Genomic DNA, 57,671 nt, shown 5'->3' with positions numbered 1-57,671 from the left:
CTCTTCATCCTCATCTTGCGCATACTTCACCTCGTGCAGGGCACGCAGGGTGTTGACAAGTTTTTGTCCCCAATGGAGGCGGAAGTTTTCCTGGCAGATGGCAAGCGAATCGTTCATCGTCTCGTTGAAACCCAGTTGGAATACGAAGATGAAGTCTTTGATGTCCTGATATATATCGGCCAAATCTTCGGAAATATTCCTGGTGATGGGCTGGTCACTATACTTCATGTCAGATACGAACACGTCCAGATAGTCATCTTTCTCGGCCAGAATATTGGCGAGGTTCATGCGGAGTACCTCATAGGTCTCTTCAGTGACGAATGTTTCCGGTGCCTCATCTCCTATGGTTTCGCACTCGGGCAGCATGGAGGCCTTCAGGTAGAGCAGCGGAAGTATTTTTAAGGATGTATCGACGAATGTAGAGCGTTTCACCCCTTCCGCTTGTTCCAGAAACTTGCAAAACTCGGCGGCTACGGTCACAAACTCTACAACATTCCGATCGAATATCACTTGGCTTTCTTTTTTCATATCTTCTTGATTTGAAACGCAAAGATAGCGCAAACCGAAAGTAGAAGCAAATTAATTGGCAGGATTATTCTTTTTTCACTACATGATATTCTGTTCCTCTTGTCTTCCGGTAACTGTTATTCAAGGTACCTCCCTTTGGGGTATCGACATAGGCAAACTGAATTCATACAGCCAATTACGCATCAGGTCAACGTCGTCACCCAACTCGTTGCCCAGTCTTGATATGGTGAATGAGGGATGATTGTTCATGTAGTCAAGGGGCATATAGGCTTCGTTCTGCAAGAAGTCATTCAGGCAATGGTTGTCTGGTCGGGTAGGGTAGACTTGTACCTGTTTGAGATAGGCGTGTGGGGGTGCTTCGATATAGAAGTTGCCTGGATTGTTGTTCCTGTTGATTAGTGTGCCGTCAGTTTAGGCGTGTGAGCTTTGGATTTCGGCTGGTACAAAGCTGGGTGAATTGTCAATGCGTATCTTTATATGATGGTTGCCGGGGCCAAGGTCGGCAGGCTATAGCAGTAAGGTCGGGAATTTCAACATATTTACCATCTAGATGAGAATTTCTATATCTTGTGATTTGTCTCTTATCTATATGATGAACTTGTAGTGGCTGTGACAATGTCGAAGTATACGATTACATGTTTAGTCGAAGGCAAAAGTTATCCAACTGACGTGTGCTATGCAGAATTGATTTGCGGCATGACCCGCACGACTGTGATGCGGCAGATTTGTCGTCTTTGTGAGTAGAATGTGTTGGTGAACAAAGGGTTGCATAAACAGCCGGTTTACTTTTTGAAGGGAAAAGAGTAGATTGATGTGTATAGGGCATGCACGGATTGCGTCATGTAAGCAAAATCTGCCTGCATGCTTGCATGAGGCCTGTTTGCGTGGTGCAATCTGCTGTAAATTAGTGTGCTATGTCATTTTATGCAAGTATGTAAGTAAAACATGCGATAAAACTACAGTTGCAGATTAGGAATGCCTATAATCGGCATGAGAGAAATTAAAGCATGAAAACAACGCGGCAGAAGGATAGTTTTTATTATTTTTGCAATCGATTCTCAATAGTTATCTAAAAAATATGGCAAAGAAAAATTCAACAACTAAAGATACGGAACTGTCACTCTCATTTTTCGAGAAAGTGTCAACGTTATTAAAAAGTGAAACCGTTCATTTTGTTATAGGTTTGGTACTTGTAATTTTTTCGGTTTATTTGTTGCTTGCTTTCACGTCGTTCTTTTTCACGGGGGCGGCAGACCAGAGCATCATTGACGGAGGCAGTGCACAGGAGCTGATTTCCACAAACAATGGGGTGAAGAACTACGCCGGTAGCCGCGGTGCACAGTTGGCCAGCTATCTGATAAATGATTGTTTTGGTGTATCGTCTTTCTTGATTCTTGTCTTCTTGGCTGTGGCGGGGCTGAAGTTGATGCGGGTGCGTGTGGTGCGCTTGTGGAAGTGGTTCGTCGGCTGTTCGTTGATGCTGGTGTGGTTCTCGGTATTTTTCGGTTTTGTGTTTGTAGGCCTGTACAAGGACTCTTTCCTCTATCTGGGCGGTATGCACGGATATAATGTCAGCAATTGGCTTGTGTCTCAAGTCGGTGCACCGGGAGTCTGGCTGCTACTGTTAGTGACTGCCATCTGCTTCTTGATTTATTTGAGTACGCGTACTATAATCTGGTTGCGCAGATTGTTCAGCCTCAGCTTCTTGAAGCGGAAAGAAAAGGCTGAAAGCGCGCCGGGTGAAACGCCGGAAGAGTTCAAGACCTCTTGGGGTGCAAAGGAACACACGAGTGCTCCGGCTTCGGAAGTTGTAGAGGCGGAAAAAGAATTTGAGAAGGAGGAGGATGCTGCCACGGAGAAAGAAGAGATTGAACCGTTGAATGAAATTACCCTTGACTTAGGCGGGAATGGTGAAAGAACGAAGTCAACCAAATTTGCCGATGAAGATGTCACTATGACTTTTGAAACTCCTGTATCGGAGCCGATGCCACCTCTTCGAGAACAGCCGGTAGAGAAGGAGCCGGCATTCCAGGTTGAAAAGGCCGAAGAGGAGGAGTATGTAGGTGCGGAGAAGGAACCATACAATCCCCGTCTGGATTTGGAAAACTACCATTACCCCACAATAGACTTGATGAAGCATTACGATGACAATGGCCCGACCATTGACATGGCAGAGCAAAATGCGAATAAGGATAAGATCATCAATACGTTGCGCAGTTTTGGTATAGAAATCAGCACCATCAAGGCTACAGTAGGTCCTACGGTGACACTGTATGAAATCACTCCCGAGCAGGGTGTCCGCATTTCGAAGATACGCGGTCTGGAAGATGATATTGCCCTCAGCCTTTCGGCACTCGGCATCCGTATCATTGCTCCCATTCCGGGAAAAGGTACGATTGGTATCGAAGTGCCCAATTCCAATCCGAAGATTGTATCTGGTCAGAGCATTATCGGTAGCAAGAAGTTCCAGGAGTCTACTTACGACTTGCCTGTCGCACTAGGTAAGACCATTACCAACGAAGTGTTTATGGTGGATTTGTGCAAGATGCCGCACATGCTTGTTGCCGGTGCCACCGGGCAGGGTAAGTCGGTGGGATTGAATGCAATCATCACCTCTTTATTATATAAAAAACATCCGGCAGAGCTGAAGTTTGTGCTGGTAGACCCCAAGAAGGTGGAATTCAGTATATACTCCGTGATTGAACATCATTTTCTTGCCAAATTGCCCGATGGGGGAGACGCTATCATAACGGACGTCACGAAGGTAGTGCAGACCTTGAACTCCATTTGTGTGGAGATGGATACCCGCTATGATTTGCTGAAAGCTGCTCATGTGCGCAATGTCAAGGAGTACAACGAGAAGTTCATTAGCCGTCATCTGAATCCGGAAAAGGGACATAAGTTCATGCCTTACATCGTAGTCGTTATCGATGAGTTCGGTGACTTGATTATGACAGCCGGCAAAGATGTGGAACTGCCCATCGCCCGTATTGCTCAGTTGGCGCGTGCTGTAGGTATACACATGATTATCGCTACACAGCGACCGACGACGAACATCATTACGGGTACGATTAAAGCCAACTTTCCGGCACGTGTCGCTTTCCGTGTATCGGCAATGGTCGATTCGCGTACCATCCTTGACCGTCCGGGAGCCAACCAGCTGATAGGACGCGGTGATATGTTATTCCTGCAAGGAGCTGACCCGGTGCGTGTGCAGTGTGCTTTTATCGATACCCCCGAAGTGGCGGAGATTACGAAGTTCATCGCCCGTCAACAGGGGTACCCCACTGCTTTCTATCTGCCCGAATATGTGGATGAAAATGCAGGAGGTGATTTGGGGGATGTGGATATGGGACGTCTTGATCCTTTGTTCGAGGATGCAGCTCGTCTGATTATTATTCATCAGCAAGGCTCCACATCGCTCATCCAGCGTAAGTTTGCTATCGGTTACAACCGTGCCGGACGTATCATGGACCAGTTGGAGAAAGCGGGAATTGTGGGACCGGCGCAAGGCAGCAAGCCACGCGAGGTGTTCTGTATAGATGAGAACGACTTGGAAATGCGACTGAACAATCTGCAATAGGAGGGCGTTTTTTGAAAAGGGGACTAAAAGCTGATTCCCTTTATATTCTAAAATGAATAATCTAAAATATGAATATGTGGAAAATCTATAAACTACTGTTGGGTATATATATGCTTGCGTTTGCCTTGCCTGCCTGGACACAGCAACCGGATGCAAAAGATATACTGGACTGTACTGCTGAGGCGTTCAAGAATGCAGGAGGAATCAAAATTACTTTTACAGCCCAAGCGCCCGAAGGTTCTTCGACCGGTGTTATTCGTCTGAAAGGAGATAAATTTTTATTGGAAACGGATGGAGTGACAACGTGGTTTGACGGACATACGCAATGGAGCTATCTTAGTTCCAGCGATGAAGTGAATGTTTCTGAGCCTACGGCTGAAGAGTTGCAGAGTGTTAATCCTTATGCATTGTTGTCGCTTTATAAACAAGGCTACAACTTGAAGTTGGGGAAGGTGGACAATCCTCGGTTCAGCTCGCTCTATAAAGTTGTCTTGACAGCCACGGGACGGAAGCAGGACTTGCAATGCATCATTCTGTATGTGACGAAAGATACGTATCGTCCCGAGCGTGTCAGTATGGTGCAACGGGGGGGGGATACAGTGGTTATTATTGTCGATTCCTATCAGACCGGGGAGGATTATCCGGATACCCTTTTCGTGTTTGATAAAAAGGTATACCCTGCTGCTGAGGTAATTGACCTGCGATAAATAGTAAATAGTCAAATAGTAAATAAAATAATGATGGAAACAGAAAAAGTAAAATGTCTGATTATCGGTTCAGGGCCTGCCGGATATACTGCCGCTATCTATGCAGGTCGTGCCAATCTTTCACCAGTGCTTTATGCAGGATTGCAGCCTGGTGGCCAGTTAACAACCACCACTGATGTGGAGAACTTTCCCGGTTATCCCCAGGGTATCGGTGGTCCTGAACTGATGGAAGACTTGCGGAAGCAGGCGGAACGTTTCGGTGCAGATTTGCGCTATGGAGTGGCTACTGCCGCTGACCTTACTGAAGCACCTTACAAGATTACGATTGATGATGAAAAAGTAATTGAAACCGAAACACTGATTATCGCTACGGGTGCCACCGCTAAGTATCTAGGGTTGGAGGACGAAAAGAAATATGCAGGAATGGGTGTCAGCGCTTGCGCCACTTGTGACGGTTTCTTCTACCGCAAGAAAACGGTAGCTGTTGTAGGTGGTGGAGATACTGCCTGCGAGGAAGCTGTTTACCTTGCTGGATTGGCTGCCAAGGTTTATCTGATAGTCCGCAAACCTTATCTGCGCGCGTCCAAGATTATGCAGGAGCGTGTGATGAAGCATGACAAGATTGAAGTACTGTTTGAACATAACGCGGTAGGCCTGTTTGGAGAGAACGGTGTGGAAGGCGTACACTTGGTACAGCGTATGGGGGAGCCGGATGAGAAACGTTATGATGTAGCTATCGACGGTTTTTTCCTGGCTATCGGTCATAATCCCAACTCGGACATTTTCAAGCCTTATATAGATACGGACGAAGTAGGTTACATAGTTACCGAGCCGGGAACACCGCGTACGAAAGTGCCGGGAGTTTTTGCTGCCGGAGATGTGGCCGATTCTCACTATCGTCAGGCCATTACAGCTGCCGGAACAGGTTGTCAGGCGGCAATTGAGGCAGAAAGGTATCTTTCAGCAAGAGGACTGATTTAAGATTAGAGATTGTTAGGGATTAAGAGCTGGTTTGAGTAGCTATTATATAGGGGTCAGATAGTCTTAATCCCTGATTTTAAATCTTCTAATACACTTCTGTCTCATCTATGTACATATCCGATGGGATTATTTCATCCGGTGTATCTTTTACCAAATATGGCAGGTGGTAAAAGCTGACAAATGGTCTGGATGCCGTTGGGTTGTGAAGTAACCAATACCACTGGCAGTGACAGAGAGTTTGTATTCTTCTTTGGACATACCTTTTGTGGTGGTGATGGATAGAACTGGTATTTTCTGGACTGCCGATGCGTAAGGATATGCCGGAAATATTCTGATACGTGTTAAGGTAATAAAGGGGGAGGATGAAGATACAATTAACGTGTGGGGGTATCAATTGTTATCCGATTTTGCTGATTTTCTTCAGCTTCTCTTCGTCTATGATTTTGATTTTACGTCCGTCGATGGTGATTAATCGTTCTGTGGCAAACTGTGACAAAGTACGTATAGCGTTGGAAGTGGTCATGTTTGACAAATTTGCCAAGTCTTCACGTGAGAGATAGATACTCAAGGTGGAACCGTCTTCTTCCAGACCATAACTTTCTTTGAGGAACAGCAAGGATTCTGCCAACCTTCCGCGGATGTGTTTCTGAGTCAGGTTCACGGTACGTTCATCGGCAATGCCCAAATCAACGGACAATTGTTTGATGAAGAACATGGCAAGATCATTGTTTTGTGTGAGCAGAGTCATTAAAGCAGTCATAGGTATCTGGCAAACAAGAGACGGCTCGAATGCGGATGCTGCCGTGACATAGTCTGTTTTTGCAAAATATGGGCGATAACCGAAATATTCGACAGGTTTAATCATACGGATAATCTGGCTTCTTCCGCCGACTCCGTCTTTATAGATTTTTACCTTTCCACTCAGCAGACACATCAAGTACGTAGGGGTCTCGCCTTCGCAATGGATGACTTCGTTCTTTTTGTAGTTCTGGAGTGTGAAGTGGTTGGCGAGGAACTCCCGTTGTTCGTCATTCAGGGGAGACCATATATCTGCAATCAACTCCGGAACATTAATATCAGATAAGTTTACTTTTACCATAACTGCTGCAAAACTGTGTTATACAGCACAAATGTAAAAAGAAAAAATTAAATATTGCACAAATATGACAAAAAGATGTCGTAGGGAGGGAGATAAAGGAGAATTTGGGGGATTTACGATTGAAGTTTGTATTGTTAAACAACTGCTCATTAACAAGTAAGTTTATGTTTACGGAAGTAACTTCAATCGTAAATCGTCAAATTGTAAATCCCCTTTTACTTCGTGAACAACAGCTCCCTATACTTCGGAAGTGGCCAGATTTCATCATCAATTTCCATCTCTAGGTGGTCGATGTGGTCACGGATGCTTTCTAGATAAGGGCGTACGGTTTCTTCGTAAGCGAAAGCCTTGTCTTTGTAATTATCCATGTGGTTGGCTACTTTGCGGGCTTCGGTCATTTCGCGTACTTGCACCTTGATGGCGGTTACGCGCTTGGATATTTCGCGTACAAGTTCTTTCCGGTCGGCGCTGAGGACTTCGTATTCTTCGGGAGAGAAGGCCTCGCGCAGGCCACGGAGATTTTCCAACAGGCGGTTTTGGTAGATAACGGCAGTCGGCACAATGTGGTTGATGGCAAGATCGCCTAGTACGCGGCTTTCTATCTGTACTTTCATGGTGTATTTCTCCAATTCCACTTCCAGACGGCAGGCAAGCTCCGTTTCGTTGAAGATACGTTCACCGATGAGGACGGAGCGTGATTGGTTGTCCATGTAGTGCATCAGGGCTTCAGGAACGTGGCAGATATTGGTCAGCCCACGGCGGGCGGCTTCCTGCTTCCATTGTTCGGAGTAGCCGTCACCTTCAAAGCGGATAGGCTCGGAGGCGATGATGGTCTCTTTCATAATGCGGAAGATGGCTTCATCCTTGCCGACTCCCTCTTCCATCAGCTTATCGACGGAGACTTTGAATTCGTTCAACTGGTTTGCCATAGCTGCATTGATGGCAATCATGGCAGCGGCACAGTTGGCGGATGAACCTGCGGCACGGAATTCAAAGCGGTTGCCGGTAAAGGCGAATGGGGAGGTACGGTTACGGTCGGTGGTATCCAGTAATATTTCAGGAATACGTCCGATGCCCAATTTCAATGTCGTTTTCTCTTCCGATGTCATCTTGCTATTACTTATCTGGCGGGCTATTTCGTCGAGGATGGAAGAAAGCTGTTTGCCTAGGAAGATGGACAGAATGGCGGGCGGTGCTTCGTTGGCTCCCAGACGATGGCTGTTTCCGGCACTCATGATGGAGGCACGTAGCAGGTTTTGGTTTTTGTATACCATCATCAGTACGTTTACCAGAAAGGTGAGGAACAGCATGTTACCTTTCGGATTCTTGCCTGGTGCAAATAGGTTGATACCCGTATCGGTGCAAAGCGACCAGTTGTTGTGCTTGCCCGAGCCGTTCACGCCGTTGTAGGGTTTCTCGTGAAGCAGTACGGCAAAGTGATGCTTGCGGGCAATGCGTTTCATCAAATCCATCACAAGCTGGTTGTGGTCGTTGGCAAGGTTGGCATTCTCAAAGATAGGCGCCAGTTCAAATTGGTTGGGAGCTACTTCGTTATGACGTGTCTTGACCGGGATACCCAGTTTGTGACATTCTATTTCCAGTTCTTTCATGAAGGCTGTGACGCGTGGCGGGATGGAGCCAAAATAGTGGTCCTCCAGTTGTTGGTCTTTAGCCGAAGAGTGTCCCATCAGGGTGCGTCCGGTTAAGCAAAGGTCTGGGCGGGCATTGTACAGTGCCGAGTCGACGAGGAAATACTCTTGTTCCCAACCTAAATTGGTGAAGACACGTGTGATATTCTTGTCGAACAGTTGGCATACGTCTGTCGCTGCCTTGTCTACGGCTGCCAAGGCTTTGAGCAATGGAGTCTTATAGTCGAGTGCTTCGCCGGTATAAGAGATGAAGATGGTGGGGATACAGAGCGTGGTATCTACCACAAAAGCGGGTGAAGAAACGTCCCAAGCCGTATATCCACGTGCCTCGAATGTGTTTCTGATACCTCCGTTGGGGAAAGAGGAGGCATCCGGTTCCTGCTGGATGAGCAGTTTGCCGGAAAAACGTTCAATTACTTCTGTTCCTTCGCCGAATTCGATGAAGCCGTCATGCTTTTCGGCTGTTCCGTCTGTCAGAGGTTGGAACCAGTGCGTGTAGTGGGTGACGTTGAGGGACTTTGCCCAACTTTTCATGCCGTTGGCAATCAGGTCTGCCATTTCGCGGTTGATGGGGGTACCTTTTTCGATGGCGTCGGTCACGGCTTTGTAGGCTTCACGGGGCAGGTATTCCTGCATTTTTTTACGATCGAAGACATGGCTGCCGTAGTAGTCGGACAGTTTGTTTGAAGGGGTAGTTACTTCAAGAGGTTGCCGATTGGCAAGTTCTTGAAGAGCAAAAAATCGCATTTTTGACATATAAGTCTTTCCTTTTATTGGTTGTTTGGCGCAAAAATACATGTTTTTTCTGAAACACCCCCTCTTTTTTGGGGGGTGTTGTTGGAAATATTAGTGTTTTTTGAGAATGTGCCCCTTTAAAAAAAAGAAAACCAGCTTGTGTGAAAAGAATAGCTCGAAGATTGTGTTCGTCTCATGTTTCAATCAGTAACCTTCGTGTATTACGATTAGTAATGCCTACAACTCGGTATACATGGTGCCGATTTTATGATTCTTCGCACCTGCTCTGATTTCTTTAACTCCTAACGAAGGGAATTGAAGTGGAACTCTCTAATTTCTCTGGATGAAAGAGTTGTACGCCATTTTTCTTCTTTATGAAACATGTTTTTGCATTACACAAATTCTTCCGTATATTTGTTCCGGTTCAAAAAAGAGAGATTGCGGTTGAAACGTTTATTGTTTATATGGGTTGGGATTTGCTTCTTGTTTTCTTTCATACAGAAGGCAGGGGCGGAGCGTATATCTTATCCGGTTGACAAACATGTGAGTTCGGCAGACTCCATCATGGAGAAAGTCATCTTCTTTGCTCCTTTTTATGAACGTATTATTGAGAGTTATAAAGCTGAACTTTACATAAAAGGCTGGGTGAACATTCGTAAGAAGAATCATATTCTTCGCTATATCCCTTCCATGTTCCGGCCCAAGAAAGGGGTGCGGGAATATATGATGGAAACTTATAGCGATTTACATTTTACAGCTCCTGACATCTATGACCAAAAGGTAAAGGCAAGTGTCGGCACAGCTTCCGAGTTTTGGGAACTGGACGGACGATTGCCTGAATATTTCCATGTCAACATCTATTCTTCTACTTTATTATATGATAAACTGATTTCTCCCTTAGCTCCCAATGCCAGGAAATATTATATCTACCGGATTGATACGGTGATGGGCGAGAGGCATGCCCTTCAGTATAAAATCCGCTTTATGCCCAAAAGTAAGAGCTTTCAGTTGGTGGGCGGTTATCTGATAGTGAGTGACAACGTGTGGAGTGTGCGTGAGATGCGCTTTTCCGGACGCAATGAGATGGTAAGGTTCAACAACCTGGTGAAAATGGGAAATGTGGGAGACTCGGACGAGTTCCTGCCATTGCAGTATGACGTGGAGGCGACATTCCGTTTTTTGGGAAATGTGGTAGATGGTACTTATGAAGCTGTACTCGATTATAAGAATATCATTCAGAAGGCTCCCGGCAGTGACATAAGAAAGTCGGCATGGAAGAGCAAGTATGATTTGTCCGATTCGTACACGTTGCGTACAGATACAAACGCTTTTCGGCGTGATACCGCCTACTTTAAAACTTTACGTCCCGTTCCGTTAACCCCGCATGAGGAGACTCTGTATCAGGATTTTTTCTTACGTCGGGATACACTCGTCCGGAAAAAGAAATCGGTCAATAAGAATCTGGAATTCTGGGGACAGATTGGCGATGCTCTGATTAGTCGTTATACGGTAGACTTGGATAAATTGGGGAGCGTGCGTTGTTCACCGTTAATTAATCCGTTTCTTTTGAGCTATAGCGGTACACATGGAATTTCGTATCGGCAAGAATTCAAGTACAACCGTATTTTTAAGGGCGACCGCCTGCTACGCGTTGTTCCCCGGATAGGTTATAACTTTAGAGAGAAGGAATTTTACTGGAGGGTGAGGTCTGACTTCGATTATTGGCCTCGTAAGCGTGCGGCGTTTCATCTGGAATTTGGTAATGGAAACCGGATTTATAGTAGTGATGTGCTGGATGACCTGAAAGCTATTCCTGACAGTATTTTTGATTTCAACCAGATACATTTGGACTATTTCAAGGACTTGTATCTGAATCTGCGCCATAGCTGGGAGCTAGTGAACGGCTTGTCGCTGGAAGTCGGCATATCCATGCATAGACGTACGGAAGTGAACCGTTCCAGATTTGAGCTTAACTATCCGAGTATGCCATCAGTAAAATCAGCGACAAACGTAGGTTCCGGCGGCTCGTCATTCTTTCCGAATTTCGACCCGAATATCCTGAACAAGTTTCGCCATACTTATAATAGTTTTGCCCCCCGTGTTCGTCTGTCCTGGACTCCAGGACAATATTATTATATGAACGGTGACCGCAAGGTAAATCTTCATTCCAAGTATCCTTCCATTTCGGTGGATTGGGAGAGGGGAATCAGCGGGGTGTTGCAGAGTAGTGGTTCATACGAACGTGTGGAGATTGATTTGCAGCATCAGATTTCTTTGGGACTGATGCGCGATATTTATTGGCGCTTTGGCTGGGGAGAGTTCACCAATCAGAAAGAGCTATACTTTGTGGACTTTGCCAATTTGCGGCGTTCCAATCTTCCTATGGGCTGGAATGATGATATTGGCGGGGTGTTCCAGTTGCTTGACGGACGATGGTACAACTCTTCCCGCAGATATATCCGCGGACATCTTACCTATGAAGCGCCTTTCCTTCTGCTCCGCCATCTGGTGAAATATACCCAGTATGTATTGAATGAACGTCTGTATCTGAATGTACTGGTAGTACCTCACTTGAAGCCTTATCTGGAAGTGGGTTATGGTATTGGTACCCATGTCTTTGACTTTGGCTTATTTGCCAGCTTTGCCAACTGGAAGTATCAGGAAATAGGTTGCAAATTCACCTTCGAACTGTTTAACAAATAGCAATGTGGTAATTTGACAATTAGTATATTGGCACATTATCACATTAATCAATTGTCAATTATCGTTTCTTTCGTACCTTTGCTGCAAATTACTTGTAACTATGGGTATAGTGATAGGAATAGATGTGGGTGGAAGTACCACGAAAATCGTTGGAATCAATGAGGGGCAGATACAGTCTCCAATGTTTATTACGGCAACCGATCCGGTGACTTCCTTGTTTGGAGCATTCGGCAAGTATATTTATGACAATGGCATACAGTTGTCTGATGTGGAGCAAGTGATGCTGACAGGAGTAGGAAGCGCATTTGTCGACAGTCCTTTATACGGATTGCCTACCCGCAAAACGGATGAGTTTATTGCCAATGGCTTGGGAGCCAGGCATGCGACGGAGATAGACCAACTGATTGTGGTCAGTATGGGTACCGGTACTTCTTTTGTGAAAATAGACAGAGATAAGATACAGCATATTGGTGGTTTGGGAATTGGTGGAGGTACCTTGCAGGGGTTGTCGAGGCTGCTACTGAAAACCCATGACATCCATCAGGTGTCCGAGTTGGCAGAGAAAGGGGATGTGACCCGTATCAACTTGCAAATAGGTGACATTTGTAATGTTGCTTTGCCTGACTTACCCGTAAGCGCCACCGCCTCCCTTTTCGGAAAGGCGGATAGTAATGCTTCCCAAGAAGATATTGCTTGCGGCATCATCTGTACTGTACTTCAAACCATTGGAGGAGCTGCTGTACTGTCAGCTTTGAACAGTCCTATTAAGGATTTTGTTCTGATAGGAAATCTTACCCAACTGCCCCAGTGCCGGGAGGTATTTTCTAAAATGGATGATATCTATCATGTACATTTCCATATACCGCCCTATGCTGAATATAGAACAGCGATAGGAGCGGCATTGGCATACGTAAAAGAAAGGCAAGGATAGTGGTTACTTCTTGCCTGCCTTCTTCATATAGCTGTTTATCAAAGTGCAGGCTGGAGTGACCACCGTACCATGGTCAAATCCCTCCATCTGATAGAGGGTGGATTTTTGTCCCAATGCTTTGAGAAGAGCATGCAAATGGGCATTTTCTTCATAGCGTGCCAGCATCTCCAACTCTTTGTCGCCAGTGATAAGTATCATGGGTGAAGCGTCTTTTCTTACGTTATTGGAAGGAGCATATTTGTCTATAATCGGAGTGTCGGAAGGCAGCCCGCGTTCTTTGCGGATGGTATAATGGGTAGTGGTCTGTCCGCTGATGGGGAAAGCACCTGCCAGGCTGTTGGCGTCAATATTCCACTTTGCCAGGTAACTCTTGTCCAGATTGAGTGTCAGACAGAGATAACCACCGGCTGAATGACCGGCTATGTATATTTTGTCTTTATCTCCTCCGAATTCTTCTATATTCTCGAAAGTCCAAGCAACGGCCTCTGCGGCATCTTCCGTGTAGGCAGGATTTTGCGCACGCGGACTGAGTCGGTAGTTTACGGCTATCACGGCGTAGCCTTGCCCCAGGAATTCCTTCGGAAAATGTTTTTCTCCGGCTTCCAGTCCTCCACCGTGGAACCAGACAAGGGTGGCAAATCCTTTTTTATCAGTAGGATAATAGAGGTCGAGTTTGCAACGCTCCAGCTTATAACTGTCCTTTTCGCCGGGATGAAGATAGGAAATGTTCTTTTGTGTACGGTAGTTGTTGTCCGTTGCCTGATTTTGGCTATAACATAATAATGTATAGCAAATGATGGAAATGCATGCGATTATTTTTTTCATGATAAATTATTGAAATTATGTATAAATGAAACGATGCAAAGGTACTATTTTTTTGTTCTTTAATTGATTATTCCACTGCTGTTTTGAGTGCTTTTTGTTTTGTAGTTCAAGAAAATACTTCTATCTTTGTGGCCGATTTACAATGAGTCAACATAAAGTCTCACTTAATTAACGAGTTAAACAATTTATTTATTAATGGAAAATTTAAAGAATGTAGCTCCTATTGAAGACTTCAACTGGGATGCTTATGAGAACGGCGAATCAGTAGCCAGTGCAAGCCACGAAGAACTGGAAAAGGCGTATGACAATACGTTGAATAAGGTTAACGACCGCGAGGTAGTTGACGGAACCGTAATTGCAATGAACAAGCGTGAAGTAGTTGTGAATATCGGTTACAAATCAGACGGTATCATTCCGATGAGTGAATTCCGTTACAACCCTGAGCTTAAGATTGGTGATACTGTTGAAGTATACATCGAAAATCAGGAAGACAAAAAAGGACAGCTTGTACTGTCTCACCGTAAAGCTCGTGCTACCCGTTCTTGGGATCGCGTAAACGCTGCTTTGGAAAACGAAGAAATTATCAAGGGTTACATCAAATGTCGCACAAAGGGTGGTATGATTGTGGACGTATTCGGCATCGAAGCTTTCTTGCCGGGTTCTCAAATCGACGTGAAGCCTATCCGCGATTACGATGTATTCGTTGGCAAAACTATGGAATTCAAGGTTGTTAAAATCAATCAGGAATTCAAGAACGTGGTTGTTTCTCACAAGGCTCTTATCGAAGCTGAGCTGGAACAACAGAAGAAGGAAATCATCGGTAAACTCGAAAAGGGACAAGTCCTCGAAGGTACCGTTAAAAATATCACTTCCTATGGTGTATTTATTGACCTGGGTGGCGTAGACGGTTTGATTCACATCACAGATCTTTCTTGGGGCCGTGTCAGCGATCCGAAAGAAGTGGTTGAACTCGACCAGAAACTCAACGTCGTTATCCTTGACTTCGATGATGAGAAGAAGCGCATTGCTCTTGGCTTGAAACAACTCACTCCGCATCCTTGGGATGCCTTGGATGGTAATCTGAAGGTGGGTGATCATGTAAATGGTAAAGTAGTTGTTATGGCTGACTATGGTGCATTCATCGAAATTGCTGCCGGTGTTGAAGGTCTGATTCACGTATCTGAAATGTCTTGGTCACAGCACTTGCGTTCTGCACAAGACTTCATGAAGGTAGGTGATGAAGTGGAAGCAGTAGTCCTGACTCTGGACCGCGAAGAACGTAAGATGTCTTTGGGTATCAAGCAGCTGAAGTCTGATCCTTGGGAAACTATCGAAGAGAAGTATCCTATCGGCAGCAAGCACACTGCAAAAGTTCGCAACTTCACTAACTTCGGTGTATTTGTTGAAATCGAAGAAGGCGTTGACGGCTTGATTCACATTTCTGATTTGTCTTGGACGAAGAAGGTTAAACATCCGTCTGAATTCACTCAGATTGGTGCTGATATTGACGTGCAGGTATTGGAAATCGACAAGGAAAACCGCCGCTTGAGCCTCGGTCACAAGCAGCTCGAAGAAAATCCCTGGGATGTATTTGAAACAGTATTTACAGTAGGTTCTGTACACGAAGGTACTATCATCGAAATGTTGGATAAGGGTGCTGTTGTAGCTCTGCCTTATGGTGTAGAAGGTTTCGCTACTCCGAAACACCTCGTTAAGGAAGACGGCTCACAGGCTCAGTTGGACGAGAAACTTGAGTTCAAGGTAATCGAGTTCAATAAGGACGCTAAGCGTATCATCCTTTCTCACAGCCGTATCTTCGAAGATGCTGCAAAGGCAGAAGAAAGAGCTGAAAAGAAGGCTGCTGCCAAGAAGTCAGCCAATAAGAGAGAAGACGTTGCTCCTGCCATCCAAAATCAGGCTGCATCTACTACTCTGGGTGACATTGACGCTTTGGCTGCTTTGAAAGAGCAGATGGAAGCTGGAAAGAAGTAACTATTATTAAACTATAAATTAAGAGTAGGGCACTTATATTACAAGTGCCCTTTCTTTTTATAAATTTTTATTTATGATGGAAAATATGTTCAAAAGTGCGGGGAAGACGGTATTGTTCGCTTGCCTGTCATTGATGTTACTGACTGCATGCAGTCAGAAGTCTAAATTGAAAATGGCCATAGAAATTGCCAACAAGCAGTGTCCGATGAGTATGGGGACGGCTGGCGAGGTGTCAAGCATTGTTTTTGACGGAACTAATGTGGTATATTCTATGTTGATGAACGAAGATTATGCGGATTTTGAGGCTTGGGAAAAGCATCCGGATGTCATGAAGTCAACTACAATCGCCATGTTCAGTAATCCTAAAGACAATATCAGGAAACTGTTGGAAATGGTGGTTGATACTAAATCCGGGATGAAATTCGTTTATAAAGGGAATGCTACCGGGAAAGAGGCAGAGTGTCTGTTGGATACAAAGGACTTGGAAAATATCCTGAATCAGAAGGTTTCGAAGGAAGAAAGCGAACAGAAGAAACTGGAGGAACTTGTGAAGGCTACCAATATTTCTTGTCCTATGAGGGTAGACGAAGTCACTGTACTTGAGAAACTGGCAATAGAGGCGGAGAATGTGGTCTATACTTATACTATAGATGAGAACTCTATGGATATAGCTTCCTTGAAAGGAAATGAGGAGCAGATGAAACAAAATGTCAAGGGGTCCTTGAATGTGTCAGAGCCGGCATTGAAAGTATTCTTGGAGGCATGTGTGAAGAATAACAAAGGTCTGGTTTATCGCTATGTGGGGGATGTTTCCGGTGATAGTACGGAGTTTATGTTCAGTGTTGCTGAGATAACAATGCTCTTGAAATAGAGGATATTTTTTTGCATATAATACGCACTGTAAAGAAATGTGCTGAGCTTTTTATACGTAGATATGAGGAGAGGATTGCGAAAACTGTTGGTTTTGCAATCCTCTTTTTCGTGTTTGTGCGGATAAATAGCTATATTTGTCACATTATGGAGAAATTTGAGTTACATATTCTTGGTTGCGGTTCCGCTTTACCCACAACGCGTCATTTCCCTACGTCTCAAATCGTGAATGTGCGCGACAAGCTGTTTATGATTGATTGTGGGGAAGGAGCACAGTTGCAGTTCCGTAAATCGCATCTGAAGTTTTCACGTTTGAATCATATCTTTATCTCCCATTTACATGGAGACCATTGTTTTGGCTTATTGGGGTTGGTTTCCACACTTAATCTTTTAGGACGTACAGCCGAGCTGCATATCCATTCTCCCAAAGGACTGAGAGATTTGCTGGTGCCTATGTTTGAATTTTTTAATAAACAGATGACGTACCAAGTTCTTTTCCATGAGTTTGATGCTAAAGAACCGATACAGATTTATGAAGACCGTTCGTTGACGGTTACTACCATTCCCTTACGCCATCGTATGCCATGCTGTGGCTTTTTGTTTGCAGAGAAGCAGCGTCCTAACCATATCATCCGTGAAATGATAGACTTTTATCAGGTGCCGGTATATGAGTTGAACCGCATTAAGAATGGAGCCGATTATGTAACTCCGGAGGGAGAAATTATAGCAAATGCCCGTTTGACGCGTCCTTCTGAATCTCCTCGCAGTTATGCATATTGTTCGGATACAATTTATTTGCCTTCTATTGTAGAGCAGATAAAAGGAGTTGACTTGTTATTTCACGAGGCTACTTTTGCTGATGAAGATGCGCCGCGTGCCAAGGAGACATTCCATACCACAGCCACGCAGGCTGCATGGATAGCCAGGGAGGCAGGAGCAAAAAAATTGATGATAGGACATTTTTCTGCCCGTTATGAGAATGAAAATGTTCTGTTGAAAGAAGCTGTTGCCATCTTTCCGGACACACAGCTTGCTAAAGAGACACTTTGTGTATCGGTATGAATTAAACTTTTTGTATCTTTGGCAGTCTAAAAAATAAATGCGAATAGAAAAACATATGACCCCTTCCTATAATGAACGCGAAGTGTTGGCTCTTCTACAAGACGAAAGCACACAAAAGCGGGGATTTGAGATGATTGTTGCCCAATATAGCGAGCAGCTGTATTGGCAGATTCGTCGTATAGTCCTCTCTCATGAAGATGCCAATGATTTACTTCAGAATACTTTCATTAAAGCATGGATTAATATAGATTATTTCAGGGCAGAGGCTAAACTCTCTACCTGGCTCTATCGCATAGCCTTGAATGAATGCCTCACTTTTCTGAACAAACAACGGGCTGCTTCCACAGTCTCTTTGGATGACCCCGAGGCAGATGCACTTCAAAAGCTTGAAAGTGATCCTTACTTCTCCGGTGATAAAGCAGAGATGGCTTTGCAAAAAGCCTTGCTTGCCTTGCCGGAAAAACAACGTATGGTGTTTAACCTGAAGTATTACCAGGAAATGAAATACGAAGAGATGTCCGATATATTTGGTACTTCCGTAGGTGCCTTGAAGGCTTCCTATCACCATGCCGTGAAGAAAATAGAAAAGTTTTTGGGTGAGGAGTATTAAACCTTTGCCACAAAACAATGTCTAATTAAACAGAAAGGATAAAGCTTATGAAAGAAGAAGATAAAATACTGAAAAAGATAGGGACGGAAAATCCTTTCCGCGTTCCTGACGGCTACTTTGAGAATCTTACTTCAGAGGTAATGAACCGGCTTCCCGAAAAAGAAAAACTCACTGCTGTGCAGACAGAGCCTACAATATGGCAGAAGGTAAGGCCTTGGTTGTATATGACCGCCATGTTTATAGGTGCGGCATTGATTATCCGTGTAGCTTCTTCGGAGCATACTCCATCTGTAGAGCGTATGGCTGCTGATGATACGGAAACAGAAATGGAATATATTAATATGGCTGTAGAGAATTCCATGCTGGATGATTATTCATTGTATGTTTATTTGGCAGACTCTGATGCAGAATAAGGTAACAACACTCAACTATTTAAAAATGAAAAGACTGATTGTTTTATTGGTTATGATATGTGGCATTATGCCTCTGCTTTGGGCTAGCGATGGATGTGACCAGCATCTGTCACCTGAAGAGTTTCGTGCCAAACAAAAAGCGTTTATAACGGAGAAAGCCGGACTGACGAGTGAGGAGGCAGCCAAGTTCTTCCCATTGTATTTTGAATTGCAGGACCGGAAGAAACAGCTAAATGACGAGGCTTGGAAGTTGCTTCGACAAGGGAAAGATGAAAAAACAACCGAAGCCCAGTATGAGGAAATTATGGAAGGTGTATATGATGCCCGTATCGCTTCTGACCGGTTGGACAAGACCTACTTTGATAAGTTCAAGAAAATATTGCCTTGTAAAAAGATTTATCTGGTGCAAAGGGCTGAAATGCGTTTCCACCGTGAATTACTGAAAGGCATGCATAAAAAGGGGGATGCTTCTCCACGAAAAACACAAGGAAAAAGATGAATAGTGAATGAATACAAATAAGGAAGGTTGCCACAATGATGTGAGCAACCTTCTTTTGTTAATGATAGATACCTTGTTTTAGCCTTGCTAAACCTCTACTTTAGTTCCCTAAACCTTTACTTTAGCCAGCTAAACCTGACCTTTAGAAGAATCATCTTGTTTCCCTTCTTTTTCCAGTACTTTCGCTTCGTTCCATAGCTTATCCATCTCCTCCAGCGTCATGTCATGGAGGTTTTTGCCCTCCTTGATGCTGTGCGCTTCTACATAGTTGAAGCGGTTGATGAACTTCTGGTTGGTCTGTTCCAGCGCATTGTCCGGATTGATTTTGTAGAGGCGGGCAGCGTTGATGAGGCTGAACATGACATCGCCGAATTCAGCTTCAGCCTTTTCTTTATCCATGTGGGCGACTTCAGCCTGGAATTCTTGGATTTCTTCTTTTACCTTATCCCACACTTGCTCGCGTTCCTCCCAGTCAAATCCTACATTGCGTGCCTTGTCCTGGATGCGGTAGGCCTTGATGAGCGAGGGTAGGGCAGCGGGTACACCGCTCAGCACTGTTTTGTTCCCATCTTTTTCCTTCAATTTTAGCTGTTCCCAGTTTTCAGAAACCTGGCCTGCGGTTTCGGCCTTTACATCACCGAATACGTGCGGATGGCGGAAGATAAGCTTTTCGCAAAGACAGTCGCAAACATCCTTCATGTCGAAATCATCGGATTCACTGCCTATCTTGGCATAAAATGCTACGTGCAGCAGTACGTCGCCCAGCTCTTTGCAGATGTCATTCTTGTCATCGCGTATCAGGGCGTCGCAAAGTTCATAAGTCTCTTCGATGGTATTGGGGCGCAGGCTTTCGTTGGTCTGCTTGCAGTCCCAGGGACATTTCTCGCGCAGCTCGTCGAGTATGTCGAGGAAGCGGCCGAAGGCTTCCATTTGTTCTTTTCTTGTATGCATGATTATATTGTTTAATGTACCATTTATATTGTTTATTCTTCCGGAATCACTTTCCCGTGGTTCTTCCATTCTTCGTAAGAGATAAGCAATCCTATTACTTCCGAATAGTTCTTGCGTCCGCTTTGAATCTTGTTTCCTTTAAGGTACAAGTCGTAGATAAAGTTCTGGATGTCTCCGATGAGCGGACTGTATTTCTCCATCCAGTATTGCTGGTTCTTTTGGACCAGTTCTATGATTTCAGGACGTATCCGGCTGAAAAGCTCTGCGTATTCTTCTTCGCTCATCAGTCGGCGGGCGTTACCCAGCACATGTGATAGCACGGAAAGATAGCCGCTGAAACGAATCTCTTTCACCTGCGAACGGGTGCAGACCTGGTAAGCGTAGAAGTTGGCTTCTGCCTCGCTGGTGATGCCTAAAAGGTGTGCCAGCTCGTGGGCATAAGTAGCGGGATATTGCGGTGGAAGCAAATCGCCGTTCAGCGTGAATTCGCAGAAGAAAGGTCCCATGCTTCCCGTAACACCGACCATGGAAATGAACGGAGTGAAAAGCATGGTCTTTACGCGCGGAGAGGAGTGGGGAGGGCGGTGTATCCCCAGCGTATCGCTGATTTGGTTGTATCCGTGTACGCTTTCCCGGCAGACCAATGGTTCGTCAATGGAGGTGACATCTGTATAGGAAGCATTCAGCTTGTCGATATAGTTGTCTACAAATGACTGAAAGATTTCGGGAGTATAGGCAGTATAAGGAATGTTTGTCCTGCCATAAAAGTCCTTTTGTGAGTAGTTCAGTCCCCATGCCAGATAGAACCATACATATATCCACAGCAAGTATTCCATTTCGTTCAGCAGAATCTGTTTCCACTTCTTCTTCTGGATATAGCGTGCCCTGATGGGATTGAAGAGGAGCCCGATGATGCTGAGGAAAATGAACAAGTCGCCTACGGCAAAAGGTATGAGTTTTGAAAAGGAGGACAGAATATGGGAAATTACCGGATATACGGACTGTGCATACACTTCTCCCAAGCTTGGAATGAGCTGCGTTGCCCATACGACAGACAGTAATACAATTAATATGATATATCGGATTTTTAGCTTCCCCCTCATTTTATATACTGTTTTGTAGGGACAAAAATATATATTTAAATTTTAATTCATTAATTTTGCGCCCGTTATTCGCAATAAATTAATTATAGAGATTTAAAAACATGGAATTAGCAAGTAAGTACAATCCCGCTGACGTGGAGGGAAAGTGGTACCAGTATTGGTTGGACCACAAATTATTCAGTTCGAAACCCGATGGTCGTGAGCCTTACACCGTCGTCATTCCGCCTCCAAACGTCACCGGTGTGTTGCACATGGGACACATGCTTAATAATACCATACAAGATATTCTGGTACGCCGTGCCCGCATGGAAGGCAAGAATGCCTGCTGGGTGCCGGGAACCGACCATGCTTCCATTGCTACCGAGGCCAAGGTGGTGAACAAGCTTGCCGCACAAGGCATCAAGAAGACGGACCTTACCCGCGACGAGTTCTTGAAGCACGCCTGGGAATGGACCGATGAACACGGCGGCATCATCTTGAAGCAGCTCCGCAAGCTGGGCGCTTCCTGCGATTGGGACCGTACGGCTTTCACTATGGACGAGAAACGCAGTGAAAGCGTGCTCAAGGTCTTTGTCGACTTGTATAACAAAGGTCTGATTTACCGCGGTGTCCGTATGGTGAACTGGGACCCGAAAGCACTGACCGCCCTTAGTGATGAGGAAGTAATCTATAAGGAAGAGCACAGCAAGCTGTACTATCTGAAGTATATGGTAGAAGGTGACCCCGAAGGACGTTATGCAGTGGTTGCCACCACCCGTCCTGAAACCATCATGGGAGATACAGCCATGTGCATCAATCCGAATGACCCCAAGAACACTTGGTTGAAGGGCAAGAAGGTGATTGTTCCGTTGGTAGGACGCGTTATCCCGGTCATCGAGGACGATTATGTAGACATCGAATTCGGTACAGGTTGCCTGAAGGTAACCCCTGCCCACGATGTGAACGACTATATGCTGGGTGAGAAGTACAACCTGCCGAGCATCGACATCTTCAATGATAACGGAACGCTTAGTGAAGCTGCCGGCTTGTATATCGGTATGGACCGTTTCGATGTGCGCGAGCAGATTGAGAAGGACCTGGCTGCTGCCGGTCTGTTGGAGAAAGTGGAAGCCTATACCAACAAGGTAGGTTTCTCCGAACGTACCAACGTGCCCATCGAACCGAAACTTTCCATGCAGTGGTTCCTGAAGATGCAGCACTTTGCCGACATGGCTTTGCCGCCGGTGATGAATGATGAGTTGAAGTTCTATCCTGCCAAATATAAGAATACGTACAAGAACTGGTTGGAAAATATCAAGGACTGGTGTATCAGCCGCCAGTTGTGGTGGGGGCATCGCATTCCTGCTTATTTTTTGCCGGAAGGTGGTTATGTAGTGGCTGCCACTCCCGAAGAAGCCTTGGCGTTGGCAAAAGAGAAAACGGGTAATGCCGGTCTTAAACAGGAAGACCTTCGTCAGGACGAAGACTGTCTGGATACTTGGTTCTCTTCCTGGCTGTGGCCTATTTCTTTGTTTGACGGTATCAATAATCCGGGCAATGAGGAAATCAGCTACTATTATCCTACCAGCGACTTGGTGACCGGTCCGGACATTATCTTCTTCTGGGTAGCCCGTATGATTATGGCAGGTTATGAATATGAAGGCAAGATGCCGTTCAAGAACGTTTATTTCACGGGTATTGTCCGTGACAAGCTAGGACGTAAGATGTCCAAGTCGTTGGGTAATTCTCCCGACCCACTGGATTTGATTGAGAAATACGGTGCCGATGCTGTACGGATGGGGATGATGCTTTCTGCTCCTGCAGGGAACGATATTTTCTTTGACAATGCCTTGTGTGAGCAAGGGCGTAACTTTAATAATAAAATATGGAATGCCTTTCGCTTAATTAAAGGTTGGGAGGTTGATGTAAATATGAGTCAGCCTAAGGTGTCAAAAGTTGCATCAACTTTTTTTGAGAATGCTTTAAGTAAATCAATAAAATCAATTAATAAATCATTTGAGAAATACAGATTATCTGAAGCTTTACGAGAAATATACAGATTGTTTTGGGATGATTTTTCTGGTAAATACTTGGAATTAGTAAAACCAGAGTATGGTAAACCGATTGATTATTCTACTTATAGTCAAGTACTCTCATTCTTTAAAAGTCTTTTAAAACTGCTACATCCTTTTATTCCTTTTATAACAGAAGAATTGTGGCATAATATGGAAGGCAATAATTGTAGCATTATGTTGCAACAAGTGCCGGTGCGAGTGAAAAAGACTCCTAATACATCTAGATATGATAAAACATTTGAGTGGGTTAGTGCAATCAGAAAGCAAATGTCGTTGCATAATATGTCTAACCGGGATTCGGTGAAATTAGTAGAAATTGTTACTAAGAATAAAACGTGCAATATTGTTAAGGTAATTCTGGAGAAGTTAATTAATATAGATAATATTAAGAATGTAAACTCTAATGATAATAAGGATTTGATTTTAGCAGTAAGTGGTTCAACTGCTTGTTATATAGATTTAGGTGTAATGATTGATGTTGCAGCGGAATTGGCGAAATTGGAAGAAGATTTGAAATATCAAGAAGGATTTCTTGAGAGTGTGCAGAAAAAATTGAGTAATGTGAATTTTGTTAATAAAGCTCCAGCGAATGTTGTAGAAATAGAGCGTAAGAAGCTAGAAGATGCACAGAGTAAAATTGCGTCTTTAAAGTTTACAATAGATTCTTTAAACAAAACAAAAAGTTCGGAAGCTTATAGAAGTTAAATGCAATATTATTTAAGTGCACCCATAATTAGATAAGTGAATGATTGCTCTGTTGTCAAGATGTTATGTATGATAATCAGAGCAATCATCTTTTTGTATAATATTAGTAGAAGTAAAATGGCATTGAACCTTAATTATCAAGACTTTTTTCGTAGCTCATTTTTGGTTGAATATAGAAAATTGGGATTATCAACAAATGATTTTCTTTCTTTTGCGAATTCATTAATAGGTGTGGAAAATTTTATTAGAAATCATCCTATACCTATTCTCGAGTATTATTGGGTATGTAATGGGGGAATGAATAAGTTGGTTGAGTCTATTGCAAATCGATTAGGGATTTGTTTAAAGAAGATAAAAGTGGTTAGTAGTGAAAAAGATGTTGATTATGCTGATAAAAATGTTTATTATATTTTTCCTGAATATCTTGATTCTATGTTTAATAGTGTAGATTGTTATGGTGGAATTAATGCAGTAAAAAGTGATATAGCAAAAGCTCGTTTTTTAGCGGATTTGAAATCCAATGATATTATTCTGAATGAAGGACTGTGGGAAAATTGTGAATTGGTTCAATCTTGTTCACGTCGGATTTCTTCTGATGAATTTGAATATTACTCTATATTTAAAACAGGTTGGGCTTATTTGTCGGAAAATCGAAATATAGAATTGGATTTATTGTTGATTTCATACTTAAAAAATAAAATTATAGCTTTGGAAAAAGAACAATATGATGAATATGCTGGTTTTAGATTTGGGAGGAACCCTTCTGCTAAAAAAAGTGCAAATGGATTAATGACATTTAGAACCCATCCTATAAGTAAAAATATAGTTTCTATTATATTGAATGATCCTATTCAGTGGGAAGGTATATTTTATGATCAAAGCTTTTGTAATAATAGTATATTGCAATATGTGAAGAATTTGGTTCCAGAGTTGAAAGAACATTTTTTTGATTTGTAAATTAGGAAATTGGAGGCCGAACTGAAGCATAAGGAAGGATTCTTGCAGGGTGTGCTGAAGAAACTGGGTAACGAGAAGTTTGTGAATAATGCTCCTGCCGCCGTTCTTGAGATGGAACGCAAGAAGCAGGCAGATGCTGAAAGTATCATCAAATCTCTCAAGGAAAGTATTGCAGCATTGAAAAAGGCATAACTGTCCATCACACATAAAAACGAGGATGTAAATTAAACTGTGTCAGCAAAGAAAAGAAATAAAATATTAACTTTGCTAACACAGTTTTTTGTATGAAAGAAGAATTTGATTTTGAGAGTATCAAGAACAAGGCTATTGAACAGCTGAAAGCAGGTAAGCCTTTGTTAGGTAAAGACGGTGCTTTTGCCCCTTTATTGGAAAGCATTCTGAATGCAGCTCTGGAGGGTGAGATGGATACACATCTTACAGAAGAAGAACGTCAGATGGGTAACCGCCGTAACGGGAAAATGCAAAAGCAGGTCCAGGCTCCATTGGGTGAGGTAACCGTATCCACTCCCCGTGACCGTAATTCAAGTTTTGATCCACAATTTATCAAGAAGCGTGAGACCATTCTGGCAGAAGGCGTTGCTGACCGTATAATTGGCCTGTATGCTCTTGGCAACAGCACACGTGAGATTAGTGACTGGATGGAAGAGAATCTTGGTAATCGTGTATCGGCAGATACAATCAGTTCCATTACAGACCGTGTACTTCCGGAAATAAAGGCATGGAAATCACGTATGCTTGATTCTGTCTATCCTATAGTCTGGATGGATGCCATCCATTATAAAATAACGGATGAACGTGGTTGTGCTGTTACACGTGCAATCTATAATGTGCTGGGTATTGACAGAGAAGGACATAAGGAGCTACTCGGAATGTATATATCAAGAAATGAGGGAGCAAACTTCTGGCTCAGTGTTCTGACAGACCTTCAGAACCGTGGAGTTGAAGATATTCTTATAACCTGTATAGACGGCTTGATAGGTTTTCCTGAAGCAATCCAAAGCGTTTATCCCAATACAGCCGTACAGCTTTGTGTTGTACATCAGATTCGTAATTCCATCAAACATGTAGGCTCCAAAAATCAAAAGGAATTCCTGAAGGATTTGAAATGCGTTTATCAGGCTGTAAATAAAGAATCGGCAGAAAATGAACTTCTTAAGCTGGAAGAAAAATGGGGCGAACAGTATCCTATCGTTATCAGGTCCTGGCAGGACAATTGGGATAAGCTGTCCGAATATTTCCAGTACACTCCGGCTATTCGTAAGCTCATATATACAACAAATACTGTTGAAGGGTATCACCGTCAGATCCGTAAGGTAACAAAAAACAAAGGCGTGTTCCCGTCGGATACAGCCCTTGAGAAACTGGTTTATCTTGCATACCGTAATATACGGAAGAAGTGGACTATGCCACTTGCCAATTGGGCTACAATCTCACAGCAACTGGCCATAAAGTTTGGAGAACGATTTAAATTATTGTAATTTTACGCTCGTCGGGACGGGTGGTCCCGCCCCTTGGTGCTGGCCGTTCCCCGACCGATGAGTTTTCTAATAGGAAATAATGCGTGACACAGTTTATTTTACACTACCCATAAAACAGAGAAAAGCTCCGGAACCTTCAACTCCGGAGCTTTTTTTAGCGGTATAATGAACTGTTTATTTGAACAGTTCTGCTACACACCACATCAGCCTTGCGGTGGTGTGAGTCCAAATTTCCTTGTAGGTACAATTGTTCTGCATCGGGAAGTAAGGCTCATCGTCATTTTCGAATGTTTCGATTCCTACGGGCACGGCTCCCACAACATTTCCGGCGTATGCCCCGTAAAGCGGCGGATAGTCATATCCGTCTCCATAAACGGTACTCATGGCAAACGGGTTGTAGCCTAATATGTATTCTACCTGGCGGGTTGCAATATCCCTTAACGCTTTGTCGTTGAATAGGCGTGCAAGAATAAAGGCAGCTTTGGCTTTGCCCATGACAACAGCGTGGAATCCCCTGAACTGATAGGCGACGGGGAAACGGCGCAGATAGAAATCCTTCGAGAGAGGGATGCCGTTGCGCACTTGTGCATTGTATTCTTCCAGGCTGGGAAGCCCTACCTGCTCTCCTTCGTGGTACAGATTCTTATAATCGGTATTATCCACCTCGTATACGGCGCTTGGCAGTATGCCGTACGGCTCAATCAGTTGTGAAATCCCGCGTAGATAGTCTGCATAGGCTTCACAGGATGCCTTCCACAACGGGACGTCCGGATGGGTAGGGGCATCTGTCAGTAGCATCGAGAGTCCTTCGGCCATCAAGTGCTCTTGGCTTTGGTGATAATAGGCCAGAATACGTTTTTTCCGGGAAGATTCATAGAAGAAACCTCGTAGGGGGATTTTCCAGTCGGTACGCTTTTCCAACTGTTGGCCCGCCATGACGGTACGTGCCAGCCGGGTTGCCCAGTCCAGATAGTAAACATCTTGTGTAAGGCGGTACAAACGCATGGCTGTGACGGTGGCAAGGGCATAAAGTTCGGTTTCGTTCTGTTCCGTCCTTTGCGTATCCAGCAGGTCGATGGCGAATTGGAAGTCCTCAATGGCACTGTTCCGGCACCACCGTGCAAACACTGGGTCTTTCTTTTCAAAATGAGGGGCGGCGAGTGCGCAACTGGAAGCGGCTTTCAGATTGTCCGTAGGCGTATTTCGTGCTTCTGTCTGCATGTCGTCTTTGTCACCACGGATATTCTTTGTCCAAATGCCGATAATCAGTCCGCCCAGTCGGTAGCCGTCACCGAAGCGGGTACGCAGAATCCAGTTCACTCCCCAGCGTGCCTCTTCCAGCAGGCGTTCGTAGAAGATACTGTCTTTGCCTTGTACGGCACCGGCCATTTCGAGGAGGGCGATGCACGATTCGGCTGTATTTCCCGTTCCTTGAGTCAGGTCGGCTGCATCGTGCCATCCTCCGGCAATGCTCATGCTCTGTCCGTCGGGATGATAGGCGAATACATCCTGATGGCATTCCTGATGAATGCCGGGCTGGTCGAAACCGCAACGTTCGGAAAAGAAGAAGTTCAGCGTGTGCCAGGCGGTAGCCAGGTAGGCATCATTTCCGATGAGGAAAGGCTTTGATTGTACGTCGCCGATGGAGAGGAAGTATTGTCCGGGCGTATTGAAACTGCTGAAGTCCAGTACAAGAAATCCTTTGTCCTGCTTCTTGTCCTGCTTCAGAGGACTGGCCGTACTTTGATAAACGATTTGTCCCGTGGCGGCATCGTGCAGGCTGAAAGTCCTTTCCGGCATGTGCTGCACCAAAGCCTGCTTGCGTGCTCCCGGCTTGTATCCGCTGTGGCAGTAGGCCATTGCATCTTTTCGCAGGTCGAATCCCCGGCTGTTTTCCGCTTCTACCTTTTCGATGCGCATGTCGTCTATGTATAGGCTCATGTGTTCGCTGGCTCCTGCAGGAGCACCTGCCAGCATGATGTTTACCGAAAAGCCGGTGACACAATCACGGTATAGGTCCGGTATTTCCCATATGATGTGCTGCCATTTGTTGGGATAGACAGTCTCGAAGTGTTGTCCTTCAAAGCGTCCGGGAGTCGGCATGATTTTCTCTCCTTCATTGTATAGGGTGAAACCGGCAAAGGTCAGATAAACGCCCGGTGCATCCACGTATACCCAAACGGAAAAGCGGTTGTATTGCCCGCAAGTCTTCCCGGTCGAGGGGACGGATAATCTCCGGGGTGGCGTAATTCCGGTTTGTTGGATTCTTCTTGCCTAGGGAGGCAGGAGTGTCCAGGCGGACACTTCCTTTGCCTGAGACAGTGACTTTACGGTCTACATGTATGGTTCCGGGTCCAGTGTGGCGCAAAGAGGCGAAATCTTCGGCAAGAGGGAGTACCCTGCTTTTCAATACCTCTTTCTTTTCCCACCGCGTCAGTCCGGCGTGTGCGGGATTAGCTTTCATTATGCGGTGCACATGATTGCTTTGCTGTAATTGTTTCTCCAGTTCCGTATCGGGTTTCCACGGAGCTTGCACCATCACTTGTGTGCAGAATGCAAGCATTGCTATCTTTATTAACGTGAGTTCGAAATAAAATTAGAAAATAGACAGTTGTCTGTCATTGACAAAATTTACGTCAATGGCGGGCTTCTTTTCAAAACAACAGTATGCTGCTATAGCCGACAAAGAATTGGCTATAAAGTTACTGAATGAACGGTGTCTGGAATGTTCGATCTGCGCAATGTTCTTCAGTTCGTCATTGATTGTTTCGATCAAGGCTCTTTTTCTGAGCTGAATCTTGTCGGCAATACTCATCAGTGAATTCTTCATATTATTTTTAACTTTAGTGACAAGCTGTATATCATTAAGGAAAAGGTTCCCAAACAGAGCCTGACCAATATATCCTTTGTCTGCGCATAGCCTTCCTTTGATGTTCTCCAGAAACTTACCCTGCTTCAACGGTTCCCGGTCATCCACGTTTTCAGGCGTGAACATAAAATTGAGAATCTCACCCTTGTCATTGATTATCAGATGCAGCTTGAATCCGAAGAACCATCCCATTGAACATTTCCCACGTTCGGCAAGTCCCTCAAATGTCTTATGAATAAGGATTCTTTGGTTACGACAAACACGTAAAGGAGTGGAGTCAACAATACTGATGCCGGTACAGGTTCCCAACAGTACTTTTTTGATGAAGATGGTCATGGGAAGCAATACTTCCTTCTCCAGTTCCACAAAACGGTTAGGAAACCTGATGCGGAAAAAGGTGTTTCAGATGTTTGCAGACATATATTTTTCCTGTTGCAATGTAAATTCCTTGCAAAAATCATCGGCCATACAATAAATCTCTATAACTTTAGACTCTGGAAACATAGCGGTAATCGTTTAAATGTTATATTCAGCACTATAAATTTAACATTTTATCGCTATATTTCTAATTGTCAGTAAAATATATTTATTCTTATTCCGAACTCATGTTATCTTATGTAGTAGGAGTAAAGTTCCTGGGCTACTCCTTTTATGTAATGTGAGGGAGAGTGTCTCCTGACTGTAAAACGTCTTTGTATTGAACTGACGAATAGTTAAGGCGAGGTATACGCATGTGTATTTGGAAATCATGAAAAAATTGTCAGGACCAGAGTTGCAAACCTAAAGAAATGTGGTGTTCTTGGTTGGCAGGCATATCAATGGGGAAACACTCGTCTTAGTGATTTGCGTGTGGCAAAAAGCCGACTTGTAACCTCCGTAATGTCTAATGATAGGTTGTGTAGGGCTGGATATCTGTTCCTAATGGACTGCTATCTCAAATGGTGTCCAAAATAGAAACTGCCGTATGCCGAATGGCACGTACGGTGGTGTGAGACGTCGGAAAACGAAAGTAGGAAGAAAACAATTTTGTTTTCCTCCTACTCGATTATTATAAGAAGCTATCTTTTTCTTGTAGGCTGATTGTTCGGAATATTATTTTTCCAGCAGTTCTTTCAGAAAAGAATCCAGTTCTTCATCCAATCCTTTCAGCAATTCCTCATTAACCAATAAGGTATCATCGTCCATCAGCAGCAGCTCAGCGATTGTTTCTCTATCGTCATCCACCAGTACAAAAGAGAATGGTTTCAGAATCGTCAGCTTGTCAAATTTTCCTTCATTTTTCATGTTACTGAGCAATGAGGACAGGATACGCTCTACATTTTCATAGAAACCATTTCCCTCGTAGGCCATCCATTCTTCAATGGAAGTATTGGCAAGTTCCTTATCCTCGTCGTCAAAGATAGACAGTGCGCCCGAATTCAGATTTGGTTGCAGATGAATGTCTGTAACGACAGTCTGTTTGCAACCGCAATTGTACTTGTCGATTGCTTTTTTAAGAGTCTCTTCCAGAAGTGCTAATGACGATTGACTGAGTTTCATAATAACTTTCTTTTCTTAATTGTTGTTCAAAGGTATAAAAAAAACGGTTATCTCTGCATCATTTGACTAAAAATCATCATCAAATCGGTTCATTTGCATGTTCAAGCGTGCCATTCCCTCTTTTCGATTCTTCAATTCGTCTACATACATGCTGATGAAAATATAATAGGAAATGGCTCCATCATGTATTTCACTTGTATTTTGGGGGACTGTTTTGCTTTTTTCGCGGGCAAGGGTTTGCGCTTTCAATGCCCATTCCAAAGCGGTATCTATGCTGTCTTGCATTTCGTAGCCCAAAGCCGCGTTATAGGCGGCATACATTTTCTGCTTCCCTTTTTTTGTTTCGTAGGTCTGCTGCCAGAGTTCTACGGCTTTACCCCAGTTTTCTTCTTTGGCATATATGGCTGCATCACGCATATTGACAGAACCACCACTGAAAAGATAGCGGTTAGCGGTTTTCCAATAGGGTAGCAGATGTTTGACCGGAACGGTTCCTGCAAATTCAGACGCTTGTTTTACCATATCTTCTTCGCTAATGAGACGAGAACGTGCTGACATTTCACTGTTTCCTGTCTCTTCCCAGAAAATGCTGTCATTACTGTTGACAGTTACCATAGGACCTTTGCGGTTAGGCAGATATATTCTGACGGTAGGATATACCTTTACGTCTACCGTACCAAGAAATACACCCCAGCCGGGCATATAGCTTGTTTTGCGACTGGAACGTATTTGTATGTTCTCCAGGGCTATCAGAAAATCCACGTCCAAATTCTGTGTAAGTTCCAGTACCTCATTCCTTGATAATGTGCTTTCGCGAGGATTAATGTCTTTGCTCCGTAAGGCAGAGTCGCATATCACTACTTCCTTGAAATAATTTTCATTAGCAAGGGATTCTGCAAGGGCTTCGGTGGTTATGACGGCATCTCCATTGTAGTAGTTGGTGAGACGTGCCAGCTCGTTCTTGCTTTTTTTCTGTTCTTCCTCACTGACGATGAGTTTGTTGTCCGGTATATCCGGCATGTTGTTGACAACGGCCACACGTTTTAGGGTTGCCGGGAAACTAACTTCTGCCGGAAGCATGTAATCAATGGATAGTTGTTCTACACTCTGGCAGCCGCCTAACAACAGCCCCCCCATTAATAACAGGCAATAGTGATATTTGGTCATGGTCTTTGGTTTTATTCTTTGGAGCAAAAGTACTCTTTTAGCTGAATATTCAAAAGTTGGAATGAATAAAAAATGTGATAATGTGGTGGGAGAAAAAGTGATAGGGTGATAAAAGATACCTGCCGGTATCATCTTATCACCCTATCGTCTTATCATTTTATAGCTTTATTGCTTTGGCTTACGCATTCCTTCCGTGGCAATTTTTGTATTTCTTACCGCTTCCGCAAGGACAAGGGTCATTGCGCCCTACGGTCTTTTCGGCACGGATAGGTTCGCGTCTTGGTTGTTCGCGCGTATCTTGTGCCGCAGCGGCCTGCTGGTTCGGGTCGTTCAAATCAACCTTCTGTTCGCGATACTTGCTCATATCCTGACGTTGTTCCGGAGCAGCCTGGCGCACCTCTACCTGGCGGGGAGCCTGGGGAGCCTCAGGGGCTTCAGCCGGAGCCTCCTGTACCGGGATTTGTCCACGCATCAAGATAGAAATAGTCTGATTATTAATCTTATTCACCATGGCATCAAACAAGTTCACAGATTCCAGCTTGTAAATCAGCAGCGGGTCTTTCTGTTCGTAACTTGCATTCTGCACGGAGTGTTTCAGCTCGTCCAGTTCACGCAGGTTTTCTTTCCATGCTTCGTCGATGACGTGCAGCAAGATGGATTTCTCGAATGACTTCACCACCTCCTTACATTCTGTCTCATAAGCTTTCTTCAGATTGCAGGAGATGTTGTACATACGTTTTCCGTCTGTGATAGGGATAAGTATGTTTTCGTACATGTATCCCTGCGTTTCGTATACTTGCTTGATGACCGGATAGGCTATCTGTGCCATACGTTCTGTCTTGCGTTTGAAGAGTTCCATGGCAGCGTCAAAAGTTCTGTCTGCCAGTTTTTCTTTCTTCTCATTACGGAATTCCTCTTCGGTGAAAGGTACTTCCATGGCAAGCGTCTGGAGTACATCCATCTTGCAGTTTTCGTAGTCGGGCGCTTCGACGGCGTTGGCACAACGGTCCCAAATCATGTTCACGATATCCATACCGATACGTTCGCCCATCAAAGCGTGGCGGCGTTTGGTGTACACTACTGTACGTTGTTTATTCATCACGTCGTCATATTCCAACAGGCGTTTACGGATGCCGAAGTTGTTTTCTTCCACTTTCTTTTGCGCACGCTCAATGGATTTGGAAATCATGCCGTGTTCAATCATTTCCCCTTCCTTGAATCCCAGTTTGTCCATCACACTGGCAATGCGGTCGCTGGAGAACAAACGCATTAGGTCATCTTCCAAGGATATGAAGAATACGGAAGAGCCCGGGTCACCTTGGCGTCCGGCACGGCCGCGCAACTGACGGTCTACACGGCGTGATTCGTGGCGTTCGGTACCGATGATGGCAAGACCGCCTGCAGCCTTCACTTCCGGACTCAGCTTGATATCGGTACCACGACCGGCCATATTGGTAGCAATAGTTACGGCACATTTCAGACCCGCGGTAGCCACAATGTCCGCTTCTTTCTGATGCAGCTTGGCATTCAAGACACTGTGCTCAATTTTACGCATGGTAAGCATCTTGCTCAGCATTTCGGATATTTCAACGGAAGTGGTACCCACCAGTACGGGGCGTCCTGCTTCTACCATTTTCTCTATTTCTTCGATGACAGCTTTGTATTTTTCGCGTTTTGTCTTGTAAACGCGGTCGTTCATGTCGTTACGGGCAATGGGGCGGTTGGTCGGGATAACCACTACGTCCAGTTTGTAGATGTCCCACAACTCGCCGGCTTCTGTTTCTGCCGTACCGGTCATACCGGACAGCTTGTGGTACATACGGAAGTAGTTCTGCAACGTAATGGTAGCAAAAGTCTGCGTGGCAGCTTCTACCTTCACGCCTTCCTTGGCTTCGATGGCTTGGTGCAGGCCGTCGGAGTAGCGGCGTCCTTCCATGATACGTCCCGTCTGCTCATCCACAATCTTCACCTGACCGTCGATTACCACATATTCGTCATCTTTCTCGAACATGGTGTATGCCTTCAGCAGCTGGTTGATGGTGTGTACACGCTCGCTCTTAATGGCATAGTTGGTCATCAGGGCATCTTTCTTTGCAAGGCGTTGTTCGTCTGTAAGGTCTGTTTCGTTTTCCAACGCAGAGAGTTGGGCAGTGATGTCAGGAAGTACGAAGAAGGTGGGGTCTTCTACATTGCCGCTGATCAAGTCCACACCCTTGTCCGTCAAATCCACGCTGTTCATTTTCTCTTCGATAACGAAGTACAGCGGGTCGGTCACCTCGTGCATGCGTTTGTTGTTCTGCTCCATGTAGATTTCCTCGGTCTTCAGCATACCGGCTTTGATGCCCTGTTCGCTGAGAAACTTGATGAGTGCCTTGTTTTTGGGCAGGCACTTGTGGCTGCGATACAAGGCGAGGAAGCCTTCTTCCTGGTCTTTCTTGTCGTTCGATGCAATCAGGCGCTTGGCATCGGCCAGGTATTGGGTAGCCAGTCTTTTCTGGGCTTCTACCAGGCGTTCTACTTGCGGGCGGAGCTGTTCGAAGAGTTGGTCGTCGCCTTTGGGCACCGGTCCGGAGATAATCAGCGGAGTACGGGCATCATCAATCAATACTGAGTCCACCTCATCGACAATGGCATAATTATGCTGGCGCTGTACTAGGTCTTTGGGGCTGATGGCCATGTTATCACGCAGGTAGTCGAAACCGAATTCATTGTTTGTACCGAACGTGATGTCTGCCAGATAAGCTTTGCGGCGGGCATCGGAGTTGGGCTGGTGCTTGTCTATGCAATCTACACTCAAACCGTGGAACATGTAAAGGGGACCCATCCATTCGGAGTCACGTTTTGCCAGATAGTCGTTCACTGTTACCACATGCACACCGTTACCGGTCAGGGCATTGAGGAACACCGGCAGGGTAGCTACCAATGTCTTACCTTCACCGGTTGCCATTTCGGCAATCTTGCCTTTATGCAGAACCACACCACCGAACAACTGTACATCATAATGTACCATGTTCCATATGGTATCGTTACCACCTGCTATCCAATGGTTCCGGTAGATGGCTTTATCGTCTTCGATGCGTACAAAGTCTTTGGTGGCAGCCAGTTGGCGGTCGAAGTCGTTGGCTGTAACCACTACTTCTTCGTTTTCAGAGAAGCGTTTGGCCGTTTCTTTTACGATGGAGAAAGCTGTAGGTAATACTTCGTCCAGCGCTTTTTCATAAATCTCCAATATTTCTTTTTCGATTTTGTCGATCTGGTTGAAGAGGTCTTCGCGTTTTTCCAGTTCGGTATCTTCAACGCTGGCTTTCAGTTCTTCTACTTTGGCGCGTTGTTCGGTTGCCGAATCGTGGATGTAGGCTTTCAGTTCTTCTGTCTTGGCGCGTAAGGCGTCGTTGTCGAGTTTGGCTACTTCCGGGTAAGCGGCTTTGATTTTCTCCACCCACGGTTGTATTTCCTTCATGTCGCGTGTGGATTTGTTGCCGAAAATCGAGCTTAAAAATTCATTAAATCCCATTATATATTTATTTTATTATTATTACTGAGTTAGTTGAGCGTGCAAAGTTACTGATTTCTATACAGATTACCCAGATTTGCACGGATTATTTTAGAATCAAAAGTCAAGGGGGGATGCCGTGCTTCCATTAGGGGCACGGATGCGCATCACACTTGCTAGGGTAGGGGCAATGCAGTCAATGCTTATAGGTATACGGATGGTTTCAGCCTTCATTCCACCTCCCAACAAAATAAGGGGAGCAGGAATATCAGCTGTACGTACTACACGGTTATCGGTACTATTTTCCTGCATGACAGTCCAGCCAGGGAGTATTTCAATAAGCAAGTCACCGGAACGCTTGCGATGAAATCCATTGCGTATGCGTTCTATTTGCGGCGACCAGGGACCCAGCAGCAGGCGATGGGCTGAATATACTTCGCTCACGCCACTGAACTGCACCAGAAATTCAGCGGACTTTTCTTGAATTTCAGTCAGGCTCAACTGCTTGTTCTCAATGAGTTTATGGTTGAGATAGATTTGTTGGTTATAATAGGCTTCCACATATTGTCCCTCGCCATAGGATGCCATGAGGTACATGTTCAGTAGGGCGGCACAGCGGTTCAGGTGGAATTCTCCGCCTGGTATCCGGTATGTGCCCGGATCGGCGGCTTCCGGGTCGGCATAGCCGGTAGAGGTGATGCAGAAAAGTACGTTATGGAGCCCGATTCTACGTTCTATGAGTTCTAATAAGGAAGCTATGCTACGGTCCAGTCGTACGTAGGTGTCTTGCATTTCCATGGCACACTCCTGCGTACTACGATGGTTATAATTTCCAGCATAATAGGTCAGAGATAGCAGGTCGGGCACGTCATCTTGTCCGATGGTACTCTTGTTCAGCAGCTCTTCGGTCAGCAGGTTGATTTCCTCGTTGATGAAAGGGCTGGTAATCAGACGGCGGAACTTATTTGTGCGTTCACCGTCCAGTTTGTATTTGAAGGGCTCGTTGCGCCATTCGGGCAGAAATGTATAGCTGGTAAAGGGAAGTGCGGGTGTCCATACCATATCCTTGATACGGTAGTCGGGAGATTTCCGGTCGTTGTATTGACTCAGCCACCACGGAAACTCGTTATAGTAGGTTGTACTACACCATTTTCCAGTATTGTTATTAAGCCAGAAAGCTCCGTTTCCCGCGTGTCCTGCACCCAATATGGCGGCATCGCGGAAAGGTGCGATGGCATAGACCAAGCCTTTGTTGCGGGTGGCTACTTTCAGCTCGTCGGCAATGGTGGAGGTCAGTAATTGGGAGGGGGAAGTGCTTTCGTCGGTATAGTTGCCCATGAAGTTGGGGTCTTCTACGCAGTTTATGGGGCGCAACGTACCTGCATCCAGCCACTGTTCTGCAATGATGCCGTTCATAGACGGTGTTGTTCCGGTGAAGATGGCGGCAATAGCCGAAGCCCGGTCTGTTCCGCAGAAGGGAAATTCTGCTTGGCGGAATACTTTACCTTCACGCAGTAAGCGCTTGAATCCCTTTTCTCCGTATAAGGACGAGAATGCTTCCATATAGTCTGTGCGCAACTGGTCAATGGTCAGCGCCACCACCAGCTTTGGGGAAGCGGGCAACGGTTGGGCTTGTATACTGCTGAATGTAAGTGCGAGTATGGAAGTTATCAGTCCTTTTTTCATTATTTTCGTTTGTATGTCAGAATGAGGTGGTTTGCAGAACGTATCAGCAAACATAGTGCCAAAGGTAATACTGCTGGTGGAATTCTCTGTGGAATTATTGCCCAAATCCCTATAAAAAGTATTAAAATAATAAAATTGGCCAGCATATAGCGGCTTGACTTCCTTTTCCGCACCCTATATAGCATCCATGGAAGGCAGAACAGGTGGAGCGGATGGAACACAAACAGCAGGTAGTTGGGGCTTACTGCCGGGTGCTGTGAACACAGTACTAGGAAGGCCAATATGCATCCGGCTACTCCTGCCGCAAGGAAAAGTACAAGGTCTGTTCCCCAAAATGTTTTTCCTCTTCGTATGCCATAGAGGCTGATGCCTGCTGTGAGTACCAGTAATAATGAAGCTGCCTGCATGGGGGTGATGTCTTCGCTGACGAAATCGGCAGGCGTTTTTCCCGTCACTACGATTCTCTCTTCCCGGGTCACCAAGGGTCTTTTTTGCCCCTTTTTGTCTGCAATCTGTGCTTTGTTGAAATACGCTTGCAGGTAGAAGGGGACAAACATGGCCAGCCGTTTGCTGATGGGCTCGTCTGCCTTGCTGCCCATGCACAAGTCCATGCCGAAGCGCGACCACGGATGCCCTTCGCTGTATGCGTGCAGCAAATCTCTGAAGGAGAGCCCCGTATTGCAGTCGGTCATGTTGTCGGCATAGTGCAGGGTGCCGTTGATGGCACGCTCTATCAGGTCTCGCGGGCGAGTGGCGCAATTGTCGTAGAAGAAGTTGTAGCGGTACACCCGGTTTTCAGGGCGATAATTCTCTTTCAGCAGTGCCGCCAGGCGTTCTTTCTCTTCCTGCGTCAGGTTGAGTGTCTGTTGCCAGACGTCGCGTCCCAGATAGTTGTATTCGGCGGCGAAATGTCCATAGCCGGTCACTCCTAGTTGATAATCCGTTTCTCCCAAGGCAAAACGAAGGATGAAGTTAGGGGCATTGAAGTTGAACATGCCGTAATTGAAGACGGCGTCAATACCACGCGTATAATTCTCGTACCGTATGGCGGTGTGTCCGAACAGGGAATAAATTTCTCCTCCTGCAGCACAAGTCAGTAGGCTGACGCGTATGGAGTCTGTTGTGGCTGTCTTTTGCTGTTGCGCCACCTGGGCATTCGCCGCAGGCAGGTAGAAAAAAAAGATTACTATATATATATGTATAAGCAGGCTTCGTTTCATGCCGCAAACTTACTGAAAATCTCTGGAAAAGGCTAATAAAAGGTGGAAAACTCTTTGTAACGCCTGTTAATAAGGCGTTTGCGAGGACAAAATAGGACATACGAAAAAACGGGATAATGCAAAGAAAAGCGGATGTATGAAGCCGTCAGGTTTTCAAATCATTACCTGCTGAAGTGTGATCTTTAACACGTGGCACTGATTGAACTGGCTGCACACCTGTATGCTACCGACAAATTAACACAGTTCGGCTGTAGATTTCATTCCTGGCCATATTTTCTGACGAATAAATCCCGATTTGCTTCTCCCCATGTAATCATGGCATCAAGGATTGGCAATAGTGATTGCCCGAGTTCTGTAATGGAATATTCCGAGCGTGGTGGAAGCTCAGGGTAGATGGTTTTACCTACAAGGCCATCATCCACCAGTTCTTTTAGTTGTAAATCGAGTACACGTGGTGTGGCTTCAGGTAAAGCCTTGTGTAATTCGCTCGGACGCATAGCTGCATTGCGAAGTTCGTCCAGTATGCAAGACTTCCACTTAGAATCTATCAGGCTCATTGTCAGCCGAAGCGGGCAACTCAAATCGACAGGTATTTTTCTTTCGTACATAATTGTTCCTATTTACGAGGACAAAGATACGGATAACATTCCGAATGAATGGTACACCGAATAATTTTTCAGTATATGAATAATTTTTCGGTACTTGTCTGTACCAGCATTACCCTGTAACTTTGCAGACGATTAATAAAAACAATAAAAGCATTATGAGAGATTCTATTAAAGAATATGAAGCAGTACAAGCAGCTGCTATGAAGTTTGTAAAGAGCGTGGCTGAAGGCAATAGCAAATATGCACGCGAGTTATTTACCGATGATGCTGTGCTGTTCGGTTTTCTCGATGGAGAACCGGAACGCGGTTCCATCGAACAGTTTTACCACAACGTGGACACTGTCAGTGGAGGTGAGGCATTTAAGGCACGTGTTGATGTGGTGGCGGTGGAAGAAACACTGGCAGTTGTTCGTGTTCTTGAAGAGGGCTGGGGGAATCGTATTGATTTCACGGACTATCTGCTTCTGCTGAAAATTGGCGGTGAATGGAAATGTGTAGCCAAGGCCTATAATCAAAACTCGAATACGATACAAAATAAATAGAAACAATGAGTAAAAGAATTGTCATATTAAACGGAAGTCCACGTATGAAAGGCAATACGATAGGACTGGTGGAAGCCTTCAAGCAAGGTGCGGAAGAAGCTGGACATACGGTGGAAGTTTTCAATTTGCAACGGATGGACATTCATCCTTGTTTGGGATGTCTGGGCGGTGGACGCGATTCAAAAAGCCCTTGTCTGCAGAAATTGCGTTTTACTCATGGCAGCAGAAGGCAATACACCGGATAACTTTGAGCCTGTAGAGCATTACTATCATGCTTTGCTTCGTCACCTCGGCTGGGAAAATCTAGGCGAAGTATATGCTGGCGGCGTTATGCAGATTGGCGATATTGCTGGACATCCTTCGTTGGAAAAGGCATATTCATTAGGTAAAAGCATCTGAAACGGTGAAAGCATTATTGGTAAACGGCAGCCCTCACAAAGACGGATGTACTTTTACGGCATTAACTGAGGTCGTTCGTACTTTGCATAAACATGATATTGAAACTGATATGCTGTATCTTGGTAAGAGGCCAATTCTGGATGTATCCGATTGGTAAAAGAGGGAATTGGAAATAGTCGCCATGCGAGACGGTCGTTTATTCAGATTGGTTGTTTGTTTTTAAATTATGAACCTGATGTAATTCTTGATTCACATTATTGGTTGTCTTCAATCAACTGCCGAGTACAGGTGGAAAATGTTTTATATTTACAAATGATACGAGTGTAAGATATGGTGGTATATTGAACCTGATTCAGTCGTATACTGAATTAGGTTCAATCGTATACTGAATAGGGTTCAGTCGTATACTGAATGTGGCGTACTTTAATCGTGCTGATAATCAGATGGTTACAGTATGATGTTGTAGCTTCAATAAATCTCAACAGATTGTCGGGGTGGTATTGTGCTTGTTCAGTACGGAATGAATAAGGATTCTCGTGTGATTGCTTTCTAATAAAGATTTGGTTTCTGCTGGATTTTAATATTAATGTTATATCTTTGCGCCGCTAAAATTATGCAATACGGTGAATCTCATTGTTGATATAGGAAATACCACCGCCAAGATGGCAGTGTTTGATGATGGACGTATCGTGGAGGTTGTGTATGACTCCAATCGGACGTTGGGACGGTTGCCTGAAGTATGTCGTGCATATACGATTGAAAAAGCGATAGTGGCTACTGTCATTGATTTGAGCAGAGAGGTGTTGTCGCAGCTGGAAGGTCTGGCTGCCCCCGTTCTGTGGCTCAATCAAAATACTCCTCTTCCGGTAGAAAATCTCTATGAAACTCCCCAGACTTTGGGGTATGACCGCATGGCGGCGGTGGTGGGAGCCAATGAGCAATTTCCCGGCAGAGATATACTGGTGATTGATGCCGGTACCTGTATCACTTACGAATTTGTTGATGCGGCTGCTCGTTATCATGGCGGTAATATCTCTCCCGGTCTGCAGATGCGTTTCAAGGCGCTTCATCAGTTTACCGGACGGCTTCCGTTGGTGGCTTCTGAAGGGCGTATGATGTCTATGGGAAAGGATACCGATACGGCTATCCGCGCCGGAGTGCTGAAGGGTATTCAATATGAAATTTCAGGTTATGTTACGTCTATGAAGCATAAATATCCTGAACTTTTGGTTTTTTTAACGGGCGGGGATGATTTTTCTTTTGATACAAACTTAAAAAGTATCATCTTTGCAGACAGATTTTTAGTGTTGAAAGGATTAAATAGAATTTTAAACTATAATAATGACAGGCTATAGACAAACACTGTTAGTGCTCTTGCTCACGATGTTAGCGGGAACGTCAGTTGCTCAAAATAATACAAATTCTCCCTATACACGATATGGATATGGACAGTTATCTGAACAAGGCTCAAGTAACAGCAGGGCGATGGGTGGTATTGCCTATGGCTTGCGAGATAAGTACCAGACCAACTTTGTTAATCCAGCATCCTATACGGCGATAGATTCGCTGACTTTTATCTTTGATGGAGCAGTCTCCTTGCAGAATACAAACCTCGGTAACGGTACTCTGAAGCGAAATGCCAAGAATTCCAGTTTTGATTACATTACGATGCAGTTTCGTGCAAGTAAATGGGCTGCCATAAGCGTGGGGCTGTTGCCTTATTCGAATGTGGGATACAACATGGGAGAGTATCAGGAGAATGCGGAATTTCCAGACAAATCTACTACAGTGAGCTATTCGGGGGAAGGAGGCCTGCATCAGCTTTATTTAGGCGCAGGCTTTAAAATAATTAAAAATCTTTCTGTCGGTGCGAATTTTTCGTATCTTTGGGGGGATATAACAAGAACCGCTGCGGAAACCTTTCCGTCCAGTTCAAGTGTATTTCCTATTACAATACAGTCTAATGTAGCTGTAAAGAGTTATAAAGTGGATTTTGGAGCGCAGTACACCCATCAGTTTGGGAAAAAGCATGTGGCAACGCTAGGAGTTGTTTTTTCTCCGAGGCACGATTTGAGTAACGATGCATACGAAGTTATGCAGACAGGAAATAGCAATACGGGAATTACCTCGACAACGAAAGACACTATTGTCGCTTGCGGCATTCCGACAACATTTGGTGCAGGTGTGACGTATGTGTACGACAATCGTCTGACGGTAGGAGCGGATGTGATGTTCCAGAATTGGAGCAAAGTGAGCTATATGAACAATGACGAGGCGTTTTGCGACCGTAGAAGAATATCCGTTGGTGCAGAGTATTTGCCGAATCCTATGGGAAGAAGTTATTTGTCTCATGTGAAGTATCGTTTGGGGGCTTATTATTCCAAACCTTATTATAAGATAGACGGTGTACGTGCCGCTGATGAATATGGTGTTACTGCCGGTTTTGGATTACCCATACCGAGAACCCGTTCCGTATTGAGCCTTTCTGCACAATACGTGCGAACCAAAGGAACCCAAGCTACGTTCTTGAATGAAAATACCTTGCGTATTTGTGTTGGAGTAACCTTTAATGAGCGTTGGTTCTTCAAACGTAAAGTGGATTAATGGAGATTGAATAGACAAAAATATAACAACTAAAATTTAAATACAATGAAAATTAAGACGCTTGTGGCTGTCTTGCTCCTTTCGGGTGGAGTGACCAGCACTTTCGCACAGACTGAAAATTGTAATTCGAACAGTAGTATCTCTCACGAGGCTGTGAGAGCCGGTAACTTTAAGGATGCGTATGCTCCTTGTATGGCTGTGTTGAAGGATTGCCCTACACTGAGATTTTACACCTATACAGATGCGATTAAAATTTTGAAAGCATTTTTAGGTGATATAAAAGATCGTAACTCTGCAGATTACAAAAAGTATTTTGATGAACTGATGCAAGTGTACGACCAAGAAATACAATATTTGCCGGAAATTAATAAAAAATTGAAAACTCCGATGAGTGCGTCTAAGGAATTAGGCAAAAAAGCGGTTGATTATCTTCAATTTTCTCCTAATCCGGATAAGGAACAAGCTTATAAATGGCTGACAGAAGCGACTCGGGGAACTGCTAATGACCCGGACGGTGCTATACTTCACTACTTCCTGCAAACTTCTATGGAAAAAGTAAAGGCTGATGATAATCACACGGATCAATTCTTCCAAGATTATATTGATGCTTCCAAATATGCGGATGATGCCATTGCTGCCGAAACGAATGAGAAGAAGAAAGCTGTGCTGCAGACTATTAAAGACAATCTGGTAGCCATGTTCGTGCAGAGTGGTGTGGCTGATTGTGAATCTTTGCAGAATATCTATGGTCCTAAGGTGGAAGAAAATAAGACAGACTCTACTTTCTTGAAGAAAGCATTGAATATTTTGAAGTTGATGAAGTGTAACGAAAGTGAAGTTTATTTCAAGGCTTCTGAATACATGTATCAAATAGACCCGACTGCCGATGCTGCTGTAGGTGTAGCATACATGTACTATAAGAAAGGCGACTATGATAATGCCGTGAAATACTTTGACGAAGCACTGGCTAAGGAAACCGATAATGACAAGAAAGCTGAAATGGCATATGCCACTGCTGCTGCCTTGATGCAGGCTAAAAAACTCTCTCAGGCAAGAGCATATTGCCAGAAGGCTATTAGCTTTAAGGAAAACTATGGTGATCCTTATATCTTGCTGGCACAGCTTTACGGTTCTAATCCTAATTGGACTGATGAGCCAGCTCTGAATAAGTGTACTTACTTTGTAGTAATTGATAAGTTGCAGAGAGCTAAAGCGGTGGATCCTTCAGTTACAGAACGTGCAAACGAATTGATTAGTACTTATTCCCGTCACACTCCCCAGGCTAAAGACCTCTTTATGTTGGGTTACAAAGCCGGTGACCGTATCACTATCGGCGGATGGATAGGTGAATCTACAACTATCAGATAAAAACCATGTTGCTACAACCCATCAACGTTGTTTATCATAAAAATGTGAGCATAACCATTGTCCTTGGGGCAGTGGTTATGCTTCTTTTATTTTCTTCATGTTCCGGAAAGAAGAAGGAACTGGGCGATGCCATTACCGAGCGTGATTCTATGGCGGTGATGGACACCCGCGGAGTGACTACGCTGGTGTCTGATTCCGGTGTGACACGTTATCGCATCAATACGGAAGAGTGGCTGGTTTTTGACCGCAAGAATCCTCCTTACTGGGCTTTTGAAAAGGGGGTTTATTTGGAGAAGTTTGACTCTATCTTCCAAGTGGAGGCAAGTATCAAGGCCGATACAGCCTATTTCTTTAATAAGGAAGAATTATGGAAACTGATGGGAAATGTACATATACAGAATTTGAAAGGTGAGCAGTTTGATACAGAGTTGCTGTATTGGGACCAGCGGGCACAAAGAATTTATTCGGATGAATTTATCCGTATCGAGCAGCCTGACCGTATCATTATGGGACATGGTTTTGAATCCAATCAGCAAATGACTGTTTATACGATTCGCAAGCCGGAGGGCATCTTTTATGTTGACGAGGAAACTGCTGCGACCGACAGCTTGCAGACTGATACCATAAATTGATAAAATGGATACCGTTATTTTTTTATTGATAACCATGGCTTTGTCCGCCTTCTTTTCGGGGATGGAGATTGCTTTTGTTTCCGTAGATAAACTGCGCTTTGAGATGGAAAGGAAGGCTGGCGTCACTTCCTGTATCATTTCCTATTTCCTTCGCAATCCGAACAACTTCATCTCGACCATGCTGGTAGGTAACAACATTGCACTTGTCATTTACGGTATCTTGATGGCACAGCTCATAGAGGTGAATCTCCTTGCCGGAATTATTTCCAACCATTTCGTAATGGTGTTGGTACAGACTATAATTTCTACTCTTATTATTTTGGTGACCGGTGAGTTTTTGCCAAAGACTTTGTTTAAAATTAATCCCAATCTGATGCTGAGGGTGTGTGCTATTCCTTTATTTATATGTTATGTCATACTCTTTCCTATTTCAAAGTTTGCATCGGGATTGTCCTATCTGTTCCTTCGGGTGTCTGGAATGAAGGTAAACAAGGAGGCGTCAGCCAAGGCTTTTGGTAAAGTGGATTTGGACTACTTCATCCAGTCGAGTATAGAGAATGCCGAAAGCGAGGAAGAACTGGATGCAGAGGTCAAGATATTCCAAAATGCGCTTGATTTTTCGAATATAAAGATACGTGACTGTATTGTGCCGCGTACAGAGGTGGTAGCTGTAGACCTGACCACTACATTGGAAGAATTGAAATGTCTTTTTGTGGAGTCGGGTATTTCCAAAATCATAGTATATGATGGAAATATAGATAATGTGGTGGGATATATTCATTCGTCAGAGATGTTCAGAAATCCGGTGGACTGGAGGAACAACGTGAAGGAAGTCCCCATTGTGCCTGAAACGATGTCGGCTCATAAACTGATGAAATTGTTTATGCAGCAGAAAAAAACCATTGCTGTAGTGGTCGATGAATTCGGCGGTACGGCGGGTATCGTCTCTTTGGAGGACTTGGTGGAAGAGATTTTCGGCGATATTGAGGATGAGCATGATAATACGTCCTATGTATGTAAGCAGCTGGGTGAACATGAATATGTGCTTTCGGCACGTCTGGAAATAGAGAAAGTAAATGAAACCTTCGGGATTGACTTGCCGGAATCGGATGATTATCTGACTGTGGGCGGTCTGATTCTGAACCGCTATCAAAGCTTTCCGAAACTGCATGAAGTGATTGAAGTAGATAACTATCAGTTCAAAATAATTAAGGTGACAGCCACTAAAATAGAGTTGGTGAGACTGAAAGTTGTCGAATAATTTCATTTAGGCGCAAATTTTTAAAGAATAAATGGATGCGTATTAGCATTTTTTGTATCTTCGTGCGCTAAAATGAACATGTTAGGAAAAATAATAATAAACAAATAAATCATATTAACTAAAATGGCAACATTACAAAACATTCGGTCTAAAGGACCTTTATTGGTGATTGTTATTGGTTTGGCGCTGTTTGCTTTCATCGCAGGTGATGCGTGGAAAGTGCTTCAGCCACACCAGTCACAAGACGTAGGTGAAGTGAACGGGGAATCAATTTCCGCTCAGGATTTTCAGACATTGGTAGAAGAATATACAGAAGTCATCAAGTTCTCCAGTGGCAACAGTGCATTGAGCGATGAGCAGACAAACCAAATCAAAGATGAAGTATGGAGAACATACGTCAATAATAAGCTGATTGAAAAGGAAGCAAAGAAGCTTGGTCTGGTTGTGTCGAAGGCTGAGATTCAGGCCATCATTAATGCCGGTGTACATCCGATGTTGCAACAGACTCCGTTCCGTAATCCTCAGACCGGTGCCTTTGATAAGGATATGTTGAAGAAGTTCTTGGTGGACTATTCAAAAATGAATAAGGCACAGATGCCTTCACAATATGTGGAATACTATGAATCCATGTACAAGTTCTGGTCTTTCCTCGAAAAGACTCTTATCCAGGCACGTCTTCAGGAAAAGTATCAGGCTTTGATTACAAAGTCCCTTTTCTCCAATCCGGTAGAAGCACAAAATGCTTTTGATGCAAGAGTGGATCAGTCAGATTTGCTGCTTGCTGCAGTTCCCTATTCTTCTATTGTTGATTCTACTATCGTTATCAAGGATTCCGATTTGAAGGCTGCATACGACAAGAAGAAAGAACTGTTCAAGCAATATGTGGAAACTCGCAATATCAAGTTCATTGATGTACAAGTTACTGCAAGTGCGGAAGACAGAGCTGCTCTTCAAAAGGAAATGGAGGAATATACTGAGCAACTTATTGCCAATCCTTCCGACTATACGACTTTTATCCGTTCTACCGGTTCTGAGACTTCTTACACCGACTTGTATTATACAACTAAATCTCTGCCTGCCGATGTGACGGCTCGTCTGGATTCTGTTGCAGTGGGTGGCGTATTCGGACCTTATTATAATGTATCGGACAATACCCTCAACTCTTTCAAGAAGTTGGCTGTTGCTTCCATGCCGGATTCTATTGAGTATCGCCAGATTCAGGTAGTTGCTGAAGATGCGGAAAAGACAAAGACTTTGGCAGACAGCATCTACAATGCTATTAAGGGTGGTGCCGGTTTTGCGGAAATCGCCAAGAAGTATGGCCAGACCGGTGAGCCTACTTGGATTTCCTCTGCTAATTACGAAGGTGCGCAGATTGATGGCGATAACTTGAAATATATTACTGCTGTTACGACTTTGGGACAGAATGAACTGACTAATCTGGCTTTAGGACAGGCAAATATCATTTTGGAGGTAACCAATAAGAAAGCCGTCAAGAATAAATATAAGGTAGCCGTTGTCAAGCGTCCGGTAGAATTCAGTAAGGAAACTTACAGTAAGGCATACAATGAGTTCAGCCAGTTTATCGCTGCAAACAATACTTTAGAAAAAATGACTGCCAATGCGGAAGATGCCGGTTATAAGTTGCTGGATAGAGCAGACTTGTACAGTTCAGAACATGGTATCGGTGGTATCAGAGGTACCAAAGATGCTTTGAAATGGGTATTTGAGGCAAAAGCGGGTGAAGTTTCCGGTTTGTACGAATGTGGCGAGAGCGACCGTATGCTGGTAGTAGGTGTTGCAAGTGTTGTTCCTGAAGGTTATCGTCCACTGGCTTTGGTAAAGGACCAGTTGAGAGTTGAAATTCTCCGTGACAAGAAAGCTGAGAAGATTATGGCTGACATGAAGGCTGCCAACGCAACTTCGTTCGAGCAGTACAAGAATATGGCAAATGCTGTCAGTGATTCTGTAAAGCACGTCACTTTCTCGGCTCCTGCCTATATCCCGGCATTGCGTAGCAGTGAACCGCTGGTAGGCGCTTACGCTTCTATTGCCGAGGTGAACAAGCTGAGTGCACCTATCAAAGGCAACGGTGGTGTGTTTGTTCTTCAACCTTATGCAAAAGAGAAACTGAATGAAACATTCAACAAGGAAACGGAAGAGACTGCCTTAGCTAACATGCACGCACGTATGGCAAGTCAGTTCATCAGCGATTTGTATCTGAAAGCCAACGTAAAAGACCAACGTTATTTATTCTTCTAAGAATAGAAAGCCCATATTGAAAAGCCGTCCGGTATTTCCGGGCGGCTTTTTTCGTTGTCTATACATTTCATTTTCCATATTCTCCGTTGCCTTTGTGCAACTTTATTCCTACCTTTGCAATCTTGAAAGAGTTTTGTTCTTAATGAAAAAAGATATGCAGAAACGACCTCTATTGGGCTTGACGCTCTCTGAATTGCAGAATGTGGTGAAGAATCTGGGAATGCCCGGTTTCTCTGCCAAGCAGATAGCTTCTTGGCTGTATGACAAGAAAGTGACTTCTATAGACGAGATGAGCAATCTTTCGTTGAAACATCGGGGATTGCTGAAAGAAATCTGTGAGGTAGGCGCCGAAGCACCGGTAGATGCCATGCGCTCTTTAGACGGTACGGTGAAATACTTGTACCGGGCAGGCGAGGGACATTTTGTGGAAGCTGTCTATATACCCGACGGAGACCGGGCTACGCTTTGTGTCTCTTCCCAAGTAGGCTGTAAAATGAAATGCAAATTCTGCATGACCGGCAAGCAGGGTTTTACCGCCAATCTGACATCCAACCAGATTATCAACCAAATCAATTCCTTGCCCGAAAGGGACAAACTGACCAATGTGGTAATGATGGGTATGGGCGAACCGCTTGATAATCTGGACGAGGTCTTGAAAGCGCTGGAAATAATGACCTCTTCTTACGGGTATGCGTGGAGTCCCAAGCGTGTTACACTTTCTTCTGTGGGATTAAAGAAAGGCTTGCAGCGTTTTATTGAGGAATCGGACTGCCACCTGGCTATCAGCCTTCATTCGCCGATACCATTGCAACGTCGCGAACTGATGCCGGCAGAGAAGGCCTTTCCCATCACGGAGATTGTAGAATTGTTAAGAAACTATGATTTTAGCAAACAGCGCAGACTATCTTTTGAATATATTGTTTTCAAAGGTGTGAATGACTCGTTACCGTATGCAAAGGAACTTCTGAAGTTGTTGCGCGGGCTGGACTGCAGGATTAACCTGATTCGTTTTCATGCCATACCTGGAGTGAATCTTGAAGGGGCTGATATGGAAACCATGACTGCGTTCCGTGATTATCTGACTTCGCATGGCCTGTTTACCACTATACGGTCATCGCGTGGAGAGGATATATTTGCCGCTTGTGGCATGTTATCTACTGCAAAGCAGGAGGAGAATAAAGAAGAATTAATATAAATTATTAATTTAGGTAAGGAGGATACTGTGTATTCTTCGTAGCTTTGTGAAAAACTAAAAGTGATAAAGATATGAGAAAGCACGTGTTTTATTTGAGTATGGTTCTTATACTGACGCTTTTTTCTGCTTGTGGTGGTGGCAAAAAGGGTATGTTTACTCCGACTTCCAGTGGTCGTGCGTATGAAGTTCTGGTAGTGGTTGATCCCGGTCTGTGGGAACGTCCTGCCGGTAGGGCGCTTTTCGATGTGCTTGATTCTGATGTTCCGGGGCTTCCCCAGTCAGAACGTTCATTCCGAATCATGTATACTGCCCCTTCCAATTATGATGCCACTTTGAAACTGATTCGCAACATCATTATTGTTGATGTGAACAAGAATCTCTATACTCAGCCTAAATTCAAGTATGCAAGGAATGTATATGCTGCTCCCCAGTCTATTCTCACTATTCAGGCACCGGACGAGGCTTCATTCGAGAACTTTGTGGAGGAGAACAGGCAGGTAATCATTGATTTCTTTACCCATGCGGAAATGAACCGTCAGATTTCAGTATTGAAAGACAAGCATAGCGACTATATAGCAACGAAGGTGAAGAGCTTGTTTGATTGCGATGTATGGGTGCCTGGAGAACTGACATCTACCAAGGAGGGGGAGAACTTCTTCTGGGCAGGTACGAATGCGGCTACCGGCGACCAGAATTTTGTAATCTACTCTTATCCTTATACGGATAAGGATACGTTTACTAAAGAATATTTTGTTCATAAGCGCGATTCCGTGATGAAAATCAATATCCCGGGTGCCCAAGAAGGCATGTATATGTCGACGGATTCTTTGATGACTGACGTACGTCCTATCAGTGTGCAGGGTGACTATGCACTCGAGGTCCGCGGTTTGTGGCGTGTGAAGGGCGACTTTATGGGCGGCCCGTTCGTATCGCATGTACGTTTGGACAAAGCCAACCAACGAATTATCGTATCGGAAATATTTATTTACTCACCTGATAAAATGAAACGTAATCTGGTACGCCAGATGGAGGCTTCGCTCTATACCTTGAGACTGCCTGGCAGCAAGCAGGAAGATGCGGAAATTCCGGTAGGCATAACCGCAAAAGATACTACTAATAATAAGTGATAAAAATGGAAGACAACAAAATAAGAGTCGGCATTACACAAGGCGACATTAATGGTGTAGGGTATGAAGTGATTTTAAAGACATTTGCAGACCCGGTGATGCTGGAATTGTGCACGCCGATTATTTACGGTTCGCCTAAGGTGGCAGCTTATCATCGTAAATCATTAGACCTGCCTATCAACTTCAGTATCGTCAACTCCGCTTCCGAAGCGGATCCTAATCGCTTGAGTGTAGTGAACTGTACGGATGATGAAGTAAAGGTTGAGTTTTCTAAACCTGACGTTGAAGCAGGTAAAGCTGCACTTGGTGCACTGGAAAAAGCTATTGAGGAGTATAAAGAGGGTATAATAGACGTGATTGTCACAGCCCCCATCAACAAGCATACCATCCAGTCGGAGGAGTTTGCCTTCCCTGGGCATACGGAGTATATAGAACAGAAACTGGGAGATGGCGAGAAGGCCCTTATGATTCTGATGAAAGATGATTTCCGGGTGGCATTGGTGACCGGACATATTCCCGTCAAAGAGATAGCCGGGAGCATCACCAAAGAACTGATACAAGAAAAACTGAAGATATTCAACCGCTCCTTGAAGCAGGATTTTGCTATCGGAGCACCGCGTATTGCAGTGCTTTCGTTGAATCCGCATGCAGGGGACGGCGGATTGCTGGGTACTGAAGAGCAGGAGATAATCATTCCGGCCATCAACGAAATGGTTGCTAAGGGTATACTTTGCTATGGCCCTTATCCGGCAGACGGGTTTGTGGGTTCAGATAACTTTACTCACTTTGACGGTATATTGGCCATGTATCACGATCAGGGGCTGGCACCGTTCAAGGCATTGGCTATGGACGAGGGCGTGAACTACACTGCCGGATTGCCAGTGATACGCACTTCGCCTGCTCACGGTACAGCCTACGATATTGCAGGGAAAGGAATAGCCTCTGAAGATTCATTCCGGCAAGCTATTTATGTAGCTATAGATGTGTTTCGTAATCGCCAGCGTGAGAAAGAGGCACATGCAAACCCGTTGCGCAAGCAATATTACGAGAAACGTGACGATAGCGACAAATTGAAACTCGATAGTGTAGAAGAAGATTTGTAGAATGACAAAAGCGGAAATACAACAAGTAAAATTACGTTTTGGCATCATCGGTAACAACGAAGCGTTGATGCGTGCCATTGATATCGCTATCCAAGTAGCGCCTACCGACTTGTCTGTACTGATTACCGGAGAGAGCGGTGTGGGAAAGGAGAGCTTTCCGCAGATAATACACCAGTACAGCCGGCGCAAGCATGGACAGTATATTGCCGTGAACTGTGGGGCCATTCCCGAAGGGACAATCGATTCAGAACTGTTTGGTCACGAGAAAGGCGCGTTTACCGGTGCTATCGGTGAACGGAAGGGGTATTTCGGTGAAGCCAATGGCGGAACAATCTTCCTTGATGAAGTCGGCGAATTGCCTTTGCCTACCCAGGCACGCCTGTTGCGTGTGCTTGAGAGCGGTGAGTTCATTAAAGTAGGTTCTTCTAAGGTAGAAAAGACCGATGTGCGTATTGTTGCCGCTACCAATGTAAACTTGACACAAGCTATTGCTGACGGACGTTTTCGTGAAGACTTGTATTACCGTTTGAACACAGTACCTATTCAGGTTCCTCCATTGCGCGAACGCGGTGAGGACGTTGTGCTGCTGTTTCGCAAGTTTGCTTCGGACTTTGCGGAGAAATACCGTATGCCTGCCATTCAGCTGACGGAAGACGGTAAGCAAGTGTTGCTGGGCTACTCATGGCCGGGTAATGTGCGCCAGTTGAAGAATATCACCGAGCAGATATCCATTATTGAGACTAATCGTGAAATCAATGCATCCATACTGAAGGGCTATCTGCCTGAGCAGAACAACATACAGCGCCTGCCTGCCCTGTTTGGAGTGAAGGAAGACAAGAGCTTCGGGAGTGAACGGGAAATTCTTTATCAGGTTCTGTTTGATATGCGTCAAGATGTAACGGATTTGAAAAAGCTGGTGCATGAGATTATGGCTGAAAGGGGAACTGTAGCCAATCCGGCGGTTGCTGCGTCGGCTTATTATACACCGGCTACGTCGACGGTGGTGCCTCCGGTGACGTCCAGTGTCCCTACCATTATACATCCTTCGGTAAAGCCGGTTACTCCGGTGGACGATGATTTTCAGGATACGGAAGAATATGTGGAGGAATCACTCTCTTTGGATGAAGTGGAGAAAGAAATGATACGTAAGGCGCTTGACAAGCATCATGGCAAGCGTAAAAGTGCGGCTCAAGATTTGAATATCTCTGAGCGTACGTTATACAGAAAGATAAAAGAATATGGATTGGATTAAAAAAGCGGCATTTGCTTTCTTGTTGGCAAGCTTGTCATTTTTGGTGAATTCGTGTAGTATGAAGTTAGGACTTGCCCCGATAAGTTCTATTGACTATACAAAGGTAAAAACGATTTCCATTGCTGATTTCCAGAACCGGGCAGAGTATGTATATGCACCGCTGGCAACAGAGTTTAACCAGAAAATGAAGGATATGTTCATTCAGCAGACCCGTCTGCAACTGGTGAACTCTGGCGGAGACTTGGACATAGACGGAGAAATCACCGGCTACAACCAATATAATGAATCGGTGGATGCCAGCGGCTATTCTTCGAAGGTGAAGGTGACACTGACAGTCAATGTGCGCTACACCAACAACACGAACCATGAGGAGGATTTCGAACAGCAGTTCTCGGCTTTTCAGACCTATGATTCCTCAAAATTGTTAACCGAAGTGCAGGATCAGCTGATAACCTTGATGGTGAAGGATATTGCCGAACAGATTTTCAATGCAACTGTAGCTAACTGGTAAACTTATGACATCTACCCATTTGCAACAATGGATTCAGCATCCCGAGACGCTGAATAGGGATACTTTGTACGAGCTACGCACATTGATGGCACGTTATCCTTATTTCCAGTCACTCCGTTTGCTCTATCTGAAAAACCTCTATCTTCTGCACGATATCAACTTTGGCGCGGAGTTGCGCAAGTCCCTGTTGTATGTGGCAGACCGTCGTGTGTTGTTTTACCTTATAGAGGGTGACCGCTATACCTTGAAATCCCGGAAGGCTTCGTCGCTTTTTTCCGGCAATTCTGAGAAAGAGCCGAGTGTGGACCGTACTCTTTCCTTGATTGATGCATTTTTGGCTACTGTTCCTGAAGAGCATTCACAGCATACGGAGCTGGATTATGCGGTAGATTATACGGCCTATTTAATGCAGGAAGAATCCGATGTGAATGCGGAAGATGAGCCGGAAGTACCTAAACTGCGCGGGCATGAATTGATAGATGATTTTATCCAAAAGAGTGAGTTTTCGGATGCTTCGGATACGAGAAGGGAGTTTCTTGTAGAGAAGGAGGAAGAGACTGAAGAAGAGGAAGAGCCCTCTGTATCGCCGGTAACGGAAGAGTTGGACGATAGCTGTTTTACGGAAACTTTAGCCAAAATCTATATAAAACAGCACCGATATGACAAGGCACTTGAAATTATTAAAAAATTAAGTTTGAATTATCCAAAAAAAAATGCTTACTTTGCAGACCAAATCAGATTTTTGGAGAAATTGATTATTAACGCTAAATCAAAATAACAAAATGTATTTATTATTAATTATCTTAATGCTGATTGTGTCTGTGCTGATGTGCTTCATTGTATTGATTCAAAATTCTAAAGGAGGCGGTCTGGCATCAGGCTTTTCATCATCCAACCAGATTATGGGTGTGCGCAAGACTACGGATTTTCTGGAAAAAGCAACCTGGACTCTGGCTGCTGTCATGGTAGTCTTCAGTATTGTTTCTGCTTACACTATTCCTTCTTCCACAGGCAAGGGCGGTGATGTGATTCTGGAACAGGCGCAACAAGAAGAAAAAACTAATCCTTATAACATGCCCGTAGGTACAGAAGCTCCGCAATCGGAAGCCCCTGCAGTTGCAACTCCGGCAGAGGCTCCTGCTCCTGCAGCAGAGGCCCCTGCGGCAGAATAAGATAAGGGATATTTCGGATGATTCCCGCTTGGAAAAATAAGAGAAAGGTTGATACTGAAAAGGTATCAACCTTTTTTTCGTTTTAATGAAGTATTTATTTACCTTTGTCAGCAATTAATGTGATTTGATTAATAAATTGAAATCTAAATAGTACGATGACAGAACAACTCAAACTTAAATTGAATGATTCCAAGGCTACCCGTTGGGGAGCATTGGTGATTGTTGCCTTCACGATGATGGCAGCTTATTATGTAAATGACGTGGTAGCACCGTTGAAGACAATGTTGGAAACGGACTTGGCTTGGTCCAGTACCGATTTCGGATTCTTTACCGGTGGTTATAGTTTCCTGAATGTTTTTTTCCTGATGTTGATTTGGGGAGGATTAATCCTCGACCGTTTTGGCATCCGTTTCACCGGAAAGCTGGCAACTATCCTGATGGTAGGTGGTACAGCACTTGAATACTACGCAATGACGGGACTTGCTGGTGCTGATGCGACTTTATTCGGAATCAATGAGATATTTGGCTATAAAACCGGTGTGTTCGTTGCTTTTGCCGGTTATTCCATTTTTGGGGTCGGAGCTGAGGTTGCCGGTATTACAGTTTCCAAAATCATAGCCAAGTGGTTTAAGGGAAAAGAGCTTGCCACGGCTATGGGCGTACAAGTTGCTTTGGCGCGTATCGGTTCGCAGGCCGGTTATGCCGTAGCCATTCCTCTGGCCCGTGCTTTCGGTATTTCCACACCGGTGTTGTTGGGCTTGGTGCTGCTGTTGGGCGGTATGGTTGCTTTCTTCATCTTTGCAGTGATGGACAAGAAGCTGGACAGACAGATGGAAGTTGCTGCCATTGCTGCCGGTGCGGAAGATGAGGAAGAGAAGTTCTCCTTTAAGGATGTGAAGAATATTCTGGTCAATCCCGGTTTCTGGCTGATAGCATTGCTGTGCGTATTGTTCTATTCTTGTGTATTCCCATTCCAGAAGTTTGCTTCCGAGTTGATGATTATCAAATACGGTATCAATGAGAATGTGGCCGGTACATTTGCCGGACTTCCGGCACTGGGGGCGCTGATTCTGACTCCGGTCTTTGGTGGTTTCATTGACAAACGGGGCAAGTCCGCATCTATCATGCTGCTGGGTTCGGCCATGCTGATATGTGTGCATTTCATTTATGCTATTCCCGATATAAACTATTGGTTGGTAGCTATTGTGCTGATGATAATTTTGGGTATTGCCTTCTCGCTGGTACCTTCTGCCATGTGGCCGGCTGTGGCCAAGATATTCCCGGTAAGCCAGCTGGGTACGGCGTATGCATTGATTTTCTTTATCCAGAACATCGGTCTTTGGGGTATTCCTACATTGATTGGATGGGTGCTTGATGCCTATTGTATATCCGGTAAGAAACCTGATGGAACGAATATGTATGACTATATGGTTCCGATGTGTATTTTTACCGGCATTGCCTGTTTGTCCCTTGTAGTGGCCCTATTGCTGAAGAAGGCGGACAAGAAGTATGGTTACAAGCTGGAAGAACCTAATATTCAGAAATAATAGGAAAAGCGGATATTGTATGATGGAAATACCCGAGGGAAAAGTAAGTCTGTTGGACGCTGTTCCGGTTCGCTGCGGACATATAACAACCGAATGGGAAGGTGAGTACGCTGTACTCGCCTATCCACGGTTTAAATACGAATGGATGCGTCGTTTGTTATTGCCGAAGGGGATGTCTCCTGACATCCGTGTGAGGCTTGAAGAACACGGTACAGCCGTCTGGAATCTGATAGATGGACAGCGTACCGTGCGCGAAATCATCTCTTTGCTTGCCGGGCACTTTGGGGAGGGAGAGAATTATATTCCCCGAGTCACCACCTACGTAATGCAGTTGCGTAAGGATGGATTTATCCAGTTGACAATTCGGGATTAGAATCCCTTTATTCCCTATCCACTTTTATCAATCCTCCCGTTGCCGTATCAAACAGCACTTTGATGGTCGAATTCTTGTTGAATAGCACCGGTGCGAGATATTCTACGCTGCCGAATTGGGTAATGGGAAGTTGGTCATCAAACAATTTCTTATTGTTATATACTAATGTAACCTGCGCCTTTCCCGGAAGGTTATAGGCCACACCGTCCACTTTCTTTTTGCCTTCCTCGGCTGCAGGCACATCGGGACTTTTGAGGTCGGTGACGCTGATATAATACGGTTCACCGGCAAGGTCATTATTGGCCACCACTCCCAGCTTTCGGGAAAAACGGAAAGCCACCTCATCTTTCATCTCTTTAGGCGTCAGCCGGATGGTGAATGTCTTAGGGGTTTTCTTTGTTTTGCCCGAGAACATTTCTGTCATAGCCGTTTCCTGTTGGTTCAGATTGTCGAGCATCAGCTTGAGCTGGGCGCCATCCTTGGGCATATTGTCTGCTTCGCCACGCAGGAGGGCGTTCTTGCTTTCACGGATGCTATAAATTTCCTTGGCCACCAGCTCGGCCATCTTGGCACTGGAGTTGGACATCAGTATTTCTTCTGTCAGAAAACTGCGTGGGTCAATGTTGCTTTCGGTGTTTTGGGTTTCAGGCATCTTGGCAGTCGGCTTGCCACTGAACGGAATATTGATGGAGCGTACAATCCCGTCTTCAGTAAGCTCCATAAGGGGTGCCACGGTCTTGTCTTTCATTTTGACGAAATAGACGTTGTCCTTATCCGGTACACCGGCTATACGGGTTTCTATCTTATCCAGTGTCCAGAACTCTTCCGGTTCGGCAGATACGTTGTTGAGACGCAGATAGCGGTCGGCATATCTGCAAAATTCTCCGGGAGTGTAGGTGTGCTTGGTGGCTTGCAATACGATTTCTATTTCTGTTTTGGGCAACATATAGGTTATCCCGTAGTCTTTGCCACGCATCACGCCGGCGGTTACGTCTGTTTGTGCTATGGCAGTGGTAGACAAGAACAGAGCTGAGAGCATCAATATATTCTTCTTCATAATGTACATTCGTTTAGACGGATTTAGCTGAGGGACAAAGTTAATGAAGTTATCTTTGCTAAATATTGCTTTATAAATTATTAACAGAGCTGACGAACTGTGTAACTATTCAGCGAATCGAATACAATCAGGTTGGTCAGCAACAATTTTAGAATAATCCTCTGATTATCATCAAAATAACAGTGATTCTATTTGTGAATGTCAGATAAAATCGCTATCTTTGTATCT

Annotated in this window: 49 protein-coding genes and 2 pseudogenes (1 of these 51 running past the window's edge); 35 read left to right on the top strand and 16 right to left on the bottom strand. The window is 44.6% G+C overall.

What is annotated here, in order from left to right:
* A protein-coding gene (locus tag E5355_RS11460) for a DUF5063 domain-containing protein (RefSeq protein ID WP_136010493.1) crosses the window boundary here: on the bottom strand, nucleotides 1–528 show its 5' portion. 27 nt of this gene lie to the left of the window's left edge; 528 of the gene's 555 nt are visible here — the first part of the coding sequence; it begins with the start codon at nucleotides 526–528; its stop codon lies beyond the left edge, outside the window.
* Nucleotides 529–765: 237 nt separating this feature from the next.
* Between E5355_RS11460 and E5355_RS19460 the strand changes: the two genes are divergently transcribed.
* The 4 genes from E5355_RS19460 to trxB all read left to right on the top strand — a co-directional run bounded on the left by E5355_RS19460 (nucleotide 766) and on the right by trxB (nucleotide 5,799).
* A complete protein-coding gene (locus E5355_RS19460; RefSeq protein WP_168354328.1) occupies nucleotides 766–927 on the top strand; it encodes a hypothetical protein in 162 nt (53 codons plus the stop codon).
* 679 nt (nucleotides 928–1,606) lie between these two features.
* Nucleotides 1,607–4,111, top strand: coding sequence for an FtsK/SpoIIIE family DNA translocase (locus tag E5355_RS11445; RefSeq protein ID WP_136010492.1), 2,505 nt, complete (start codon nucleotides 1,607–1,609; stop codon nucleotides 4,109–4,111).
* 74 nt (nucleotides 4,112–4,185) lie between these two features.
* Complete coding sequence (locus tag E5355_RS11440) at nucleotides 4,186–4,818, top strand: LolA-like putative outer membrane lipoprotein chaperone (RefSeq protein ID WP_136010491.1); 633 nt, start codon at nucleotides 4,186–4,188, stop codon at nucleotides 4,816–4,818.
* A gap of 33 nt (nucleotides 4,819–4,851) precedes the next feature.
* Nucleotides 4,852–5,799 carry a thioredoxin-disulfide reductase gene (trxB, locus tag E5355_RS11435; protein WP_136010498.1) on the top strand — a complete coding sequence of 316 codons (948 nt, stop codon included), beginning with the start codon at nucleotides 4,852–4,854 and terminating at the stop codon, nucleotides 5,797–5,799.
* A gap of 397 nt (nucleotides 5,800–6,196) precedes the next feature.
* Here the strand turns inward: trxB and E5355_RS11430 are convergent, their stop codons facing one another.
* Both E5355_RS11430 and E5355_RS11425 read right to left on the bottom strand, forming a co-directional pair.
* Nucleotides 6,197–6,898: a Crp/Fnr family transcriptional regulator gene (locus E5355_RS11430; protein ID WP_136010490.1), complete on the bottom strand. Its 702-nt coding sequence runs from the start codon at nucleotides 6,896–6,898 to the stop codon at nucleotides 6,197–6,199.
* A gap of 215 nt (nucleotides 6,899–7,113) precedes the next feature.
* Nucleotides 7,114–9,303 (bottom strand): glutamine synthetase III, encoded by a 2,190-nt coding sequence (locus E5355_RS11425; RefSeq protein ID WP_136010489.1) that lies wholly within the window; start codon nucleotides 9,301–9,303, stop codon nucleotides 7,114–7,116.
* Nucleotides 9,304–9,663: 360 nt separating this feature from the next.
* Between E5355_RS11425 and E5355_RS11420 the strand changes: the two genes are divergently transcribed.
* Both E5355_RS11420 and coaW read left to right on the top strand, forming a co-directional pair.
* On the top strand, nucleotides 9,664–11,985 hold the full coding sequence (locus E5355_RS11420; RefSeq protein ID WP_136010488.1) for a DUF5686 family protein: 2,322 nt from the start codon (nucleotides 9,664–9,666) through the stop codon (nucleotides 11,983–11,985).
* 100 nt (nucleotides 11,986–12,085) lie between these two features.
* On the top strand, nucleotides 12,086–12,916 hold the full coding sequence (coaW, locus tag E5355_RS11415; RefSeq protein WP_136010487.1) for a type II pantothenate kinase: 831 nt from the start codon (nucleotides 12,086–12,088) through the stop codon (nucleotides 12,914–12,916).
* A 3-nt stretch (nucleotides 12,917–12,919) separates the two neighbouring features.
* Here coaW and E5355_RS11410 read toward each other — a convergent pair whose 3' ends face one another.
* On the bottom strand, nucleotides 12,920–13,741 hold the full coding sequence (locus E5355_RS11410) for an alpha/beta hydrolase (RefSeq protein ID WP_136010486.1): 822 nt from the start codon (nucleotides 13,739–13,741) through the stop codon (nucleotides 12,920–12,922).
* A 195-nt stretch (nucleotides 13,742–13,936) separates the two neighbouring features.
* Here E5355_RS11410 and rpsA point away from each other — a divergent pair, with 195 nt between their 5' ends.
* The 6 genes from rpsA (at nucleotide 13,937) to E5355_RS11380 (ending at nucleotide 19,187) form a co-directional block, all read left to right on the top strand.
* Nucleotides 13,937–15,733 carry a 30S ribosomal protein S1 gene (gene rpsA, locus E5355_RS11405; RefSeq protein WP_136010485.1) on the top strand — a complete coding sequence of 599 codons (1,797 nt, stop codon included), beginning with the start codon at nucleotides 13,937–13,939 and terminating at the stop codon, nucleotides 15,731–15,733.
* Nucleotides 15,734–15,806: 73 nt separating this feature from the next.
* A complete protein-coding gene (locus E5355_RS11400; RefSeq protein ID WP_246866938.1) occupies nucleotides 15,807–16,604 on the top strand; it encodes a hypothetical protein in 798 nt (265 codons plus the stop codon).
* A gap of 146 nt (nucleotides 16,605–16,750) precedes the next feature.
* Complete coding sequence (locus E5355_RS11395) at nucleotides 16,751–17,665, top strand: ribonuclease Z (RefSeq protein ID WP_136010484.1); 915 nt, start codon at nucleotides 16,751–16,753, stop codon at nucleotides 17,663–17,665.
* A 55-nt stretch (nucleotides 17,666–17,720) separates the two neighbouring features.
* A complete protein-coding gene (locus E5355_RS11390) occupies nucleotides 17,721–18,275 on the top strand; it encodes an RNA polymerase sigma factor (RefSeq protein WP_136010483.1) in 555 nt (184 codons plus the stop codon).
* A 47-nt stretch (nucleotides 18,276–18,322) separates the two neighbouring features.
* A complete protein-coding gene (locus E5355_RS11385) occupies nucleotides 18,323–18,688 on the top strand; it encodes a hypothetical protein (protein ID WP_136010482.1) in 366 nt (121 codons plus the stop codon).
* Between the two features lie 25 nt (nucleotides 18,689–18,713).
* The gene (locus tag E5355_RS11380) at nucleotides 18,714–19,187 is read left to right on the top strand and encodes a hypothetical protein (protein ID WP_136010481.1); all 474 of its coding nucleotides are present in this window, start codon (nucleotides 18,714–18,716) and stop codon (nucleotides 19,185–19,187) included.
* Nucleotides 19,188–19,316: 129 nt separating this feature from the next.
* On the opposite strand, the gene mazG is transcribed toward E5355_RS11380, so the two are convergent.
* Both mazG and E5355_RS11370 read right to left on the bottom strand, forming a co-directional pair.
* Entirely contained in the window at nucleotides 19,317–20,141 is an 825-nt protein-coding gene (gene mazG, locus E5355_RS11375; protein ID WP_136010496.1) for a nucleoside triphosphate pyrophosphohydrolase, read from the bottom strand.
* Nucleotides 20,142–20,170: 29 nt separating this feature from the next.
* The gene (locus E5355_RS11370) at nucleotides 20,171–21,241 is read right to left on the bottom strand and encodes a DUF3810 domain-containing protein (protein ID WP_136010480.1); all 1,071 of its coding nucleotides are present in this window, start codon (nucleotides 21,239–21,241) and stop codon (nucleotides 20,171–20,173) included.
* Between the two features lie 101 nt (nucleotides 21,242–21,342).
* Here E5355_RS11370 and E5355_RS11365 point away from each other — a divergent pair, with 101 nt between their 5' ends.
* The 4 genes and pseudogenes from E5355_RS11365 (at nucleotide 21,343) to E5355_RS11350 (ending at nucleotide 26,456) form a co-directional block, all read left to right on the top strand.
* On the top strand, nucleotides 21,343–24,000 hold the full coding sequence (locus tag E5355_RS11365; protein WP_136010479.1) for a valine--tRNA ligase: 2,658 nt from the start codon (nucleotides 21,343–21,345) through the stop codon (nucleotides 23,998–24,000).
* 117 nt (nucleotides 24,001–24,117) lie between these two features.
* Entirely contained in the window at nucleotides 24,118–24,957 is an 840-nt protein-coding gene (locus tag E5355_RS11360) for a hypothetical protein (protein ID WP_136010478.1), read from the top strand.
* Nucleotides 24,958–25,149: pseudogene (locus E5355_RS11355) on the top strand (hypothetical protein); the annotation flags it as partial.
* A 92-nt stretch (nucleotides 25,150–25,241) separates the two neighbouring features.
* Nucleotides 25,242–26,456, top strand: coding sequence for an IS256 family transposase (locus tag E5355_RS11350; protein WP_136010477.1), 1,215 nt, complete (start codon nucleotides 25,242–25,244; stop codon nucleotides 26,454–26,456).
* 174 nt (nucleotides 26,457–26,630) lie between these two features.
* Here the strand turns inward: E5355_RS11350 and E5355_RS11345 are convergent, their stop codons facing one another.
* From E5355_RS11345 to E5355_RS11310, 9 genes and pseudogenes are all read right to left on the bottom strand, one after another.
* Nucleotides 26,631–28,625, bottom strand: coding sequence for a glycoside hydrolase family 9 protein (locus E5355_RS11345; RefSeq protein ID WP_246866937.1), 1,995 nt, complete (start codon nucleotides 28,623–28,625; stop codon nucleotides 26,631–26,633).
* On the bottom strand, nucleotides 28,573–29,019 hold the full coding sequence (locus E5355_RS19905; protein WP_246866936.1) for a hypothetical protein: 447 nt from the start codon (nucleotides 29,017–29,019) through the stop codon (nucleotides 28,573–28,575). Before E5355_RS19905 ends, E5355_RS11345 begins: the two co-directional genes overlap by 53 nt.
* A gap of 33 nt (nucleotides 29,020–29,052) precedes the next feature.
* Nucleotides 29,053–29,829 (bottom strand): annotated as a pseudogene (locus E5355_RS11340) (IS982 family transposase).
* Between the two features lie 588 nt (nucleotides 29,830–30,417).
* A complete protein-coding gene (locus E5355_RS11335; RefSeq protein WP_136010476.1) occupies nucleotides 30,418–30,864 on the bottom strand; it encodes a hypothetical protein in 447 nt (148 codons plus the stop codon).
* Nucleotides 30,865–30,930: 66 nt separating this feature from the next.
* Nucleotides 30,931–32,031 (bottom strand): DUF6340 family protein, encoded by a 1,101-nt coding sequence (locus tag E5355_RS11330; RefSeq protein ID WP_136010475.1) that lies wholly within the window; start codon nucleotides 32,029–32,031, stop codon nucleotides 30,931–30,933.
* A gap of 178 nt (nucleotides 32,032–32,209) precedes the next feature.
* A complete protein-coding gene (gene secA, locus E5355_RS11325; protein ID WP_136010474.1) occupies nucleotides 32,210–35,545 on the bottom strand; it encodes a preprotein translocase subunit SecA in 3,336 nt (1,111 codons plus the stop codon).
* 96 nt (nucleotides 35,546–35,641) lie between these two features.
* Complete coding sequence (locus E5355_RS11320) at nucleotides 35,642–37,210, bottom strand: alkaline phosphatase family protein (RefSeq protein ID WP_136010473.1); 1,569 nt, start codon at nucleotides 37,208–37,210, stop codon at nucleotides 35,642–35,644.
* On the bottom strand, nucleotides 37,210–38,430 hold the full coding sequence (locus E5355_RS11315) for a DUF4105 domain-containing protein (RefSeq protein ID WP_136010472.1): 1,221 nt from the start codon (nucleotides 38,428–38,430) through the stop codon (nucleotides 37,210–37,212). The genes E5355_RS11320 and E5355_RS11315 overlap by 1 nt, the downstream gene beginning before the upstream one ends.
* A gap of 257 nt (nucleotides 38,431–38,687) precedes the next feature.
* On the bottom strand, nucleotides 38,688–39,038 hold the full coding sequence (locus E5355_RS11310; protein WP_168354326.1) for a winged helix-turn-helix transcriptional regulator: 351 nt from the start codon (nucleotides 39,036–39,038) through the stop codon (nucleotides 38,688–38,690).
* A 155-nt stretch (nucleotides 39,039–39,193) separates the two neighbouring features.
* Between E5355_RS11310 and E5355_RS11305 the strand changes: the two genes are divergently transcribed.
* The 19 genes from E5355_RS11305 (at nucleotide 39,194) to E5355_RS11225 (ending at nucleotide 56,386) form a co-directional block, all read left to right on the top strand.
* Entirely contained in the window at nucleotides 39,194–39,580 is a 387-nt protein-coding gene (locus E5355_RS11305; protein WP_136010471.1) for a nuclear transport factor 2 family protein, read from the top strand.
* A 5-nt stretch (nucleotides 39,581–39,585) separates the two neighbouring features.
* Nucleotides 39,586–39,825: a flavodoxin family protein gene (locus E5355_RS19665; RefSeq protein WP_210434529.1), complete on the top strand. Its 240-nt coding sequence runs from the start codon at nucleotides 39,586–39,588 to the stop codon at nucleotides 39,823–39,825.
* A complete protein-coding gene (locus tag E5355_RS19660; protein ID WP_210434528.1) occupies nucleotides 39,797–39,979 on the top strand; it encodes a hypothetical protein in 183 nt (60 codons plus the stop codon). The genes E5355_RS19665 and E5355_RS19660 overlap by 29 nt, the downstream gene beginning before the upstream one ends.
* A 4-nt stretch (nucleotides 39,980–39,983) precedes the next feature.
* Complete coding sequence (locus tag E5355_RS20360) at nucleotides 39,984–40,136, top strand: NAD(P)H-dependent oxidoreductase (RefSeq protein WP_176468468.1); 153 nt, start codon at nucleotides 39,984–39,986, stop codon at nucleotides 40,134–40,136.
* Between the two features lie 466 nt (nucleotides 40,137–40,602).
* Complete coding sequence (locus E5355_RS11295; protein ID WP_136010470.1) at nucleotides 40,603–41,334, top strand: type III pantothenate kinase; 732 nt, start codon at nucleotides 40,603–40,605, stop codon at nucleotides 41,332–41,334.
* A complete protein-coding gene (locus E5355_RS11290) occupies nucleotides 41,321–42,583 on the top strand; it encodes a hypothetical protein (protein WP_136010469.1) in 1,263 nt (420 codons plus the stop codon). The genes E5355_RS11295 and E5355_RS11290 overlap by 14 nt, the downstream gene beginning before the upstream one ends.
* Before the next feature lie 45 nt (nucleotides 42,584–42,628).
* A complete protein-coding gene (locus E5355_RS11285) occupies nucleotides 42,629–43,951 on the top strand; it encodes a tetratricopeptide repeat protein (protein WP_136010468.1) in 1,323 nt (440 codons plus the stop codon).
* A gap of 5 nt (nucleotides 43,952–43,956) precedes the next feature.
* Nucleotides 43,957–44,583: an LPS export ABC transporter periplasmic protein LptC gene (gene lptC / locus E5355_RS11280; protein ID WP_136010467.1), complete on the top strand. Its 627-nt coding sequence runs from the start codon at nucleotides 43,957–43,959 to the stop codon at nucleotides 44,581–44,583.
* A 4-nt stretch (nucleotides 44,584–44,587) separates the two neighbouring features.
* Complete coding sequence (locus E5355_RS11275) at nucleotides 44,588–45,844, top strand: hemolysin family protein (RefSeq protein ID WP_136010466.1); 1,257 nt, start codon at nucleotides 44,588–44,590, stop codon at nucleotides 45,842–45,844.
* A 123-nt stretch (nucleotides 45,845–45,967) separates the two neighbouring features.
* Nucleotides 45,968–48,106 (top strand): peptidylprolyl isomerase, encoded by a 2,139-nt coding sequence (locus E5355_RS11270; protein ID WP_136010465.1) that lies wholly within the window; start codon nucleotides 45,968–45,970, stop codon nucleotides 48,104–48,106.
* 154 nt (nucleotides 48,107–48,260) lie between these two features.
* Entirely contained in the window at nucleotides 48,261–49,301 is a 1,041-nt protein-coding gene (gene rlmN, locus E5355_RS11265) for a 23S rRNA (adenine(2503)-C(2))-methyltransferase RlmN (protein ID WP_136010464.1), read from the top strand.
* 71 nt (nucleotides 49,302–49,372) lie between these two features.
* Complete coding sequence (locus E5355_RS11260) at nucleotides 49,373–50,428, top strand: DUF4837 family protein (protein WP_136010463.1); 1,056 nt, start codon at nucleotides 49,373–49,375, stop codon at nucleotides 50,426–50,428.
* Nucleotides 50,429–50,433: 5 nt separating this feature from the next.
* Nucleotides 50,434–51,531 (top strand): 4-hydroxythreonine-4-phosphate dehydrogenase PdxA, encoded by a 1,098-nt coding sequence (gene pdxA / locus E5355_RS11255; RefSeq protein ID WP_136010462.1) that lies wholly within the window; start codon nucleotides 50,434–50,436, stop codon nucleotides 51,529–51,531.
* 1 nt (nucleotide 51,532) lies between these two features.
* Nucleotides 51,533–52,783 carry a sigma-54 interaction domain-containing protein gene (locus E5355_RS11250; RefSeq protein ID WP_136010461.1) on the top strand — a complete coding sequence of 417 codons (1,251 nt, stop codon included), beginning with the start codon at nucleotides 51,533–51,535 and terminating at the stop codon, nucleotides 52,781–52,783.
* Nucleotides 52,770–53,294 (top strand): LptE family protein, encoded by a 525-nt coding sequence (locus E5355_RS11245; protein ID WP_136010460.1) that lies wholly within the window; start codon nucleotides 52,770–52,772, stop codon nucleotides 53,292–53,294. The genes E5355_RS11250 and E5355_RS11245 overlap by 14 nt, the downstream gene beginning before the upstream one ends.
* A 4-nt stretch (nucleotides 53,295–53,298) precedes the next feature.
* A complete protein-coding gene (locus E5355_RS11240) occupies nucleotides 53,299–54,072 on the top strand; it encodes a tetratricopeptide repeat protein (RefSeq protein ID WP_136010459.1) in 774 nt (257 codons plus the stop codon).
* 4 nt (nucleotides 54,073–54,076) lie between these two features.
* Nucleotides 54,077–54,466 (top strand): preprotein translocase subunit SecG, encoded by a 390-nt coding sequence (gene secG, locus E5355_RS11235; RefSeq protein WP_136010458.1) that lies wholly within the window; start codon nucleotides 54,077–54,079, stop codon nucleotides 54,464–54,466.
* 155 nt (nucleotides 54,467–54,621) lie between these two features.
* The gene (locus E5355_RS11230) at nucleotides 54,622–56,013 is read left to right on the top strand and encodes an MFS transporter (protein WP_136010457.1); all 1,392 of its coding nucleotides are present in this window, start codon (nucleotides 54,622–54,624) and stop codon (nucleotides 56,011–56,013) included.
* Nucleotides 56,014–56,032: 19 nt separating this feature from the next.
* Complete coding sequence (locus E5355_RS11225; protein ID WP_136010456.1) at nucleotides 56,033–56,386, top strand: PqqD family protein; 354 nt, start codon at nucleotides 56,033–56,035, stop codon at nucleotides 56,384–56,386.
* A 7-nt stretch (nucleotides 56,387–56,393) separates the two neighbouring features.
* Here E5355_RS11225 and E5355_RS11220 read toward each other — a convergent pair whose 3' ends face one another.
* Nucleotides 56,394–57,443, bottom strand: a complete 1,050-nt coding sequence (locus tag E5355_RS11220) for a DUF4831 family protein (protein WP_136010455.1) — start codon at nucleotides 57,441–57,443, stop codon at nucleotides 56,394–56,396.
* Nucleotides 57,444–57,671: the final 228 nt, after the last annotated feature.

Origin of the sequence: Bacteroides muris (ex Afrizal et al. 2022) (assembly GCF_004793475.1) — a bacterium.
In the GTDB taxonomy this organism is placed as follows: Bacteria; Bacteroidota; Bacteroidia; order Bacteroidales; family Bacteroidaceae; genus Bacteroides; species Bacteroides muris.
Note: the sequence above shows the minus strand (reverse complement) of the source record. Positions and strands in the feature narration are given on the sequence as shown.

Bases quoted from the DNA above. Each gene is read 5' to 3' on its own strand.
- E5355_RS19460 (WP_168354328.1), top strand. From the start codon at position 766: ATGATTGTTCATGTAGTCAAGGGGCATATAGGCTTCGTTCTGCAAGAA.
- E5355_RS11445 (WP_136010492.1), top strand. From the start codon at position 1,607: ATGGCAAAGAAAAATTCAACAACTAAAGATACGGAACTGTCACTCTCA.
- E5355_RS11440 (WP_136010491.1), top strand. From the start codon at position 4,186: ATGTGGAAAATCTATAAACTACTGTTGGGTATATATATGCTTGCGTTT.
- trxB (WP_136010498.1), top strand. From the start codon at position 4,852: ATGGAAACAGAAAAAGTAAAATGTCTGATTATCGGTTCAGGGCCTGCC.
- E5355_RS11430 (WP_136010490.1), bottom strand. From the start codon at position 6,898: ATGGTAAAAGTAAACTTATCTGATATTAATGTTCCGGAGTTGATTGCA.
- E5355_RS11425 (WP_136010489.1), bottom strand. From the start codon at position 9,303: ATGTCAAAAATGCGATTTTTTGCTCTTCAAGAACTTGCCAATCGGCAA.
- E5355_RS11420 (WP_136010488.1), top strand. From the start codon at position 9,664: ATGTTTTTGCATTACACAAATTCTTCCGTATATTTGTTCCGGTTCAAA.
- coaW (WP_136010487.1), top strand. From the start codon at position 12,086: ATGGGTATAGTGATAGGAATAGATGTGGGTGGAAGTACCACGAAAATC.
- E5355_RS11410 (WP_136010486.1), bottom strand. From the start codon at position 13,741: ATGAAAAAAATAATCGCATGCATTTCCATCATTTGCTATACATTATTA.
- rpsA (WP_136010485.1), top strand. From the start codon at position 13,937: ATGGAAAATTTAAAGAATGTAGCTCCTATTGAAGACTTCAACTGGGAT.
- E5355_RS11400 (WP_246866938.1), top strand. From the start codon at position 15,807: ATGATGGAAAATATGTTCAAAAGTGCGGGGAAGACGGTATTGTTCGCT.
- E5355_RS11395 (WP_136010484.1), top strand. From the start codon at position 16,751: ATGGAGAAATTTGAGTTACATATTCTTGGTTGCGGTTCCGCTTTACCC.
- E5355_RS11390 (WP_136010483.1), top strand. From the start codon at position 17,721: ATGACCCCTTCCTATAATGAACGCGAAGTGTTGGCTCTTCTACAAGAC.
- E5355_RS11385 (WP_136010482.1), top strand. From the start codon at position 18,323: ATGAAAGAAGAAGATAAAATACTGAAAAAGATAGGGACGGAAAATCCT.
- E5355_RS11380 (WP_136010481.1), top strand. From the start codon at position 18,714: ATGAAAAGACTGATTGTTTTATTGGTTATGATATGTGGCATTATGCCT.
- E5355_RS11370 (WP_136010480.1), bottom strand. From the start codon at position 21,241: ATGAGGGGGAAGCTAAAAATCCGATATATCATATTAATTGTATTACTG.
- E5355_RS11365 (WP_136010479.1), top strand. From the start codon at position 21,343: ATGGAATTAGCAAGTAAGTACAATCCCGCTGACGTGGAGGGAAAGTGG.
- E5355_RS11360 (WP_136010478.1), top strand. From the start codon at position 24,118: ATGGCATTGAACCTTAATTATCAAGACTTTTTTCGTAGCTCATTTTTG.
- E5355_RS11350 (WP_136010477.1), top strand. From the start codon at position 25,242: ATGAAAGAAGAATTTGATTTTGAGAGTATCAAGAACAAGGCTATTGAA.
- E5355_RS19905 (WP_246866936.1), bottom strand. From the start codon at position 29,019: ATGCTTGCATTCTGCACACAAGTGATGGTGCAAGCTCCGTGGAAACCC.
- E5355_RS11335 (WP_136010476.1), bottom strand. From the start codon at position 30,864: ATGAAACTCAGTCAATCGTCATTAGCACTTCTGGAAGAGACTCTTAAA.
- E5355_RS11330 (WP_136010475.1), bottom strand. From the start codon at position 32,031: ATGACCAAATATCACTATTGCCTGTTATTAATGGGGGGGCTGTTGTTA.
- secA (WP_136010474.1), bottom strand. From the start codon at position 35,545: ATGGGATTTAATGAATTTTTAAGCTCGATTTTCGGCAACAAATCCACA.
- E5355_RS11320 (WP_136010473.1), bottom strand. From the start codon at position 37,210: ATGAAAAAAGGACTGATAACTTCCATACTCGCACTTACATTCAGCAGT.
- E5355_RS11315 (WP_136010472.1), bottom strand. From the start codon at position 38,430: ATGAAACGAAGCCTGCTTATACATATATATATAGTAATCTTTTTTTTC.
- E5355_RS11310 (WP_168354326.1), bottom strand. From the start codon at position 39,038: ATGTACGAAAGAAAAATACCTGTCGATTTGAGTTGCCCGCTTCGGCTG.
- E5355_RS11305 (WP_136010471.1), top strand. From the start codon at position 39,194: ATGAGAGATTCTATTAAAGAATATGAAGCAGTACAAGCAGCTGCTATG.
- E5355_RS19665 (WP_210434529.1), top strand. From the start codon at position 39,586: ATGAGTAAAAGAATTGTCATATTAAACGGAAGTCCACGTATGAAAGGC.
- E5355_RS19660 (WP_210434528.1), top strand. From the start codon at position 39,797: ATGGCAGCAGAAGGCAATACACCGGATAACTTTGAGCCTGTAGAGCAT.
- E5355_RS11290 (WP_136010469.1), top strand. From the start codon at position 41,321: ATGACAGGCTATAGACAAACACTGTTAGTGCTCTTGCTCACGATGTTA.
- E5355_RS11285 (WP_136010468.1), top strand. From the start codon at position 42,629: ATGAAAATTAAGACGCTTGTGGCTGTCTTGCTCCTTTCGGGTGGAGTG.
- lptC (WP_136010467.1), top strand. From the start codon at position 43,957: ATGTTGCTACAACCCATCAACGTTGTTTATCATAAAAATGTGAGCATA.
- E5355_RS11275 (WP_136010466.1), top strand. From the start codon at position 44,588: ATGGATACCGTTATTTTTTTATTGATAACCATGGCTTTGTCCGCCTTC.
- E5355_RS11270 (WP_136010465.1), top strand. From the start codon at position 45,968: ATGGCAACATTACAAAACATTCGGTCTAAAGGACCTTTATTGGTGATT.
- rlmN (WP_136010464.1), top strand. From the start codon at position 48,261: ATGCAGAAACGACCTCTATTGGGCTTGACGCTCTCTGAATTGCAGAAT.
- E5355_RS11260 (WP_136010463.1), top strand. From the start codon at position 49,373: ATGAGAAAGCACGTGTTTTATTTGAGTATGGTTCTTATACTGACGCTT.
- pdxA (WP_136010462.1), top strand. From the start codon at position 50,434: ATGGAAGACAACAAAATAAGAGTCGGCATTACACAAGGCGACATTAAT.
- E5355_RS11250 (WP_136010461.1), top strand. From the start codon at position 51,533: ATGACAAAAGCGGAAATACAACAAGTAAAATTACGTTTTGGCATCATC.
- E5355_RS11245 (WP_136010460.1), top strand. From the start codon at position 52,770: ATGGATTGGATTAAAAAAGCGGCATTTGCTTTCTTGTTGGCAAGCTTG.
- E5355_RS11240 (WP_136010459.1), top strand. From the start codon at position 53,299: ATGACATCTACCCATTTGCAACAATGGATTCAGCATCCCGAGACGCTG.
- secG (WP_136010458.1), top strand. From the start codon at position 54,077: ATGTATTTATTATTAATTATCTTAATGCTGATTGTGTCTGTGCTGATG.
- E5355_RS11230 (WP_136010457.1), top strand. From the start codon at position 54,622: ATGACAGAACAACTCAAACTTAAATTGAATGATTCCAAGGCTACCCGT.
- E5355_RS11225 (WP_136010456.1), top strand. From the start codon at position 56,033: ATGATGGAAATACCCGAGGGAAAAGTAAGTCTGTTGGACGCTGTTCCG.
- E5355_RS11220 (WP_136010455.1), bottom strand. From the start codon at position 57,443: ATGAAGAAGAATATATTGATGCTCTCAGCTCTGTTCTTGTCTACCACT.